Source organism: Bacillus sp. z33, assembly GCF_058313615.1.
This window is the reverse complement of sequence record NZ_JBZFQN010000003.1, coordinates 115344-173014: the sequence shown is the minus strand read 5'-3', so window position 1 is coordinate 173014 and position 57671 is coordinate 115344. Positions and strand designations below refer to the sequence as shown.

55 protein-coding genes (1 of these 55 only partly in view) are annotated in these 57671 nt (G+C 40.4%); 15 read left to right on the top strand and 40 right to left on the bottom strand.

Annotated elements, in window-relative coordinates:
* Positions 1-142: 142 nt before the first annotated feature.
* The 11 genes from AC4G3L_RS12660 to AC4G3L_RS12610 all read right to left on the bottom strand — a co-directional run bounded on the left by AC4G3L_RS12660 (position 143) and on the right by AC4G3L_RS12610 (position 10367).
* On the bottom strand, positions 143-322 hold the full coding sequence (locus tag AC4G3L_RS12660; RefSeq protein ID WP_491077344.1) for a hypothetical protein: 180 nt from the start codon (positions 320-322) through the stop codon (positions 143-145).
* Positions 323-404: 82 nt separating this feature from the next.
* Entirely contained in the window at positions 405-1301 is an 897-nt protein-coding gene (gene spoIIR / locus AC4G3L_RS12655) for a stage II sporulation protein R (RefSeq protein ID WP_491077343.1), read from the bottom strand.
* A gap of 250 nt (positions 1302-1551) precedes the next feature.
* Positions 1552-2409: a peptide chain release factor N(5)-glutamine methyltransferase gene (gene prmC / locus AC4G3L_RS12650; RefSeq protein ID WP_491077723.1), complete on the bottom strand. Its 858-nt coding sequence runs from the start codon at positions 2407-2409 to the stop codon at positions 1552-1554.
* Between the two features lie 5 nt (positions 2410-2414).
* On the bottom strand, positions 2415-3485 hold the full coding sequence (gene prfA, locus AC4G3L_RS12645) for a peptide chain release factor 1 (protein WP_491077342.1): 1071 nt from the start codon (positions 3483-3485) through the stop codon (positions 2415-2417).
* A 203-nt stretch (positions 3486-3688) separates the two neighbouring features.
* A complete protein-coding gene (locus AC4G3L_RS12640; RefSeq protein ID WP_491077341.1) occupies positions 3689-4327 on the bottom strand; it encodes a thymidine kinase in 639 nt (212 codons plus the stop codon).
* 283 nt (positions 4328-4610) lie between these two features.
* The gene (rpmE, locus tag AC4G3L_RS12635; RefSeq protein WP_491077340.1) at positions 4611-4829 is read right to left on the bottom strand and encodes a 50S ribosomal protein L31; all 219 of its coding nucleotides are present in this window, start codon (positions 4827-4829) and stop codon (positions 4611-4613) included.
* A 124-nt stretch (positions 4830-4953) separates the two neighbouring features.
* On the bottom strand, positions 4954-6237 hold the full coding sequence (rho, locus tag AC4G3L_RS12630) for a transcription termination factor Rho (protein WP_491077339.1): 1284 nt from the start codon (positions 6235-6237) through the stop codon (positions 4954-4956).
* A gap of 477 nt (positions 6238-6714) precedes the next feature.
* Positions 6715-8001: a UDP-N-acetylglucosamine 1-carboxyvinyltransferase gene (gene murA / locus AC4G3L_RS12625; RefSeq protein ID WP_491077338.1), complete on the bottom strand. Its 1287-nt coding sequence runs from the start codon at positions 7999-8001 to the stop codon at positions 6715-6717.
* Positions 8002-8144: 143 nt separating this feature from the next.
* On the bottom strand, positions 8145-8795 hold the full coding sequence (gene fsa, locus AC4G3L_RS12620) for a fructose-6-phosphate aldolase (protein ID WP_491077337.1): 651 nt from the start codon (positions 8793-8795) through the stop codon (positions 8145-8147).
* A 166-nt stretch (positions 8796-8961) separates the two neighbouring features.
* A complete protein-coding gene (locus AC4G3L_RS12615) occupies positions 8962-9819 on the bottom strand; it encodes a class II fructose-bisphosphate aldolase (RefSeq protein WP_491077336.1) in 858 nt (285 codons plus the stop codon).
* A gap of 170 nt (positions 9820-9989) precedes the next feature.
* Positions 9990-10367 (bottom strand): response regulator, encoded by a 378-nt coding sequence (locus AC4G3L_RS12610; RefSeq protein ID WP_491077335.1) that lies wholly within the window; start codon positions 10365-10367, stop codon positions 9990-9992.
* Positions 10368-10582: 215 nt separating this feature from the next.
* Between AC4G3L_RS12610 and AC4G3L_RS12605 the strand changes: the two genes are divergently transcribed.
* Complete coding sequence (locus AC4G3L_RS12605; protein WP_491077334.1) at positions 10583-11128, top strand: DUF2529 family protein; 546 nt, start codon at positions 10583-10585, stop codon at positions 11126-11128.
* Between the two features lie 363 nt (positions 11129-11491).
* On the opposite strand, the gene pyrG is transcribed toward AC4G3L_RS12605, so the two are convergent.
* The 9 genes from pyrG to AC4G3L_RS12560 all read right to left on the bottom strand — a co-directional run bounded on the left by pyrG (position 11492) and on the right by AC4G3L_RS12560 (position 25001).
* On the bottom strand, positions 11492-13090 hold the full coding sequence (gene pyrG / locus AC4G3L_RS12600; protein WP_491077333.1) for a CTP synthase: 1599 nt from the start codon (positions 13088-13090) through the stop codon (positions 11492-11494).
* A 221-nt stretch (positions 13091-13311) separates the two neighbouring features.
* On the bottom strand, positions 13312-13884 hold the full coding sequence (gene rpoE / locus AC4G3L_RS12595) for a DNA-directed RNA polymerase subunit delta (protein WP_491077332.1): 573 nt from the start codon (positions 13882-13884) through the stop codon (positions 13312-13314).
* A gap of 396 nt (positions 13885-14280) precedes the next feature.
* Entirely contained in the window at positions 14281-17538 is a 3258-nt protein-coding gene (gene icmF / locus AC4G3L_RS12590) for a fused isobutyryl-CoA mutase/GTPase IcmF (RefSeq protein WP_491077331.1), read from the bottom strand.
* Positions 17539-17559: 21 nt separating this feature from the next.
* Positions 17560-18192 carry a TetR/AcrR family transcriptional regulator gene (locus AC4G3L_RS12585; RefSeq protein ID WP_491077330.1) on the bottom strand — a complete coding sequence of 211 codons (633 nt, stop codon included), beginning with the start codon at positions 18190-18192 and terminating at the stop codon, positions 17560-17562.
* An 84-nt stretch (positions 18193-18276) separates the two neighbouring features.
* A complete protein-coding gene (locus tag AC4G3L_RS12580) occupies positions 18277-19419 on the bottom strand; it encodes an acyl-CoA dehydrogenase (RefSeq protein ID WP_491077329.1) in 1143 nt (380 codons plus the stop codon).
* 18 nt (positions 19420-19437) lie between these two features.
* Positions 19438-20577 carry an acyl-CoA dehydrogenase gene (locus tag AC4G3L_RS12575; protein ID WP_491077328.1) on the bottom strand — a complete coding sequence of 380 codons (1140 nt, stop codon included), beginning with the start codon at positions 20575-20577 and terminating at the stop codon, positions 19438-19440.
* A gap of 25 nt (positions 20578-20602) precedes the next feature.
* Positions 20603-21454 carry a 3-hydroxybutyryl-CoA dehydrogenase gene (locus AC4G3L_RS12570; protein ID WP_491077327.1) on the bottom strand — a complete coding sequence of 284 codons (852 nt, stop codon included), beginning with the start codon at positions 21452-21454 and terminating at the stop codon, positions 20603-20605.
* Positions 21455-21471: 17 nt separating this feature from the next.
* On the bottom strand, positions 21472-22665 hold the full coding sequence (locus AC4G3L_RS12565) for an acetyl-CoA C-acetyltransferase (protein WP_491077326.1): 1194 nt from the start codon (positions 22663-22665) through the stop codon (positions 21472-21474).
* A 224-nt stretch (positions 22666-22889) separates the two neighbouring features.
* Positions 22890-25001, bottom strand: coding sequence for a (Fe-S)-binding protein (locus AC4G3L_RS12560; protein WP_491077722.1), 2112 nt, complete (start codon positions 24999-25001; stop codon positions 22890-22892).
* Between the two features lie 390 nt (positions 25002-25391).
* Here AC4G3L_RS12560 and uvsE point away from each other — a divergent pair, with 390 nt between their 5' ends.
* Positions 25392-26351: a UV DNA damage repair endonuclease UvsE gene (gene uvsE, locus AC4G3L_RS12555; protein ID WP_491077325.1), complete on the top strand. Its 960-nt coding sequence runs from the start codon at positions 25392-25394 to the stop codon at positions 26349-26351.
* A 94-nt stretch (positions 26352-26445) separates the two neighbouring features.
* Here uvsE and argS read toward each other — a convergent pair whose 3' ends face one another.
* The 4 genes from argS to speE all read right to left on the bottom strand — a co-directional run bounded on the left by argS (position 26446) and on the right by speE (position 30468).
* Positions 26446-28116, bottom strand: coding sequence for an arginine--tRNA ligase (gene argS, locus AC4G3L_RS12550; RefSeq protein ID WP_491077324.1), 1671 nt, complete (start codon positions 28114-28116; stop codon positions 26446-26448).
* Entirely contained in the window at positions 28113-28565 is a 453-nt protein-coding gene (locus tag AC4G3L_RS12545; RefSeq protein WP_491077323.1) for a YwiB family protein, read from the bottom strand. Before AC4G3L_RS12545 ends, argS begins: the two co-directional genes overlap by 4 nt.
* Positions 28566-28718: 153 nt before the next feature.
* Positions 28719-29597 carry an agmatinase gene (gene speB, locus AC4G3L_RS12540; RefSeq protein ID WP_491077322.1) on the bottom strand — a complete coding sequence of 293 codons (879 nt, stop codon included), beginning with the start codon at positions 29595-29597 and terminating at the stop codon, positions 28719-28721.
* Positions 29598-29628: 31 nt separating this feature from the next.
* Positions 29629-30468 carry a polyamine aminopropyltransferase gene (speE, locus tag AC4G3L_RS12535; protein WP_491077321.1) on the bottom strand — a complete coding sequence of 280 codons (840 nt, stop codon included), beginning with the start codon at positions 30466-30468 and terminating at the stop codon, positions 29629-29631.
* Positions 30469-30680: 212 nt separating this feature from the next.
* On the opposite strand from speE, the gene AC4G3L_RS12530 reads away from it, so the two are divergent.
* Positions 30681-32768, top strand: coding sequence for a transglycosylase domain-containing protein (locus tag AC4G3L_RS12530; protein WP_491077320.1), 2088 nt, complete (start codon positions 30681-30683; stop codon positions 32766-32768).
* A gap of 180 nt (positions 32769-32948) precedes the next feature.
* On the opposite strand, the gene AC4G3L_RS12525 is transcribed toward AC4G3L_RS12530, so the two are convergent.
* The gene (locus AC4G3L_RS12525; RefSeq protein ID WP_491077319.1) at positions 32949-33458 is read right to left on the bottom strand and encodes a YwhD family protein; all 510 of its coding nucleotides are present in this window, start codon (positions 33456-33458) and stop codon (positions 32949-32951) included.
* 20 nt (positions 33459-33478) lie between these two features.
* The gene (locus tag AC4G3L_RS12520) at positions 33479-34120 is read right to left on the bottom strand and encodes a site-2 protease family protein (RefSeq protein WP_491077318.1); all 642 of its coding nucleotides are present in this window, start codon (positions 34118-34120) and stop codon (positions 33479-33481) included.
* A gap of 152 nt (positions 34121-34272) precedes the next feature.
* Between AC4G3L_RS12520 and thmT the strand changes: the two genes are divergently transcribed.
* On the top strand, positions 34273-34458 hold the full coding sequence (gene thmT, locus AC4G3L_RS12515) for a 2-hydroxymuconate tautomerase (RefSeq protein ID WP_491077317.1): 186 nt from the start codon (positions 34273-34275) through the stop codon (positions 34456-34458).
* A gap of 76 nt (positions 34459-34534) precedes the next feature.
* Here the strand turns inward: thmT and AC4G3L_RS12510 are convergent, their stop codons facing one another.
* The 5 genes from AC4G3L_RS12510 to AC4G3L_RS12490 form a co-directional block, all read right to left on the bottom strand.
* Entirely contained in the window at positions 34535-35059 is a 525-nt protein-coding gene (locus AC4G3L_RS12510; protein ID WP_491077721.1) for a YwgA family protein, read from the bottom strand.
* A gap of 24 nt (positions 35060-35083) precedes the next feature.
* On the bottom strand, positions 35084-36394 hold the full coding sequence (locus AC4G3L_RS12505) for an HD domain-containing protein (RefSeq protein WP_491077316.1): 1311 nt from the start codon (positions 36392-36394) through the stop codon (positions 35084-35086).
* A gap of 256 nt (positions 36395-36650) precedes the next feature.
* Positions 36651-36938, bottom strand: a complete 288-nt coding sequence (locus tag AC4G3L_RS12500) for a hypothetical protein (RefSeq protein ID WP_491077315.1) — start codon at positions 36936-36938, stop codon at positions 36651-36653.
* On the bottom strand, positions 36892-40359 hold the full coding sequence (locus AC4G3L_RS12495; protein WP_491077314.1) for a lamin tail domain-containing metallophosphoesterase family protein: 3468 nt from the start codon (positions 40357-40359) through the stop codon (positions 36892-36894). Before AC4G3L_RS12495 ends, AC4G3L_RS12500 begins: the two co-directional genes overlap by 47 nt.
* Before the next feature lie 117 nt (positions 40360-40476).
* On the bottom strand, positions 40477-40698 hold the full coding sequence (locus AC4G3L_RS12490; RefSeq protein ID WP_491077313.1) for a YuzB family protein: 222 nt from the start codon (positions 40696-40698) through the stop codon (positions 40477-40479).
* Between the two features lie 228 nt (positions 40699-40926).
* Here AC4G3L_RS12490 and AC4G3L_RS12485 point away from each other — a divergent pair, with 228 nt between their 5' ends.
* Entirely contained in the window at positions 40927-41664 is a 738-nt protein-coding gene (locus AC4G3L_RS12485) for an RsfA family transcriptional regulator (protein ID WP_491077312.1), read from the top strand.
* 191 nt (positions 41665-41855) lie between these two features.
* Here the strand turns inward: AC4G3L_RS12485 and lipL are convergent, their stop codons facing one another.
* Positions 41856-42686 carry an octanoyl-[GcvH]:protein N-octanoyltransferase gene (lipL, locus tag AC4G3L_RS12480; protein WP_491077311.1) on the bottom strand — a complete coding sequence of 277 codons (831 nt, stop codon included), beginning with the start codon at positions 42684-42686 and terminating at the stop codon, positions 41856-41858.
* A gap of 60 nt (positions 42687-42746) precedes the next feature.
* Positions 42747-43724, bottom strand: coding sequence for a phosphate acetyltransferase (gene pta, locus AC4G3L_RS12475; protein ID WP_491077310.1), 978 nt, complete (start codon positions 43722-43724; stop codon positions 42747-42749).
* A 203-nt stretch (positions 43725-43927) separates the two neighbouring features.
* Between pta and hemQ the strand changes: the two genes are divergently transcribed.
* From hemQ to gerQ, 3 genes are all read left to right on the top strand, one after another.
* Positions 43928-44677 carry a hydrogen peroxide-dependent heme synthase gene (gene hemQ / locus AC4G3L_RS12470; protein ID WP_491077309.1) on the top strand — a complete coding sequence of 250 codons (750 nt, stop codon included), beginning with the start codon at positions 43928-43930 and terminating at the stop codon, positions 44675-44677.
* A gap of 533 nt (positions 44678-45210) precedes the next feature.
* A complete protein-coding gene (locus tag AC4G3L_RS12465; protein ID WP_491077308.1) occupies positions 45211-45633 on the top strand; it encodes a cell wall hydrolase in 423 nt (140 codons plus the stop codon).
* 32 nt (positions 45634-45665) lie between these two features.
* A complete protein-coding gene (gerQ, locus tag AC4G3L_RS12460; protein WP_491077307.1) occupies positions 45666-46139 on the top strand; it encodes a spore coat protein GerQ in 474 nt (157 codons plus the stop codon).
* A gap of 112 nt (positions 46140-46251) precedes the next feature.
* Here gerQ and AC4G3L_RS12455 read toward each other — a convergent pair whose 3' ends face one another.
* The 3 genes from AC4G3L_RS12455 to AC4G3L_RS12445 form a co-directional block, all read right to left on the bottom strand.
* A complete protein-coding gene (locus AC4G3L_RS12455; RefSeq protein ID WP_491077306.1) occupies positions 46252-46623 on the bottom strand; it encodes a DUF423 domain-containing protein in 372 nt (123 codons plus the stop codon).
* Positions 46624-46644: 21 nt separating this feature from the next.
* Positions 46645-46920 (bottom strand): DUF5327 family protein, encoded by a 276-nt coding sequence (locus AC4G3L_RS12450; RefSeq protein WP_491077305.1) that lies wholly within the window; start codon positions 46918-46920, stop codon positions 46645-46647.
* A 79-nt stretch (positions 46921-46999) separates the two neighbouring features.
* Positions 47000-47680, bottom strand: a complete 681-nt coding sequence (locus tag AC4G3L_RS12445) for a uracil-DNA glycosylase (protein ID WP_491077304.1) — start codon at positions 47678-47680, stop codon at positions 47000-47002.
* Between the two features lie 181 nt (positions 47681-47861).
* On the opposite strand from AC4G3L_RS12445, the gene AC4G3L_RS12440 reads away from it, so the two are divergent.
* A complete protein-coding gene (locus AC4G3L_RS12440; RefSeq protein ID WP_491077303.1) occupies positions 47862-48215 on the top strand; it encodes a YflT domain-containing protein in 354 nt (117 codons plus the stop codon).
* A 56-nt stretch (positions 48216-48271) separates the two neighbouring features.
* On the opposite strand, the gene AC4G3L_RS12435 is transcribed toward AC4G3L_RS12440, so the two are convergent.
* Positions 48272-48478, bottom strand: a complete 207-nt coding sequence (locus tag AC4G3L_RS12435; protein WP_491077302.1) for a hypothetical protein — start codon at positions 48476-48478, stop codon at positions 48272-48274.
* Positions 48479-48787: 309 nt separating this feature from the next.
* Here AC4G3L_RS12435 and pdxK point away from each other — a divergent pair, with 309 nt between their 5' ends.
* The 3 genes from pdxK to bshB2 all read left to right on the top strand — a co-directional run bounded on the left by pdxK (position 48788) and on the right by bshB2 (position 50795).
* Positions 48788-49597: a pyridoxine/pyridoxal/pyridoxamine kinase gene (gene pdxK / locus AC4G3L_RS12430; RefSeq protein WP_491077301.1), complete on the top strand. Its 810-nt coding sequence runs from the start codon at positions 48788-48790 to the stop codon at positions 49595-49597.
* A 153-nt stretch (positions 49598-49750) separates the two neighbouring features.
* Positions 49751-50101, top strand: coding sequence for a YojF family protein (locus AC4G3L_RS12425; protein ID WP_491077300.1), 351 nt, complete (start codon positions 49751-49753; stop codon positions 50099-50101).
* Between the two features lie 16 nt (positions 50102-50117).
* The gene (gene bshB2 / locus AC4G3L_RS12420) at positions 50118-50795 is read left to right on the top strand and encodes a bacillithiol biosynthesis deacetylase BshB2 (protein WP_491077299.1); all 678 of its coding nucleotides are present in this window, start codon (positions 50118-50120) and stop codon (positions 50793-50795) included.
* Positions 50796-51020: 225 nt separating this feature from the next.
* Here bshB2 and AC4G3L_RS12415 read toward each other — a convergent pair whose 3' ends face one another.
* Complete coding sequence (locus tag AC4G3L_RS12415; protein WP_491077298.1) at positions 51021-51881, bottom strand: Cof-type HAD-IIB family hydrolase; 861 nt, start codon at positions 51879-51881, stop codon at positions 51021-51023.
* Positions 51882-52789: 908 nt separating this feature from the next.
* Here AC4G3L_RS12415 and AC4G3L_RS12410 point away from each other — a divergent pair.
* Together AC4G3L_RS12410 and AC4G3L_RS12405 are read left to right on the top strand one after the other, a co-directional pair.
* Complete coding sequence (locus tag AC4G3L_RS12410; RefSeq protein ID WP_491077297.1) at positions 52790-53782, top strand: YeiH family protein; 993 nt, start codon at positions 52790-52792, stop codon at positions 53780-53782.
* Positions 53783-53921: 139 nt separating this feature from the next.
* On the top strand, positions 53922-54542 hold the full coding sequence (locus AC4G3L_RS12405) for a LysE family transporter (protein WP_491077296.1): 621 nt from the start codon (positions 53922-53924) through the stop codon (positions 54540-54542).
* On the opposite strand, the gene AC4G3L_RS12400 is transcribed toward AC4G3L_RS12405, so the two are convergent.
* Both AC4G3L_RS12400 and AC4G3L_RS12395 read right to left on the bottom strand, forming a co-directional pair.
* The gene (locus AC4G3L_RS12400) at positions 54530-55885 is read right to left on the bottom strand and encodes an amino acid permease (protein WP_491077295.1); all 1356 of its coding nucleotides are present in this window, start codon (positions 55883-55885) and stop codon (positions 54530-54532) included. The genes AC4G3L_RS12405 and AC4G3L_RS12400 overlap by 13 nt on opposite strands.
* Positions 55886-56031: 146 nt before the next feature.
* Entirely contained in the window at positions 56032-56229 is a 198-nt protein-coding gene (locus tag AC4G3L_RS12395) for a cold shock domain-containing protein (RefSeq protein ID WP_491077294.1), read from the bottom strand.
* A gap of 577 nt (positions 56230-56806) precedes the next feature.
* Between AC4G3L_RS12395 and AC4G3L_RS12390 the strand changes: the two genes are divergently transcribed.
* Positions 56807-57671, top strand: partial view of a DNA topoisomerase III gene (locus tag AC4G3L_RS12390; protein ID WP_491077293.1) — the 5' end (the start) only. 1322 nt of this gene lie beyond the right edge of the window; only the first 865 of its 2187 coding nucleotides appear in the window; its start codon is at positions 56807-56809; its stop codon lies off the right edge, out of view.

Sequence of the window (57671 nt, the reverse complement as noted above, 5' to 3'; positions counted from 1 at the left end):
ATTTGCTAGGGAGAATAGAACTTAAATAGTTATTGAACTCTTAGTTGGCTGGATTATGGAACACTTTGGCTGGATTTCCCCTGAGTTTGGCCGGATTCCGGGTGACTTCGACTGGATTCGCCGAGTTTGGCTGGATTCTGGGTCACTTCGGCTGGATTCCCCGTGAGTTTGGTTGGATTCCGGACAACTTCGGCTGGATTTTTCTTGTTTTCCGCTCTATTCCGGGCAACTCTGCTGGTTTTTGCCTACTTCCTGCTCTATCCTGGGTCCACTTTGGCTGGTTTTTGCCTGCTTCCTGCTCTATCCTGGACCTTTTCTCCACTCTATTCCTTCTCCCACCGCCGTTCATTAAATTTGTCTTTTTTAAAATGGACTCATGTTTCCCTCTGCAGTGATACGGTTTCTCAAAATAAATCTTTCACCATTTCTACTAAAAAGAATTTCACCTTGACTGGCTCTTCATCCTGACTTTCATAAACAGGTGGATTGGCTTCCTTGTCAGCTTTATTTTCAGGCTGTTCCACACCTTTATTTTGCGATTCCCGCTCTTCTGTCTGTTCATTCGATTGTTGTGTCTCCTGCACATTTGTTTGTGTCGTCTCTACCTCTAGTACATTTGTTTCTGTTCGTTGGGTCTCTTGCCCATTGGTTTGTGTTGGCTCTACCTCTTGAACATATGAATGTGTTTGTTCTACTGTATCCTCGTTTTTACTGCCGTTGGTTTGTTTATCATTTACAACTGGCACTTCAGGCGACTCTTCAGGAATTGTTGCGTCAGACTCACTTGCTACGGCTGTTCCACTGTTAAAATCAAGGAAGCATAGCGGAGGAAAAAGGACGCACCACCAATTGTCCCCCTCTCCTTTACCTAAAGTAATCTTAATAGCTTCATACTTTCCGGCCGGATATAAATATTGACCATATAGTTTCGTAGGAAAAACAGTTTCCCCAAAATCAACCTGTATACTTTGTACATTATTTTCTTTCACCATTACTTCTTTTGCTATGGCCTCAATATCAGTTAAATGAGCGCTTATAACTTTTCTAGCTTCTTCAATCGATGTTAATTCAGCTACCCACTTGTTAATCTCCTTATTGACCTCATCTCGAATCGACCGCTTCAATTTCTGATCAGATTCCTTATTGCTATTAGCCAAAATCCGCAAGCGGATCGCTTCATTTGGTATAACCTGAACCTCTGTTGCAGATGTATTATTTTTTGGGGTCAGTAACCCAGTCATGGTCGCTGCACATAAGAATAAAATATATATTAAAGGCAAGTATTTTTTAGCCATCATCATAAGCACCGTCCCTTCACTTACCAACAGTGTGGACAGTTTTTTTCTATCTTAAACTATAATTATCTGAATTTTATTACTACTGTAAAATTTTAAATACAGGGAGTTGGTTGGCTATGGATATAAGCGTATTGAATACGGCATGTGGGCTTGAAAATATGGGTTCTGAGAATTTAACTCTGTGGGGCATACTAAAACGGATTTCAGCGCTTATAAAAAGGACACAGCTCAATCGAGGCATGTGTCCTTGTTTTTATTTTATCTCAGCAAAGACCATTCGATCTTTCCCATTAATATCGAAAATAACTTCCACATGTGCTTCAGGATATCTCCTCCGCAAAAGTTCTGCTACTTGCTCACCCTGACCGGCACCGACTTCAAAACCAACCAACGCAGTATCTGTAAGTACACTTGGCAGGGCTGATACCATTTGCCGGTAACAATCCAGTCCATCTTCACCAGCAAATAAGGCAAGATGCGGTTCATGATTTCTAACCACATCTGAAAGAATCGCATGATCAGATTCAGGAATATAAGGAGGATTGGAAAGAAGGATATCTACTTTTTTACCAGACTCAATCAATGGCTTGAGCAAATCTCCCTGCAAGAACGTCACCTCTGCATGAAGTCGTTCAGCATTTTTAGCTGCTTGTTTCAATGCTTTTTCTGAAAGATCCACAGCTGTCACATTCACATTGGGACATTCCAACGCCATCGTTATAGCAATAATACCGCTGCCTGTCCCGATATCAGCCATCTCCAGCTTTGTTTCAGGACTGAACAATTTTTTAAGTTTGGCTAAGGTATTGAATATCAGTTCTTCAGTTTCGGGACGAGGAATCAGTACATCCCCATTCACCAGAAATGTCCTGCCATAGAACTCCTCGCTGCCAATGATGTGCTGCACAGGTACTGCCTCGATTCCATGCTTTTTGACATCCTTAATAAAGAGAGCTTCTTCCTCTTCCGTTAACTCCTCATGCATATTCGCAAGCATTTGGGCACGGGATAGATTGAGCTGATTCATCAATAGCCATTCTCCGGCATTTTCATCGCGGTCATTTTCCCTTAAAAAAGAAGAAGCCCATCGAAGAGCTTCATATACTTTCATCATTCTTAATCCTCCGCATTTTGAAGACGGCTTGCCTGATCTTCCATAATTAATGCATTAATGACTTCATCAAGTTTGCCTTCCATGATTTGATCAAGCTTTTGGATGGTTAATCCAATGCGGTGATCCGTTACACGGTTTTGCGGGAAATTATACGTACGAATACGTTCGGAGCGGTCCCCTGTACCTACGGCAGATTTACGGGCACTATCATACTCAGCCTGTGCTTCCTGCTGGAATTTATCATAAATGCGCGCGCGTAGTACTTTCATGGCTTTCTCTTTGTTTTTAATCTGTGATTTTTCATCCTGGCAGGATACAACTATTCCTGTTGGAACATGAGTAAGACGTACAGCAGACATGGTTGTGTTAACACTTTGTCCGCCTGGTCCGCTTGATGCAAACGTATCTACCCGGATATCTTTATCATGAATGTCAACTTCTACTTCTTCTGCCTCTGGCAAGCAGGCAACAGTAGCCGTTGATGTATGAATACGACCGCCTGATTCTGTTTCAGGTACACGCTGTACGCGATGGGCGCCGTTTTCAAATTTCATTTTGGAGTATGCGCCATTGCCATTAATCATAAAGATAATTTCTTTATAACCGCCGAGCCCCGTTGGATTTGAATCCATTACATCAATCTTCCATCCTTGCGCTTCAGCAAAACGGCTGTACATTCTATAGAGGCTTCCGGCAAATAAGGCTGCTTCATCCCCGCCAGCTGCTCCGCGGATTTCCATAATTACGTTTTTGTCATCATTAGGGTCTTTAGGAATCAGTAATACTCTAAGCTTCTCTTCCAGCTCTTTCATCTGTCCGGAAAGCTCATCCACTTCTTCCTTCACCATTTCACGCATGTCAGCATCCAGCTTATCTTCAAGCATCGCTTTAGCATCCTGAAATTGGGAACGCACATCTTTATATTCTCTATAAGCAAAGACAGTCTCCTGAATATCTGATTGTTCCTTGGAATATTCACGAAGCTTCTTTGTGTCATTTACAATTTCCGGGTCACTTAAAAGCTCATTTAATCTTTCATATCGGTCTTCTACTGCTTGTAAACGATCGATCAACTTCTTCACCTCATTAACAGGTTTTTAAAAACACAGGTGTCATCACCCAGCGTTTGATTTGTTTATTGTACCACAATATAGAGGAAACGAAAAAAAGAGGGTGACAGAGATCCAAATTTATCATTCCTCTTTGGAATATCCATATCCCTGACATACAAAAACACCTCCAAATTCAACTGATCTTCCGGAGGTGTTCATTTTCTTTAAAATTTGTTGGTTTTAAGGTTGTTCATACCACCGTCAATTGGTGTATGCACCGTTTCTTGTTTACCCGGTACTTCATGATGATGACGGCATCTTGGTTCATAGGATTCTGATGCTCCCACTAAGATAACAGGTTCATCATAGCCTGCAGGCTTCTTGTCAATCAGACGCTGTGTCCTGCTTGACGGGGATCCGCATACGGAACAAACTGCCTGTAGTTTTGTTACTTGTTCTGCCAAACACATTAACTCTGGCATCGGCCCGAATGGTTCTCCTCTAAAATCCTGATCCAAACCAGCCAAAATTACGCGATATCCACTATCCGCCAAATGCTGGGCAACTTGTACAATTTCTTCATCAAAGAACTGCACTTCATCAATGGCAATTAAATCTGTATCCAAATCTATATGATCAAAGATTTTAGATGAATGTGGAATGGTTTTGGCAACAACAGAAGATCCATTGTGGGAAACCACCGCTTCCTCACTGTAGCGATTATCAATAGCCGGTTTGAAGACAGCAATAGATTGCTTAGCAAAGACAGCTCTCCTTACCCTGCGAATCAGTTCTTCAGATTTTCCGGAAAACATGCTGCCACAAATTAATTCCATCCAGCCGGATTGTTTCATTTCGTACATGTGTTGGGGTCTCCCTTCCTGTCTTTACTCCACTCATTTGGGTTTACTAATAAGATTCCTGCATGTCTTGTACCAATAGCTAATTATACATCATAAATAGCGTAAGAAATATTTTATTAAATATATAGTAAGGATTATTGCTGATATAAAATATATAGCTGACCTCTAAAAAATGCAATACAGGCTGGCCTATTTTTACATTCCTGCCTGCGTCTGTTCTTAAAGTCACGCTAATAAAAAACAGGCAAGCGGCTTACCCGCTGCCTGTTTCTGAAAATCCGAATTATTGTTCTTGTTGTTGGGATTTGAAGCCGTACTTCTTGTTGAAACGCTCAACACGTCCATCAGCAGAAGCAAACTTTTGACGTCCAGTATAGAATGGGTGGCATTCATTGCAAACCTCTACGCGCACCTCTTCTTTAACGGAGCCAGTTTCAAATTCATTACCACAAGCACATTTAACAGTTGCTGTTTTGTAATTAGGGTGAATTCCTGTTTTCATCTTTTCCACTCCTTCCGCCCTGAGTCTTTCGAAACAGAGTTATCAAGCATGCTTTTTCGAATTGAAGCACACTTAAGATATTATATCAGACGTTCTATTTTAAATCAACTACTACTGCCAACTATTACAAGAGTCTTTTCGATCCGCCTGTTGACTTTTTCATCTCGTCATCAAGGTATTGGAAGAACTCCTGATTTGTTTTAGTTTGTTTCATTTTACGCAATAAACGCTCTGCAAAATCTGGCATATCTGACATTGTCTTACGTATAGCCCATAATTTTTCCAAATGATCTTTTGGAACGATGAGTTCTTCTTTTCTTGTTCCGGAACGGCGAATATCAATAGCCGGGAATATTCTGCGCTCTGCAAGAGAACGATCCAAATGAAGCTCCATATTACCTGTCCCTTTAAATTCCTCATAAATAACGTCATCCATACGTGAGCCTGTATCGATAAGAGCTGTTGCCAGAATCGTTAAGCTGCCGCCCTCTTCGATATTACGGGCAGCCCCAAAGAAACGCTTTGGACGGTGAAATGCCGCTGGATCAATCCCGCCTGACAACGTTCTTCCGCTTGGCGGAATTACAAGGTTATACGCACGTGCCAATCTGGTGATACTATCCATTAAAATAATAACATCCCGTTTATGTTCAACAAGGCGCATCGCACGTTCTAAAACAAGCTCTGCTACTTTGATATGGTTTTCAGGAACCTCATCAAATGTCGAGCTGACCACATCTCCCTGTACAGACCGTTCGATATCTGTTACTTCCTCAGGACGTTCGTCAATTAACAGGACGATTAATTCAGCCTCCGGATGATTCGTAGTAATGGCATTGGCAATCTCTTTAAGAAGCATCGTTTTACCAGCTTTTGGAGGAGCAACAATCAAGCCACGTTGTCCAAACCCAACCGGTGCTACGATATCCATTACACGCGTAGAGACATTTTGAGGAGTTGTTTCGAGTACAACCTGGCGATCCGGGTACAACGCCGTCAATGCAGGAAAATGCACTCTATCTTTAGCTGATTCAGGATTATCTCCATTTACCGCTTCTACATGCAATAATCCATAATATCGTTCATTCTCTTTTGGAGGACGCACTTTACCGGATACTTTATCACCGTTTCTTAAGTCAAATCGGCGAATTTGAGATGCCGAAATATATATATCCTCTGAACTTGGTGAGTAATTAATCGGTCTGAGGAACCCAAATCCTTCAGACGGAATGATTTCTAATACACCTTCCATGAACAGATACCCATCTCGTTCTGCTTGTGCCTTTAAAATGGCAAAAATAAGTTCTTTCTTTGTTAGCTTGCTATAATAAGATACTTTATATTTTTTAGCTTGCTCGTACAGTTCTTTCAGCTTTAAATTCTCTAAATCGGAAATTGTTAATTCCATTATGACACCACTCTTTAAGTTATTAATTTAATTGATTTTTAGTGATTTGTTAGTACTACATAGATAGGGTTATCAAGAAGAAAATATTTAGGAAGGTAAAAGGATGAGTTGCGGTTTATTTTTAAGTAAACCTTTAATCGCTAGATCAGCATTTCTATATTCTATTCTATTTTTTTCTCAAAAACAAATCCATTTTACTCGCTTTTGATTAAGAGTTCAACTTTAAACATTACATACATTTTTTCTAAACCATCATAACATTCTAAATATAGCACAATTTTATAACTTTTATAATAAAATCCTCCAGATTTTAATCTGGAGGAAATGCTATATTTATCCAGGTTGTGATTTTATAACCAAATTTGGTCTCTTTTAAAGAGGACCTTACCAGATTTCGCTCTCATAACAACTGAACGAATCTGTTCAAAAGTGCTTATGAAATGAAGATCCCTGCTCAGTTCCTCTTGATTTTTTACATTAAGAGTTCTTAAGCTGCTCTATCTCTATCGGTGATAATTTTTCTCTCCATATGGTAGCTCCCAGTCCTGAAAGCTTGTCCACTATATGACTGTATCCCCGATCGATATGTTCGAGTCCGGTTATCTCGGTTATTCCTTCTGCTATTAGACCGGCAGCAATTAAAGCAGCGCCTGCTCGTAAATCACTAGCCTTCACTTTTGCTCCATTCAGCTGAACGGGTCCATTGATAATCGCAGAACGGCCTTCTACCTTAATATCGGCATTCATCCTGCTTAATTCATCTATATGTTTAAATCGTGCTCCATAAATAGTATCCGTAACAACTGAAGATCCCCGAGCCTTGGTCAGGAGTGTTGTGATAGGCTGCTGCAAATCCGTTGGGAAACCAGGATACACCAGAGTTTTAATATCTACAGCTTTTAATTGTTCAGCTTTCGGTATATAAATTTGATCGTCCCGCTCTTCAATGGTCACTCCCATTTCTCTCAGCTTAGCGATCAAGGGTTCAAGATGCTGCGGAATAACATTATCAATTAATATGCCATCACCAATTGCTGCTGCAATAATCATATAGGTCCCTGCCTCTATACGGTCTGGTATGATGGTATGCCTGCAGCCATGAAGTTTTTCAACACCTTCGATGCGGATGACATCTGTCCCTGCACCTTTGATACTGGCCCCCATATTCGTTAATAAAGTTGCAACATCGATAATCTCCGGCTCTTTTGCGGCGTTTTCAATAATCGTTTTGCCCTTAGCTAAAACAGCTGCCAGCATAATATTAATGGTTGCCCCTACACTGACAACGTCCAGATAGATTCTGGCTCCGCGCAATTCGTCAGCACGCAAATAGATTGCTCCCTGCTCATTCGTTACTTGAGCTCCCAAAGCTTCAAATCCTTTGATATGCTGATCGATTGGCCTCGGACCCAAATAACATCCACCAGGCAAGCCGATAACCGCTTTCTTGAATTTACCGAGCATTGCTCCCATTAAATAATAGGAAGCGCGTAATTGCTTGACTCTTCCGTTTGGAAGAGGCATTGAAATCATATTTGATGGATCAACAGTCATTTCATTTGAATCAAGTGTTACCTGACCACCAATTTCTTCAAGTAATCCTTTGAGCATTTCTACGTCAGAGATATTAGGAAGCCCCTCAATTGTTACAGATGAGTCAGCAAGAATAGTTGCTGGAATTAAGGCAACTGCACTATTCTTTGCACCACTTATGCGAACTTCCCCTTTTAGCGGATACCCACCCGCTATTTTAAGTTTTTCCATAATAGCTCCCTTCTGCGCCCTTGATGCAGTTTTCTACGCCCGGCGAGAATAAGGTAAATATTACCACAAAGATCCCCTGATTTAAAGCGAGTCAATCAAATTATTTCACAAGGTTCGATTATTCATACACATTTTACCAAATTTTATAGCCCTGTTCTTGTTTCCCAATCTTTAAGGAATGCTTCAATACCTTTGTCTGTTAAAGGATGTTTACAAAGCTGAAGAATGACATTATATGGTACAGTGGCAATGTGCGCGCCGCGAAGTGCTGCCTGAGTCACGTGCTGCGGATGGCGGATACTTGCCGCTATAATTTCTGAATCGATATTATGAATCGCAAAGATTTCTGCAATCTCAGCAATTAAATCCAGACCATTTTGCCCAATATCATCCAATCTACCGATGAAAGGTGAAACATATGCAGCACCGGCTCTTGCAGCAAGCAATGCCTGATTAGCATTAAAGATTAGTGTTACATTTGTTTTGATTCCTTCTTGTTTCAAAGCATGAACTGCTTTTAGTCCTTCTGGAGTCATTGGTACTTTTACTGTAATGTTCGGAGCAATCTCAGCTAATTCTTTCCCCTCGCGAATCATACCTTCCGCATCGAGCGCAATAACCTCTGCACTTACAGAACCAGGTACCAACGCTGTAATTTCACGAAGGCGATCATGGAAAGAAACATCTTTTTCTTTTGCTACCAATGATGGATTTGTTGTTACACCTGCTAAAATACCAAGTGCATGCGCTTCCTTAATTTCGTTAATATTAGCAGTATCTATAAAAAATTTCATTTTAAATTCCTCCCAAACAAATTCTCATATCTTTCTATATTGTGTCACTGTTTTTCATTTTCGGCAAATAATATAAATGATAAAAAATTGTTTTTATTATAAAAAATGTAAAATAGTAAAAAAGGAGGATCCCATAATAAATGGGCTCCTCCCGTAAAGATAAGTTTTATGCTCTGTTAGTAGAACCAAATTCACGCATTTTACCAATAACTGTTTCTTTAATGGCTTCACGAGCTGGTCCAAGGTATTTACGTGGGTCGTAAACTTCTTTATCTGCAGCCAATACTTCGCGTACTGCTTTAGTAGAAGTAATTTGATTTTCAGTATTTACATTGATTTTAGCAGTTCCAAGAGAAATAGCTTTTTGGATATCGTGTGTAGGAATACCGGATCCACCATGAAGTACTAAAGGCATACCCGTTTCTTTTCCGATTTCTTCCATTTCCTTGAATCCTAGATTTGGCTCGCCTTTGTAAGGTCCATGAACAGAACCCAACGCAGGAGCAAGGCAATCAATATTTGTACGTTTCACAAGGTCTTTACACTCTTCAACGTCAGCATAGATAACGCCATCAGCGATTACGTCATCTTCCTGTCCGCCAACTGTTCCAAGTTCTGCTTCAACAGAAACTCCATTTGCATGAGCATAATCAACCACTTTAGATGTGATTTCAATATTCTCTTCATATGGATGATGAGAAGCATCAATCATAACGGAAGTGAATCCTGCATCAACAGCTTCTTTACATTTTTCAAAGCTAGAACCGTGGTCTAAGTGAATAGCAACCGGAACTGTTGTTTTGTATTCTTCCATTAAGGCTTTTGTCATAGCTACACACACTTTAAAACCGCCCATGTAACGAGCTGCCCCTTCAGAAACCCCTAAGATTACCGGAGATTTTTCTTCCTCAGCAGCTTGAAGAATCGCTTGCGTGTACTCTAAGTTGTTGATGTTAAATTGTCCAACTGCATATCCTTCTTCTTTTGCTTTGTTTAGCATTTCAGTCATTGATACTAAAGGCATTTTTCTTCCTCCTTGTTAATAATAAGATACGAGCCAAACGGCTTCCCTTATCATTTTCCCTAATGGATCGATATGTATTCCCCCTTTTAGCATATTGCTTTTTTAGAGGGAAGTCATCTCTAGCATATCAACTTGTCCTAAAACTATCAACAAGTGTGCAAAATGTACATTTAACTGTCAATATTAGTAACCGGCAAATGATTCTTTACCGCTTTCCTTATATCATCAATATCAAATGGTTTTGCAAAATGCGTTAAAGCTCCCAGGCTCATCGCTTCCTGAATCATATCTAATTCTCCATACGCAGTCATAATTAATACACGAATGTTCTGATCTTCTTCTTTCATTCTTCTTAAAATCTCAATTCCGTCCATACCGGGAATTTTCATATCCAGTAATACTAAATCAGGTGATTCATTTTTTTGGAGCGCCAATGCCTGCTCTCCATTTGCAGCCAGGTATGTTTGATACCCTTCCTGCTGCAAAACTTCATTCAGTAATATCCGGATGCCAAATTGATCATCAACAATTAAAATTTTTTCATTCATTTTACACAGCTCCTTCTTTCCGTTAGCCTGTATAAACATAGATACGTATAAATCTATAAGTTCTACTAATAGGTAAATAATCCTCTATTCATCTGAAAATGTCTTTCGACAATTTCTGTTTAAGCATTTATACTTTGACAAGAACTAATCATTTTACTACGGTACAACTAAGGATTAGGAGCATCTATTACTATTAAAATTAGGAGTGGACCTAAATGTTGAAAATATTTTTAACTCAATTAAGCGGCATTTATAAAAAAATCGAACAAGATGAACAAGAAAATATGGAAGACGCAGCGAGATTATTAGCTCAGGCTTTAGTCGGTTATGGCACAATTTATCTGCATGGTTTTAAAGAAATGAATGGAATCATCAATCAGGCAATTGATGGCCCTGAACCATTAAAAGGCATGAAACGATTATACAATGGTCAGTATATGGCTCAGGTCGAACAACGGGACCGCGCTATTATTTTTGCACGCTCTGCAAACGAACCGGAGGCAGTGGCCCTGGCTGAATCTTTGAATGGGCAGCGCATTCCTTTCGTTGCTGTATCCCAGGCACCAACTGCTGACGATATGGATAGCCCAAATCTTGCTAACCTGGCAGATATTCATATTGATATAAAGGCAAACAGAGGCCTTATTCCCAATGAAGATGGGACAAGAAGCGGGATTCCGACCCTTGCTGCTGCTCTCTTTGTTTATCAAGGAATCACTCTGTCAATCGATGAGATCATTAAGGAATATGAAGAAGAATAATTATCCTGTTTGGCCAGAAAATAACTTTACATTACGTAAGCGTATACCAGCAAGTATCTTGTCTGATTTTGTAGAACGAAAGTTTTTCTCTAAAAAGGATTTATCTTTACGGGTGTTTTAGGGTGAACATTCTTTTCTATTTGAAGCAAAATGTGATAAATGACCTTTTCAGTTTTCTACTGAAGAGGCTTTTTGTTTTTTTACACAGTCGCTCTGGAAAACGTAATTTTTGTTCTTATTTGGTGGATTTCGTTCGATTTCTTCATCTGCGGATGCTCATCTTCCCCCTCAATCCTACAAAAAAAATAAGGTGTACGGAAAGTCACTTTCAAGTGACTTTCTGTACACCTTTTACTTTATTCCTTATTTTTCGCCAAGTGACGCATGAATGAATTCACGGAACAACGGCTGCGGACGTTGTGGTCTTGATTTGAATTCAGGATGGAATTGAGAAGCAATAAACCATGGGTGATCCTTTAATTCAATAATTTCTACCAGACGTCCATCCGGGCTTGTTCCAGAGAAGATAAAGCCTTGTTTCTCCATATCATCACGGTAATGATTGTTGAACTCATAACGATGGCGGTGGCGCTCATATACCACTTCATCTTGGTAAGCTTCAAATGTTTTCGTTCCAGGAACAATTTTACATGGATATAGTCCAAGTCGAAGAGTCCCTCCAAGGTCCTCGATATCAATTTGTTCAGGAAGTAAGTCAATGATTGGGTTTGTCGTTTCTGGATTAAGTTCAGAAGAATGAGCGTCTTTTAATCCAAGGACGTTACGTGCAAATTCAACAGATGCAAGCTGCATACCCAAGCAGATTCCAAAGAATGGCTTTTTGTTTGTACGGGCATATTCCGTTGCCAGGATTTTTCCTTCAACACCGCGGTCTCCAAATCCTCCCGGCACTAAAATACCATCCACATCATCCAGCATTTCATTTACATTTTCTCTATTTACATGTTCTGCATTGATCCATTTAATTTTCACATCTGCATCAAATGCATAACCGGCATGTTTTAATGCTTCTACTACAGAAATATAGGCATCTTGAAGCTCTACATATTTTCCAACAAGACCGATTCTCACTTCTTTGGTCAGGTTCGTTACTTTATGTAGCAACTCTTTCCATTCTGTCATATCTGCATCATTTGTTTGTAATTTTAAATGGTTACAAACAATTTCATCCATTCCTTGTGCCTGAAGATCCAATGGAATGGAATATAATGTTTCCGCATCACGGCACTCAATGACAGAGTTTTTATCAATGTCACAGAACAGAGCAAGCTTGTCTTTCATGTCCTGAGAGATTGGTAATTCTGTACGCACGACGATAATATTTGGCTGAATACCTAAGCTGCGCAATTCTTTAACACTGTGCTGTGTAGGCTTCGTTTTCATTTCACCGGCAGCTTTCAGGTATGGAATCAGTGTACAGTGGATGTATAGGACATTATCGCTGCCAATATCACTCTTAATTTGACGAATCGCTTCAAGGAATGGCAATGATTCAATATCCCCTACAGTTCCGCCGATTTCGGTAATAACGACATCTGCATTTGTATCGTGTCCAGCTTTCATAATTCGCTCTTTGATTTCGTTCGTAATATGAGGAATAACTTGGACAGTTCCGCCTAAATAGTCTCCGCGGCGTTCTTTTTTCAATACATGGGAGTAGACTTTACCTGTTGTTACGTTGGAAAGCTTAGATAGATTGATATCAATAAAACGTTCATAGTGGCCTAAGTCTAAATCGGTTTCTGCACCATCATCCGTTACGAACACTTCACCATGCTGATAAGGACTCATGGTTCCTGGGTCCACGTTAATATATGGATCGAATTTTTGGATTGTCACTTTCAATCCTCTGTTTTTTAATAAACGTCCCAGTGAAGCAGCTGTGATCCCTTTACCCAGCGATGAGACAACGCCACCCGTAACAAAAATATATTTTGTCATGTATAAAAAACCTCCTAAAGATTGTATTGAATTTATTTAACAAGCACTAAATCTATTCATACAAATTATTTTTTGTTTTTTAAGCAGACCTATCCCTAATAAAATAAAAAAAGCTCCCTTGCAAGCAAGGGAGCTTAAATCGCTTAATCGTGTGTCCTTTATTTTAAAGGAGCCCAATGAATATTCTACAAAGATTGACACTTGAAGTCAAGGTTAAAAGATTAAAGTTTGTCGTCCTCATCATCTTCATCAATCTCTAATTCTTCTTCCTCTTCTTCATCATCATCAAGATCAAATTCATCCTCAACGAGAACTTCATCCTCGATTAGATCCTCATCATCGTCATCTTCGTCGTCATCTTCATCGATATCGTCGAAGCCAACAATCAACGGTTCATCCTCGTCCTCTTCTTCATCGAAGTCATCAAGATCGTCGAATTCAAGATCTTCATCCACATCATCAAAGTCATCGACAATCGCTTTTTTACCTTTTTTCTTCTTCTTCACTTTAGAAGCTGGAACTGTTTCTTCTTCTACTTGTTCAACAGGATACCATCCTTTTAATCCCCAGCGATTGTCTCCAATGCTGATAAAACGGCCATCAATATTCAAATCTGTATAGAATTGACCCATTTTTTCACTAACTTCTGCATCTGACAAACCAAGCAACTTTTGGATTTTATCCATCATCACCTTAAAATCTATTGCTTCTTTCTTTTCTATAAGTAACACGTTCGCAATTTCAATGTAAGCCATTTCACTTACTTCTTCCTTAGACAGGTTGGCTAGTTTCATTGTTCGCACTTCCTTTCTATCAAATCAACATGAATGCCCAATTATGCATATCCCATTATAACCAAACGATTCATCTATTTGCCACTTTATTTTATCCGTTCTATTCTTTTTCCTGTGGCGGCTTCAATAAAAAGCCATCACAAGGACCAGGAGGAGCACTGATAGGAATTTCATTCAACCCTTTTCCAGTATCCTTTTGTTTCTCCATTATAACCTGCTTTTATGTATCTTATAATAAAAAGCACCACTTTTTTTATCCTACCATACAACCACGCGGTTTTGTTCAATACCTATACACAAATATTGAACAAACTAAAAATCCCTGCTCCTTCTGTCTTTCCGGCAAGAAATGAAGTATAGACCGACAACCGACCTATACTCCCAAGCACTGTGTTTTTACATATTTCTGCGATATTGTCCTCCAACTTCATATAATGCATTTGTGATTTGGCCCAGGCTGGCTGTTCTAACCGTTTCCATTAGCTGCTCAAATATGTTCTCTCCATTAATAGCAGCCTCTTTTAATTGAGTTAAAGCCTTTTCTGCATCGATCTTATGCTGTTCCTTAAATTTCTCCAAATTCGTAATTTGCCAATCTTTTTCTTCTTTTGTTGCACGGGCCAGTTCCATATTATTTACGTCTTCCTCACTTGGAGGATTTGGATTCAAATATGTGTTTACCCCTATAATCGGAAGCTCACCCGAATGCTTTTTCATTTCATAAACAAGAGATTCATCCTGAATCTTTCCACGTTGATACTGCATTTCCATTGCACCAAGGACGCCGCCTCTATCATTAATTCGCTCAAACTCCTGTAAAACAGCTTCTTCGACTAAATCCGTTAATTCTTCTATAAGAAAGGATCCCTGCAGAGAATTTTCATTTTTCATCCAGCCGAATTCTTTCGTCACAATCATTTGTATGGCCATGGCCCGGCGGACGGATTCTTCCGTCGGTGTGGTAATAGCTTCATCATAGGCATTGGTATGCAAGGAGTTACAATTATCCTGTAAAGCGAGCAATGCTTGCAGGGTCGTACGGATATCATTAAAATCAATTTCTTGAGCATGCAGGGAACGTCCCGATGTCTGGATGTGATATTTCAGCTTTTGGCTTCGTTCATTTGCGCCATATTTATCTCTCATTACGATCGCCCATATTCGTCTTGCCACACGTCCAAGAACGGTATATTCAGGGTCGAGCCCATTTGAGAAAAAGAAAGAGAGATTAGGAGCAAACGAATCAATATCCATACCTCGGCTTAAATAATATTCTACATACGTAAAACCATTAGATAGGGTAAAAGCCAGCTGTGAAATAGGATTTGCGCCCGCTTCAGCAATATGATACCCCGATATGGAGACGGAATAATAATTTTTCACCTGTTTTTTTACAAAATACTCCTGGATGTCGCCCATCATTTTCAAAGCGAACTCCGTAGAAAAGATACATGTGTTTTGTCCCTGATCTTCCTTTAAGATATCGGCCTGAACCGTCCCTCTGACAACCTGCAGAGTCTCTTCCTTTATGGTTTCCATTTCATCAGGACTCAGACTTCTCCCAAGCTCCACTTGTCTTTTTTCGATTTGCTGATCAATGGCGGTATTCATAAACATGGCAAGAATGATGGGTGCAGGGCCATTGATTGTCATGGAAACGGAAGTACTTGGTGAACATAAATCAAACCCGTCATAGAGTTTTTTCATATCTTCAAGGGTACAAATACTGACACCGCTTTCTCCAACTTTCCCATAAATATCAGGGCGTATATGCGGGTCCTCTCCATACAGAGTGACTGAATCAAAAGCTGTGCTCAGTCGTTTAGCCGTATCATCCTTTGATAAATAATGAAAACGGCGATTTGTTCTCTCTGGTGAACCTTCTCCGGCAAATTGGCGCTTCGGATCTTCCTCTTGCCTTTTAAACGGAAAGACGCCAGCTGTAAATGGAAATTTACCCGGAACATTTTCCTTCTGTACCCAGTGAAGAATTTCTCCATAATCCTGAAATTTAGGTAAAGCTACTTTCGGTATGGTCAGACCACTTAATGTAGTAATCTTCAATTCTGTCTTTATTTCTTTATTTCGTACTTTCGTAATCAGTTCTTTTTGTGAGTACAAGTCCTTCTGATTGTTCCAGCCATCTATAATGGCTTGTGATTCGTTGGTCAGATTCTGCCTATATTCCTTTTGGAGCTCAAGCAGTGTCTCACTTCCATCTGCTGGATATCCCTTTTCATTCCATGCCTGTATGACGCCTTCTATTTGAAATAACCGCCTGGCAATCTGCTGTTGCTCACGTGAATCAGCATGATATTGCTTTACTGTTTCAGCAATTTCACGTAGGTAATATTGACGGTCAGGGGGGATAATGACATTTTGTTTTTCTGTGCGCATGGATGTATGAAATCGGCTTTTGTATTCCTTACCGGTTTTCTTCTCAATGACCTCAAGCAATGCGGCAAAAAGCGCATTTGTCCCCTTATCATTAAACTGACTCGCAATCGTTCCATACACCGGCATCTCAGCCAGATCTTTATCAAAAAGATTGCGGCTGCGCTGGTATTGTTTTTGGACCTGACGCAATGCATCCTCTGATCCTTTTCTTTCAAATTTATTGATAACGATTAAATCGGCAAAATCAATCATGTCTATCTTTTCAAGCTGTGAAGGTGCTCCAAATTCACTGGTCATGATATACATGGAAATATCGCATACTTCCGTTATTGCCGCATCTCCCTGGCCAATTCCGCTTGTCTCAATGATAACGGCATCGAACCCGGCTGCTTTTACGACAGCCACAGCATCTTTAATCGAATCAGACAGCTCTGATCGAGAGTTCCGTGTTGCCAAACTCCTCATATACACACGCGGATGAAAAATGGCATTCATTCTGATTCTGTCTCCAAGCAGCGCTCCGCCCGTTTTTTGCTTCGTTGGATCTATGGAAAGGATGGCGATGTTTTGCTCAGGGATTTCATTAATAAATCGACGTATTAATTCATCCGTCAGCGAACTTTTACCTGCTCCTCCAGTACCAGTTATCCCAATTACCGGAACCTTGTTACCATGGTTATCCTTTACCTTTAAGAGTTCATCTGATAATGCAGCGGCTTCCTGCCCAGCCAGTAATCCATTTTCCGCCATGGTAATCGCACGCGCTACCGATAATGGCGCCGATACAGAAAGCTTGGCTTCATTTAACTCTTCAAGTGGAGGCAATGAATAATCACACTCACGCATTAACAATTCCATCATGCCCTCGAGGCCCATTTCTCTTCCATCATCCGGTGAAAAAATCCTGGCAATTCCATAATCATGCAGTTCTTTAATCTCTCTCGGAATAATTACGCCGCCACCGCCGCCATAAATACGAATATGACCGGCTCCTCTTTCCTTCAGCAAGTCATACATATACTTAAAAAATTCCACATGGCCTCCCTGATAGGAAGAAACGGCAATCCCCTGAACATCCTCCTGAATGGCAGCATTGACGATCTCTTCAACTGAACGATTATGGCCAAGGTGGATAACTTCCGCCCCTTTTGCCTGAAGAATTCTTCTCATAATATTGATACTGACATCATGTCCGTCAAATAAACTGGAAGCCGTCACAAAACGTACCGGGTGTTTTGGTTTGTATCCTTTATTCATCTATTCATCATTCTCCTTTGCTTATCCATTTTCCCCAGTGGCTAATCCGCTTAAAAGAAGCTGTGTTTGCAACTTAATATATTGATCGATTGTATAGCTTTTTCTTAGTGTCCATCGTCTAAATGCCCACATTTGGCCATGGACGATAATATTATGGGCAAGCAAGTGGATTTGTTTCGGGCTTAAATCAATTTCCTTCTGCTGTACACATGTCTGAATAAGTTCCTCGAACATGTCAGCCATTTCATTTTCTTTATTTAAGACATAGGGCAAGGCTGCCCGACTCAACGATTTGGCTTCTTGATACATCACCAATACTTCATTCTGCATTTCGTCACAGATTCTAAAATAATAGGCGATTCCCAGCTGCAGCCCGGCAAATGTTCCCTCGCTTTCTTCAAGCGCTTTTTGAAGCCGATCCTTCACCTCGTCGTAAATATTGTCACAAACCAAATACAAAATATCATCCTTCGATCTGATGTATTCATAGAGCGTTCCAATACTGAATCCGGCTGCTTTTGCAATCTCCCTGGTCGTTGTCCGGTGGTAGCCTTTTTCTATGAATAAGGAGACCGCCCCCTTAATCATCTCATCCCGGCGTTTTTTCACAAGCCTCTCATCCTTTACCGAGGCATGAACCTCTATCCGCTTCACCCTTTCACCCACCTAGTCGCTTCGTATTTCTCCAAACAATCTGTTCTTCCCGGCAGGAAATGCCGGGAAGAACCCTATGAAAAATTAATTTTTGGTCAGCATTCTTGAGATAACCAGTCTTTGAATTTCCTGTGTTCCTTCATAAATTTGAGTGATTTTTGCATCACGCATAAATCGTTCCACCGGATAATCCTTGGTATATCCATATCCACCGAATACCTGTACAGCTTCAGTAGTAACCTTCATCGCTGTATCGCCGGCAAATAATTTAGACATAGCTGACTCTTTTCCATATGGAAGCCCCTCGGATTCAAGCCAGGCAGCCTGATAGGTTAATAATCTGGAAGCCTCAATACTTGTTGCCATATCTGCAAGCTTAAAGCCCACTCCCTGCTGGGCGGAAATCGGTTTGCCAAATTGGACCCGCTCCTTCGCATAATCGACTGCAGCATCCAGCGCTCCCTGAGCAATCCCGACAGCCTGGGCGGCAATTCCGTTACGGCCGCCATCCAGGGTCATCATAGCAATCTTAAAGCCTTCTCCTTCTTGCCCTAATAAATTTTCCTTCGGTACCTTACACTCTTCAAAAATTATTTCAGTTGTTGGAGACGAACGGATTCCAAGCTTCTTTTCTTTCTTTCCTACACTAAAACCCGGGAAGTCTTTCTCCACAATGAACGCACTTGTACCTTTATGTTTAGAAGACGGATCTGTCAAAGCAAAGACAACATATGTATCTGCCACGCCTCCATTGGTGATGAATATTTTAGAGCCGTTTAAAATATAATGGTCTCCTTCCAAACGCGCAGTTGTTTTCATTGCACCGGAATCTGATCCGGAGCCCGGCTCAGTTAACCCGTACGCTCCAATCTTTTCTCCCTGAGCCATAGGTCTCAAATATTTTTGTTTTTGTTCTTCATTGCCAAATTTATAAATTGGCCAGCCCGCCAACGACGTATGGGCAGACAGGGTAACGCCTGTTGAAGCACATACGCGTGAAAGCTCTTCAATGGCAATACAGTAGGCTACATAATCGCTGCCAATCCCGCCGTACTCCTCTGGCCAAGGAATCCCCGTAAGTCCGAGTTCCGCCATTTTATCAAAAATTTCTCTGTCAAAACGCTCTTCCTCATCTCGTTCTGCTGCAGTTGGCGCCACTTCATTCCGTGCAAAATCTCGGACCATTTTGCGAATCATTTCATGTTCTTCTGATAATTTAAAGTTCATTCTTAGCTCTCCCCTATTCTATTTACCTATTAATTGTTTACTGATTACGATTCGTTGGATTTCACTTGTACCTTCATATATTTCCGTAACTTTCGCGTCCCTGAAATAACGTTCCACTGGGTAATCCTCGGTATAGCCGTACCCTCCAAACACTTGTATGGCTTCCGTAGCTACCTCAACTGCTGTCCGTGAGGCAAACAGTTTTGCCATGGAGACTTCTTTCGTACATGGTTGACCTGCATTTTTTAAAGTGGCTGCCTGGTAGACAAGTAATTTGGATGCCTCAATCTTGGTCCCCATATCGGCAAGCTTAAAACCAATGCCTTGTTGATCAGAAATCGGCCTCCCAAATTGGGTACGCCCCTTCGCATATTGGACTGCATGCTGAAAGGCCCCTTCCGCGATTCCGAGTGCCTGGGCAGCAATTCCAATTCTCCCCGTATTTAGATTATTCAGGGCGATGGTTAAACCCTGCCCTTCAGAACCAAGCAGATTTTCTGCCGGCACTCTCATATCCTCAAAGGTGATTTGTACCGTTCTTGAACCGTGCAGACCCATTTTCTTTTCATCCTTGCCGATGATCAGACCAGGTGTTTCTTTGTCTACAATAAAAGCGCTGATTCCCTTACTTTCTTTGGAAGGATCCGTGGAGGCAAAAACAATATAGACATCTGCCTCTCCCCCATTAGTAATGAAAACTTTTGTACCATTGATGATATAGTCTCCATTCTTTTTAACTGCTCTTGATTTCAATGAACCTGCATCTGATCCTGCGCTCGGTTCTGTTAAACAGAAGGCTCCCAGATATTCCCCACTTGCAAGCTTAGGTATGTAGGCCTTTTTTTGTTCTTCATTGCCAAAATTCAAAATCGGGTAGGTTCCTACAGATGTATGAACGGATAAAATCACACCGACTGTTGGACTTATTTTCGAAATTTCATGAATCGCTGTAATATAGGAGATAAAATCCATCCCAGCCCCACCGTATTCCTCGGGAATAGGGATGCCCATCAATCCGAGCTCCGCCATTTTGGATACAATCTCCCTCGGAAATATCCCTGCTTCCATCTTTGGCACAAATGGTTCGATTTCCTTGTTGGCGAATTCACGAACCATTTTTCTCATCATTTGCTGTTCATCCGTAAATCTATATTCCATGCAGACAGCCCCCTTTTGGACTAACTTAGTTGTATTGATAAAAGCCTCTTCCGGATTTCTTACCGAGCCATCCAGCACCCACATACTTACGCAACAGCGGACATGGCCGGTATTTGTCATCTCCAAGACCTTCATGCAAGGTCTCCATAATGTACAAACAAGTATCAAGGCCGATAAAATCTGCGAGCTGCAGAGGACCCATTGGATGATTCATCCCGAGCTTCATGACTTCATCAATTGCTTCTTTGGTAGCAACTCCTTCATATAACGTGAAAATAGCTTCGTTAATCATCGGCATAAGTACACGGTTAGACACAAATCCAGGGAAGTCATTTACTTCCACCGGGATTTTCCCGAGCACACTAGCGGTCTTCTCAATCATTCCGTACACTTCATCTGAAGTTGCGAGCCCACGAATGATCTCGACAAGCTTCATAACTGGTACAGGATTCATAAAATGCATCCCGATTACCCGTTCCGGGCGCTCAGTAACCGCTGCAATTTCTGTAATCGGTAAGGAAGAGGTATTCGTAGCAAGTATGGCATGTGCCGGTGCCACTTCATCAAGCTGCTTGAAAAGTTGCTTCTTGAGATCCATTTTCTCAGTCGCCGCTTCAATCACCAGGTCCACATGACCTGCGTTATTTAAATCAGTAGAGGGGGTGAATTTCCTCAGGATCTCAAGCCTCTTCTCTTCATCCAATCGTCCTTTTTCCACTTGCCTTACTAGATTGTTTTCAATCGTATCCATACCTTTTTTTACGTACTCTTCATTTATGTCATGGAGAAACACATCAAATCCAGCTACCGCACATACCTGGGCAATTCCAGAGCCCATTTGCCCGGCACCGATGACCATTATTTTTTTAATTTCCATCCCTGAACCCCCCGTTCTTACTCTGTTACTTTTGGCACTTCAATCATGATTGCATCGCCCTGCCCACCGCCGCTGCAAATTGATGCAATTCCGATACCGCCGCCACGTCTTTTCAGTTCATACATGAGAGTAAGAATGATTCGTGCTCCACTTGCCCCAATCGGATGGCCAAGCGCGACTGCTCCGCCATTTACATTTACTTTTTCCGTATCCAGATTAGCAAGTTTTCCACTCGCCAATACCACCGCTGCAAATGCTTCATTCACTTCAAATAAATCAATCTCATTGAGCGATTTTCCTGTCTTCTCAAGAAGCTCATTAATGACTAATCCAGGGGTTTTAGGAAAATCCTTTGCCTCAACTGCAATCTCGGCATGACCGATAATCGTTGCACCTATGCGGTAGCCTTCCTGGTGCGCTTTATCCTCACTCATTAAAACGAGCGCCCCTGCCCCGTCATTAATTCCTGGTGCATTGCCAGCCGTTATCGTTCCATCCCGATCAAACGCCGGTTTCAATGAACTCAACTTTTCTAATGTCGTATCCTTTCGCGGAGCTTCATCGATCTTCACCTTAATAGGGGCACCTTTACGCTGTTTGACCGTTACTGGAACAATCTCTTCCTGCAGACGTCCGGATTCGATGGCCTGGATCGCCTTTTGATGGCTATGATAAGCCCATTTATCCTGGTCAATCCTCGATAATTCCAGATCAGCCGCTGTGCTGTTGCCGTAGGAGCCCATATGCGCTCCGGTAAAGCTGCATGTCAAACCATCATGGACCATCATATCGACCAATGCCGTATCTCCCATACGAGCTCCCCATCTTGCTTTCGGAAGAATATATGGAGCATTACTCATTGATTCCATTCCACCGGCCACAATAATCTCTTCTTCACCAAGCCGAATAATCTGGTCTGCGAGTGTCACACTTCGCATACCGGAAGCACAGACTTTATTAATTGTTTCCGTCTTGACCGACCATGGAAGCTCGGCTTTCCTTGATGCCTGGCGTGAAACAATTTGGCCCTGACCTCCCTGCAAGACGCAGCCCATAATCACTTCATCTACATCTTCCCCTTTAACTCCTGCACGTTCTAAAGCTTCTTTTATAGCGATACCGCCTAAATCTGAAGCTGTTAAACTACTTAATGCTCCCCCAAACTTTCCAAAAGGCGTTCTTGCACCATCAATAATTACGGTTTTCCCCATCGTTATCCCTCCGCTTATGAATTTTATCCTTTGGTTAATTGACTGAACGCTCGCTCGTCGATGACTGAAATTATGTAAGCGCTTTAATTTGGTATAAATGTATTTTACTGTAAATAAGAAAGAAACGGAAATGTTTACACAATATTTCGAAAACAAATAGTTGCGTACATTTCCGTTTCTGCCTCATCTATTACTATATGAACCCCTACATATATCGGTGAAAATTAAGATACAAACTCCCTTTGTTCCCCAAACACCGCTTTTTCAAGCAGTTCTGCCACATCATATGTTTTAACTTCTTCTTCCACTTCCTTCGCCTTTGTACCGTCACTTAGCATTGTTAAGCAATATGGACAACCGGAACTGATAACCGTTGGGTTTACTTCTAAGGCCTGCTCTGTACGGGCAACATTGATACGGTGACCTGTTTCCTCTTCCATCCACATTAATCCTCCGCCCGCTCCGCAGCACATTCCATTTTCACGATTTCGTTCAATTTCTACAAACGATGCTCCTGGAATTGCTTTTAAAATATCCCGCGGTGCATCATACACATCGTTGTATCTTCCCAAGTAACAGGAATCATGGAAAGTAATTTTCTCATTTACTTCATGAACCGGTTTTAATCTGCCATCCTTCACCAAATCGGCGAGCACTTGCGTATGGTGATAAATCTCTGCCTGTAAACCGAAGTCCGGATATTCATTCTTAAAGATATTGAAAGCATGCGGATCGATTGTCACAATCTTTTTGACCTCGTTTTTCTCGAATTCTTCAATATTCTTTGTGGCCAGCTCCTGGAACAGGAATTCGTTGCCAAGGCGGCGCGGTGTATCTCCGGAATTTTTCTCCTTATTGCCTAGAATGGCAAACTTTATGCCCGCTTCATTTAGTAGCTTGGCAAAGGATAAGGCGATTTTTTGTGAACGATTATCATAAGATCCCATGGAGCCCACCCAGAATAGGTATTCAAACTCCTCACCGGATTTCTTCATTTCTTTCACGGTCGGTACGACTACATCCTCACGTGCTTCCCGCCAATCCTCACGCTCTTTACGGTTTAATCCCCAAGGATTTCCCTGACGTTCAATATTTTGCATCGCACGCTGAGCATCAGCAGGTACTTTCCCTTCAGTCAATACAAGATATCTGCGCATATCGATAATTGCCCCGACATGTTCATTCATAACCGGACATTGATCCTCACAGTTACGGCATGTTGTACATGCCCAAAGCTCTTCCTCTGTAATAACTTCTCCCACCAAGGCTGGATTGTACATTTCTGTCGTTGCTGCTGTTTCCGCAACACCCGCACCCTGAGCGGCCAACGCAATTTGATTGCCTTTTGTATTGCCGAATACGAAGGATGGAACCCACGGTTCTTTCCTTGTGACTGCAGCGCCTGTAAAGGTTAAATGGTCACGCATTTTAATCAAAACATCCATTGGTGACAGCATTTTTCCTGTACCTGTTGCCGGACACATATTGGTACAGCGGCCGCATTCCACACACGCGTATAAATCAACGAGCTGCAGATCCGTAAAGTCCTGAATCTTTCCTACTCCGTAAGTCTCTTGTGTTTCATCCTCAAAATCTATTTTCTTTAATTTTGGAGGAGTCAGTCTGTGTAAGTAAACATTGGCCGGCCCGGCAATTAAATGCGCATGTTTGGATTGCGGGATATACACTAAGAACGTCAAAATGAAAAGTAAGTGTATCCACCAGGCTACATAAAATACAGTTATGGCAGCTGTTTTATTCATCCAGCCAAGCGCCATCGCAATCGTTGAAGCAATTGGCTCAGACCAATGAAGCTCCCCGCCGTGCCAAACGATTGCTGCTCCATTTGCCACGAGTGTAGCCAGCATCAATCCTCCGATAAAGATCAGAACAAGCCCGGATTTAAATCCCCTTTTAAGCCGGACAAGCTTCTCGATATAACGGCGGTAGAATGCCCAAACAACAGCCACCAGCACTAGGAGAACAACTATCTCCTGGAAAAAAGTAAAAATCGGATATATAGGTCCCAATGGTAAATGGGATCCCGGTTTAATTCCCTTCCAGATTAAATCGATGGCTCCAAATTGGACAAGGATAAAACCATAAAAGAAGAGCACATGCATCGTTCCGCTTTTCTTATCTTTAAGTAGTTTTTTCTGCCCAAATACAAACACCCAAATCTTTTCCAACCGCTTTTTTACGTCATTATCAAACTCTGTTTTCTTCCCGAGTTTAATATAGGCTATTCTTGTTCTGATCAGATACGCGAACAGCCAACCTGCGTAAGCGGTTACAAGTGCAGCCGCAATTAAGTTGATCCATAGAAGACCATTCATCTCCATCCTCTTTCGCCCCTTTTGCTACCAAAAGCATTATTTAAAAGATATATCCAACATGAACTCGTAATACTTAATCCAGTATAGTATAGCTACATTTTATATAATGAATGAGCATTCAGTCAATCGTTAATTTACATATTTTAGATTAATTATTAAAACATGGTAAATATAATCTATATTTAACGAGAAAACAATCTGAGATTTATTTTGACATTTAGAGTCATACTAAGTTGAGTATATTCTTATTTGAGTTATTGAACTTTGGGGATACTTCCATAGACGCGTACAGATTTCGAAAATGAATATAGCGTCTTATGCCTGTCCCCTCACCTTATAGCTCTAAACACGGCGGTTACGTAAATACCCGGAAAGGAATGGCAATTATTTATGGATATTCGTTTTGGATACGTCTCTACTGCTCTAAATCTTTGGAAATCTACTCCTTCAAAAACGATAACCTATACGCGTTGGAGCGGATTGTCCTCAGATGAGCAACTTGATCGATTAATCATGATTACCAAACAGAACATTGAAACAACCAAACGAATCCTCCATTATAATATTGCTCATGAAATACCGATCTATCGTTTCTCCAGCTCAATTGTCCCCCTCGCAACTCATCCGGAAGTGAGATGGGACTATATAACGCCGTTTAATAGCGATTGGGCAGAGATTGGTGAACTGGTGCGGAAATACAACTTGCGCGTCAGTTTCCATCCAAATGCCTTTACACTTTTCACCTCTCCCAATCATGATGTGACGGATAAGGCAGTTGAAGACATGGTATATCATTATAAAATGCTGGAGGCTATGGGAATGCTGGAGCAAGCGCTTATAAATATTCATGTTGGCGGATCTTACGGAGATAAACAATCAGCCATTCGGAGGTTTTATGTCAATAGCCGAAAAATTCCGGAAGCCATAAAACAGCGGATGACGCTTGAGAATGATGATAAGACCTATACAACAGAAGAGACTCTTCAAGTTTGTGAACATGAGAATATCCCGCTCTTATTTGACTATCACCATCATATTGCAAACCCTTCCATTATCTCGCTGGAGGAGTTGCTGCCACGTATTCTGCAGACTTGGGAAACAAGGGCCTGGAAGCCTAAGATCCACATCTCCTCTCCCAGATCGGAAAAGGAAATCCGAGCACATGCGACTAATGTGGATGTCGATTTTATCCTACCATTCATCCACCTGCTGAAATCCACGGGAATTTCTGAAATTGATTTCATTATCGAGGCAAAAAATAAAGATATCGCCATGATGAAACTGATAGAAGATTTGGCTTCCTTACGCGGGATTAATCGGATAAATGGCGGCAGTATTAGGATTAAATGAATACTTGGACTTGTCCTATTCCCAATTTTGCTGACATCACATAAAAAGCCCACACCACTTTTAGGTGCGGGCTAATTTTATTTCTTTTCGTGAATTACATTTTTTCCGGAGCAGATACACCAATTAGTTTTAATGCATTTGCCAATGTAATTTTTGCTGCCTGTACAAGAGCAAGTCTTGCTTTACTTCTTTCTGGTTGATCTTGATCCAATACTTTATCAGCATTGTAGAAGCTGTGGAATGTGGATGCCAAATCAAAGATATAATTCGTAATTCGGTGCGGCATACGTTTCTGGGCTGCTTCTGCAACTGCTTGTGGGAATTCACCAAGCTTTTTAAGAAGGTCAATTTCTTTTTCAGAACCTAATTTGCTGTAATCAACTTCTCCTTCTAATGTAATTCCAACTTCAGCTCCCTGACGGAGGATGCTGCAAATACGGGCATGCGCATATTGAGCATAGTATACTGGGTTGTCATTAGATTCGGATACAGCCAGGTCAAGGTCAAAGTCCATATGCGTGTCCGCACTTCTCATTGCAAAGAAATAACGAACCGAATCCAGTCCAACTTCTTCCATCAAATCTCTCATTGTGACGGCTTTTCCAGTACGCTTGGACATTTTCATCTTTTCCCCGTTTTTAAACAGGTGAACAAGCTGAATGATTTCTACTTCCAATGTATCTTTGCCGTAACCCATTGCCTGGATTGCTGCCTGCATACGAGGAATGTAGCCGTGATGATCTGCTCCCCAAATATTGATTAATTTATCAAACCCGCGCTCCAGCTTATTTTTGTGGTACGCGATGTCTGGAAGAAGGTAGGTGTATGAACCATCATTCTTGATTAATACACGGTCTTTATCATCACCGAACTCAGTGGATTTAAACCAAGTGGCGCCATCTTTTTCATAAATATGGCCTTTCTCCCTTAACGACTCCAATGCTGGCATAATTTTGCCATCCTCATATAGAGAAGTTTCGGAGAACCATACATCAAATGGTACACGGAAGCTTTCAAGGTCTTTTTTCAATTTCTCCATTTCATACTTTAATCCGTATGCACGGAAGAAATTAAACCGTTCTTCTTCATCTGCCTGTACATATTTATCGCCAAATTCTTCAGCCAGGCGTTTACCGATATTGATAATGTCCTCGCCATGATAGCCATCTTCAGGCATTTCTTTGTCCATTCCAAGCGCCTGCATATAACGAGCTTCCACAGAATAAGCCAAATTGTTAATTTGGTTACCTGCATCATTGATATAGTACTCACGGGATACATCCCAACCTGCTTTATCAAGAATATTGGATAAAGAATCCCCCACTGCCGCACCACGTGCATGGCCCAAGTGAAGATCGCCTGTCGGATTCGCAGAAACAAACTCAACCTGGATTTTTTCTCCGCCGCCTACATTGGATTCTCCATAAGCTTCGCCTGATTCTAAGATGGTTGGAATCAGCTTTGTTAAGTATCCATTATTTAAATAGAAATTGATAAAACCTGGTCCGGCAATTTCTATTTTCTCAATAGATGCTTTTGTGGTATCAAAATGATTAATGATGTCTTCTGCTATTGTCCGAGGCGCCTTTTTAGCAATACGTGCAAGCTGCATAGCCATATTGGTAGAATAATCTCCATGTGTTTTATCCTTTGGCAATTCAAGAATGACACTTGGAATCGCTGCTTCATCTGCTAAACCAGCCTTGATCACAGCTTGCTTAATCTCTTCTTTAATCTGATCCTGAATCTCTGTTACGATGTTCATTTTGTCTTTTCCTCCTTGACCGTCAATGTAAGTGAGTAGTTGCCCACATTCTCTTGTTGTAAATATAGGTTGTAGGAAACATGAAATGTCTCCTCTTTTGTTTCTGGATGGACGGTATGCTCCAGCTTATTTGTACGTGTCGTTAAATCCAGTGTACCATGAATGCTATCATAAGAGCCTCTAGTTTCTGTGCCAATTTTGTAAAGTTGCCGCATTCTAACCGCACCACTTCTAATAATTAACATTTCATCTCCGCTATATTTAACGGTTGTATTTATTTCTCCGTTATTTTCAACATGCTCAACATAGCGGATATATGTCGCATTTGGCATATGATGCAAAGTACCAAATGTAATTAGTTCAATATTCTCTTCATCGTCCACATATTGAATATGTGTCTTCAATCGAACCATGACCTCTATGGGTGCGTTACTTTTTTCCTCGGTCATCTAATAAATTCCCCCTGGAATTGATTATTTTTACTCAATCATACAAGTATAAGGTAAAGAAAAACTCTATGGCAACTTGTCAGAAACTTTTTTTCTAAAAAAAATCCCCGGTTCTACTATCATAGACAGGGGATTGCTGGTCTTATTCAGTTATCATTTTTTATTTACCCAGCCTAATAGAATTTCGCGAATAAATTTGGCTGCAGCAATTTGTGTTTGTTCGGATGAATCATATGCAGGAGCTACTTCCACAATATCTGCTCCTACGACCTTCACGCCGGAATTTGAAACAGCGGTAATCGCCTCAAGCATTTCTTTGGATGTAATGCCGCCTGCTTCAGCCGTCCCGGTACCCGGTGCATGCGCTGGATCCAACACATCAATGTCGATTGTGACATATACATTTCGTCCTGCCAGGGTTGGCAGCACTTCTTTTAAAGGTGCAGCCACATCAAATTTATACATATGCATCCCGGAATTCTTTGCAAATTCGAACTCTTCCCTCATGCCTGAACGAATTCCGAATGAGTAGACATTCTCTGCACCAATTAGATTGCAAATCTTACGAATAGGCGTGGAATGGGACATCGACTCCCCTTCATACTCTTCTCTCAAATCTGCATGAGCATCAAAGTGAATGATAGCTAAATCTTCATATTTCTTATGAAATGCTTTAATAATCGGCCATGTAACAAGATGCTCGCCACCCATGCCAAGCGGGAATTTTTCCTCCGCCAAAAGGGTATTAATATATTCTTCAATCATATCAATACTTCTTCGTGGATTTCCGAATGGTAGCGGTATATCTCCAGCATCAAAAAATTGTACATCCTCCAAATGCCGATCAATATAGGGGCTATATTCTTCCAATCCAAGTGACACTTCGCGAATACGGGCCGGTCCAAAACGAGACCCGGGGCGAAAACTAACCGTCCAATCCATTGGCATACCGTATAAAACAGCCTCTGATTCTTTAAAATCAGGGTGACTTCCTATAAAAACCTTACCAGAATAAGCTTCTTCAAATCTCATCCTCTGCACTCCTCTACTGTACTCATTTCTATCATTTATTATTTATTTTTAAAAGGTCACCAACAAATTTGGGCAGCACAAAAGCCGCCTTATGAAGCTCTTTTGTATAATATTTTGTATCCAATTCAGCAAACCGCTCATCGCTGATTTGGAGAGGATGATATTTTTTCGATCCCATCGTAAAGGTCCATAAACCGCTTGGATAGGTTGGGATATTAGCTGTATACAGACCGGCAATCGGGAAAATGTCCTTTACATCTTTAAAGACCGTCCGTATCAAATCAGCTTTAAACCAGGGATTATCGGTTTGCGCAACAAAGATGCCCTCATCCTTGAGTGCGTTATGGATGCCAGCATAGAAACCTTTTGTAAATAAATTTACGGCTGGTCCAACCGGTTCAGTTGAATCTACGATAATCACATCATATTGATTTCTACTTTTGGCTATATGCATAAAGCCATCATCAACCAGCACATCAACTCTGACATCATCCAGCTGACCTGCTATTTCTGCCAGATACTGTTTTGAGTATTCAATGACTTTGCTATCAATTTCTACTAAAGTAGCTTTTTTTACACTCTCATGCTTTAACACTTCACGGATTACACCACCGTCACCGCCGCCTACGACAAGGACATGCACCGGATTTGGATGTGTATGCAAGGGAACATGAGCCACCATTTCATGGTAGACAAACTCATCCTTAACAGATGTCATCACCATATCATCCAGCATGAGCATCGTGCCCCATTCTTCTGTTTCTACTATATCTACCTTTTGAAAATCAGTTTGTTCCGTATGTAAGGTGCGGTTTATTTTTATAGTGATCCCAAAATGATCTGTTTGCTTTTCTGTAAACCAAATACCCATGTGGAACCCCTCTCAAATTTCAATATCAGCGGCTCAATCATCCATTTCTATCTATTAAACTTAGAAGAGTATAGTGCAATCTATTGAAAAAGTAAAGATTTTCCCGCATTTCCATTTTTGTCAATCTTATGTCCGTTTTACGTTTAAAAATGATGGTTTATTTTCATACTATTGGTAAGGAATAATTTCAAAACAGATCAGGGGGAAGACAGGTGTCTCCAAGCAGACTTAGAAGAAGGAAATTACTCGCTTACAAGCGCGCCTTTATATTTACAGTGTCGGTGATTGCCACACTTATACTAGTTGGAATTGGTACAGCCTTGCTTATTGTAAAACTTGCCGGACCGCCATCCATATCTGTACCGCAAACAACCCAATATATAGCTGATGATTTAAGTACATTTACGGAAAGCCACGGAGCCGAGAGAAGGTATTGGGTTCCTCTCAGCGAGATATCTCCCTATTTAATACAATCCACTCTGGCAGTTGAGGATCGGAATTTTTACGAACATAACGGTTTTGATACAAAGAGAATTTTGGGAGCAATTGTCTCAGATACAATTGCGATGGCTAAGGTACAGGGGGCCAGTACGATTACTCAGCAATATGCCAAAAATCTTTTCCTTGGCTCCGAGAAAACCTGGACACGCAAAGCTAAAGAAGCACTTTATACTCTTCGAATTGAAGATCATTTCAGTAAAGATGAAATTCTCGAAGGGTATTTAAATACGATTTATTACGGACATGGAATGTATGGGATACAGGCTGCGAGTCATTTTTATTTCCATAAGGATGCCAAGGATTTAACCTTAGCTGAAGGAAGCTTACTTGCCGGAATTCCAAAAGGCCCAGGTATATATTCACCGCTTATCTCGAAAAAACAGGCAAGGGAACGACAGTCTATTGTCCTCGCCTCTCTAAAGAATACCGGCAAGCTCAGTGCCAAACAGGTGAAGGAAACACTGGAAACCGCGGATCATTTAACTATTTACGGTTCATTGGATACAGAGGAAAAACAAGAAGCCCCTTATTTTCTTGATGCTGTAAATCAAGAATTGCGCCATGTCTTAAAGGGAAAAGAGGAGCTAATCAGACAGGGGGGCTTGAAGGTTTACACCACCTTCAATACTAAACAGCAGACAATCGCTGAGGAGACGGTCGCGAAGAATATACAGCCCGGGGCCGACCTGCAAGCAGCATTAGTTGCAATGAATCCTCATAACGGGATGGTAAAAGCATTGGTGGGTGGAACTAATTATAAAAAAAGCGCATTTAATCGTGCGACCCAGGCACTCAGACAGCCAGGTTCGACGATTAAGCCACTGCTTTATTACACAGCTCTTGAAAAAGGATTCACTCCATCAACCACTTTGAGGAGTGAAGTAACCACCTTTTCATTTGATGGAGGTAAAGACGAATATACTCCACATAATTTTAATAACCGATATGCTAATGATTCGATTACATTGGCACAGGCACTGGCTGTCTCAGACAATATTTTTGCTGTCAAAACGCATTTGTTTCTTGGTGAAGAGGAACTGGTGAAAGCCGGTAAGCGCTTTGGATTAACCACTTCCATGACCAAGGTTCCCTCATTGGCACTTGGAACATCCGGAGTTAAACCACTGGAAATGACTAACGCTTATAATTTATTTGCCAACGGCGGAAAAAAAGTTCAACCTTACTTTATCACTAAGGTGACAGGGAGGGACGGTGAAGTTCTTTATCAAAAAAAATTAAAGCGAGCATCAGTATTAAAGCAAGAGGATGCCTATGTGATGACGCAAATGCTAACAGGTATTTTTGATAAAAAACTAAATGGTTACGCCTCTGTGACAGGAGCCTCGATTGCCCCTAAGCTTTCGAGACCCTATGCCGGGAAATCCGGCTCAACTGAGTACGACAGCTGGATGATTGGCTATACCCCGCAGCTCACTGCGGGTGTATGGACCGGGTATGATCATTCGCAGAAAATTGAAACCAAACAAGAAAAAATAGCTGCCAAGGAAATATGGGCAAGCTTTATGGAACGATCTTTAACGGATGAGCCTGTTAAAGATTTTAAAAAGCCAAAAAATATTGTTGCCGTCGAAATTGATCCAGAAAGCGGCTTACTTGCACACAAAAGCTGCCCGGTTAAACGGCTTACTTATTATAAAAAAGGGACAGAACCCACACACTATTGTCCGGATCATACAAATAGTACTAACGAAAATGACATAACGCCTTCCGATGAGCATGGCCAGGATAAGCCACATGATCCCTGGTACAAGAGAATATGGCCTTTTGGGAAATTGTAATCCATTTGGCTAAAAGCATAATGAATATAAAAATCCCCAAACCAATGGTTTGGGGATTTTCGTGTCCTAGTTCTACGTGCTTGCACGCTGGTTTTAGTGTACTTTTTTTACGGAAAGCCGACAAGGAATATGCTGATTTATCTTTCAAAAATTACACATAAATCAACATTCTGTCCAGCATCAGTTTGTACCTAATTGTTCCTTTAATTCATCTCTCGAGTTATTCCATAGCTCTTCATTATGACTCTTAAGGAAATTAGCGAGGATGATTTTAGAAGGTTCATCCATATGATCAACAATGATATGCCTTTTCAACGATTTATCCATGCGATTCACATGCTCCGGCAACGATTTATAGCCACGGCGAATCTCAGCATCAACCGTCATTTCGCATGCTGTTACGCCTGCATAATAGGCTCCTTCTTTCGTCTGTTCAATCGTAACCCATACTAGCCAGTATGGCTTTCCGTTTGGCACATCATCTTTATTGGGTAGGAACTTGATTCGTTTCTCGATTGCGCTTCTGGCATGCATGGCACCTACATCAACAAAGGCTTCGCCTGCTTGCACATCAATAATGACAGGGGAAACATTCTCAAGGCTCAAGGCACCCATTCCAAAGCCCTTGTGACCATCAGTAGGATCATTTTTAATGATATTAAAAGCTGGTTTTTTCTTATCTTGACTCATAGGCTGATACAAGCCTCCCTTTAAATAAATATAGAAACTAAGAACTGCTCAATTGCCGGTACCAATTTATAAATAATTGGATCAATGGTGTAATGACCCAGCGGTGTAATGACCAGGATGAGGAATATTAACGCTCCGTACTGTTCATACTGCGTCATTTTCGGACGAACAGCGGGCGGAACAAGATCCTCAATAATACGATACCCATCCAATGGAGGAAATGGCAATAAATTAAACACAAACAACACGACATTTAAGCGGATAAAAATATTGAAAAAGGTGTAGATGAAGTCCGGTAAATTAGTCGCGGCTCCCGTCATACTCATGATATATATCAATAGAATCCCAATGAAGGCCAGTACAAGATTGCTCAAAGGGCCAACAACCGAAACAATAATACTGTTCATTCGGGGATTCTTAAAGAAAAAGCGATTGACCGGAACCGGTTTTGCCCAGCCAAACCCTACTAATACGATGAAAATCGCACCAATTGGGTCAATATGGCGTATCGGATTTAATGAAAGCCGTCCCTGATTTTTCGCCGTGTTGTCTCCGAATTTATAAGCCGCATAAGCATGGGCAAATTCATGAGCAGTAAAGGCAATCGCAAGCGTTACAAGTGTATATGGTAAATTGGCAATGATACTCTGGAAATCAAACATCCTAACCGTCCCCCGCTTCCAAACATTAATAAAGAACTTATCAGTTCAGAACCACTCGTTCATTCTGCACTTCACCACTTGCTTTCCACTCACGATTATGGAAAACTATCATCATAATCACTTGTTTTTACAAATAATGAGGAGGGCATCCAATGCCGTATGTAACCGTTAAAATGTTAGAGGGCCGTACTGAAGAACAAAAAAAGGCTTTATGTGAAAAAGTAACCGAAGCCGTCTCAGAAACAACCGGAGCACCAAAAGAAAAAATCACCGTGTTCATTGAAGAGATGACTAAATCTCATTATGCGGTTGGCGGTGTACGTGCCAGCGATCAATAAAATTCGAATGGAGCATATGATATGCTCCATTCTTTTTATTTCTCATGCCCCTCTTACATAGGGATAAATCATCGTACTAGTTCGCATACATCGGTTTGTTTTCCCTGATAAGCTGTTCTGCATAATCAAAAGCTTCATCTATTTCCTCTGCCGTATAATGCTGCTTCGCCTTTAACTCCTGGATTTTCTTCATAACTTCATCTTTGGATAAATGATCGAAATAGAAAATGGTGGAGACTAATTCAAGAAAACGCGCATTATGATTGTTCAAAAGCTTTACACACGCATATAGTTCATCATTCCCCTGTTGATTTCCATATAAGGAAAGGAATTCTTTACCTGCATCTGTTAAAGAGTAATCATAATGAACATACCCATTCTCTTTATCCTTCATTTCTAATAAAAGTCCCAGATTACAGAGTTCTTCTATCTTTAGCGTTAACTCCTCTGAATATGGTCCGTAAAAATGAAATTCAAATTTCTCCTGAAAAGGATATGCGAGTTTTTTTGAGATAAAAACCATCTTTTGAAGCTTTTTTCTTCCGCCTATATGCCCGGCTGCCTCAATGGCTGAAAGAATTCTGGCATGCTCCCTCAACACCATTCTTCACTCCTCCTGTATCAATTAATCCCACTCAAGCCATTCTTTTATTTTTTTCTTTATTTCTAGATGATTCGATTCATCTTCAAGCACATCAGCAGGAAAATACAATTTATGATCTGTACGCCTTTTCCCAGATATTGCATCCACGATATCTGATTGTCTGGACAGCTCTTTTAACTCTTTCTTTTTAGAAAGTAAATAAATCGGAATTCTTTCACCCTCTTCTCCGGGACGATAAAAATCGTATGGAAGATCTGAAGAAGAGTCAAGCACCAAATAATAATCTGGATCGAGACCTGCTTCTTCAAACAATTGGGTAAGTTCCATGACTTTTTTCATTTCAGTACTGGATGACGGCAGGAATTCAACATACTGAAATAAATTCCGGTTCATATATCTGGAGCATAAATCACTTAGAATCCTATCCTCTTCTTCTTCCCATAACTGAAAGTAGTATAGCATAACGCTATCGTCCAATTTCAGATAGTCGTAAAGAGTCACGGACTGTGTAAATAAAGAATAAAAATGATGCGGTACCTGCTTGAATTGATAATTCTTCTTATATAAATCCTTGGCTCGATGCAGGATTTTTGTCAAAATGACTTCTGCACTTCGAGATACCGGATGGAAATACACCTGCCAATACATTTGATATCGGCTCATAATGTAATCTTCTACAGCATGCATCCCGCTTTGTTTAAAGACAACCTGATCTTCCGTTGGCCTCATCACGCGCAGAATCCGCTCCATATCAAACTGGCCGTAGCTTACTCCCGTAAAATAAGCATCTCGTAACAAGTAGTCCATCCGGTCTGCATCAAGCTGGCTCGAAATCAAGCTGACAACCAGCTTATTGGCATGCGTTTTGCCAATGACTTCAGCCACCTCTTTCGGAAAGCTGTCATCTACCTTTTTCAAAACAGCATTAACCTCAGTATCTCCTAAAATAATCTTCCTTGTAAATTTTTCATGATCCAAATCAAATACTTTTTCGAACGCATGCGAAAAAGGACCATGCCCAAGGTCATGAAGCAAAGCTGCACATAAAGACAGGAGACGATCTTTTGGATTCCACTCAGGTCGATCGGTAAATACCCCATCCACAATCCTTCTCACAATCTCATATACTCCGAGAGAGTGACTAAATCGGCTGTGTTCGGCCCCATGAAATGTTAAATAAGTTGTACCAAGCTGTTTAATCCGTCTTAAACGCTGAAATTCCTTTGTATCAATTAAATCCCATATGACCCGATCATTCACATGTACATAGCGATGCACCGGATCCTTAAATACTTTTTCTTCATTCATTTTTTCCAGAGAATATTCTATCATTCTATTCCCTCTTCCTAATCGGTCATGGTTCTATTATAGCTTGTTTAATCTAAAATAACATAATCATCTCTTTCCATACTAAAGAAAGCGATGGAACCACCCTACATGAACGGAAATATGGAAGTACCCGACCCGTCATTTAGTTGGTTATCGTACTTTTTTATATGGATTTTTTGGCTATTAGATTAGTAAGTTCGTTCCATTGCGCGCTTACTCCACTCGCTTTCCGCGGGGAGGAAGGCTTTAGCCTCCTTGGCTACGCCTGTGGGGTCTCAGCCTTTCCTCTAATTCCCGCAGGAGTCGGTGGCTTCCACTCCATTCCACTAAGGTTAATATTGGTATACAGTAGTAAAAAATCTATTGAAAACAAATAAAAATCCGAACTATTAGGCGAAATATTTATTAAAATATCACCTAATAATTCGGATTTATCATTGACTGAAATAATTATGTCCCAGCCGCCTGCTTTTAGATTGAGCTTTTTAGACACTGTCTCTTTATCTGGTTGTAAATTTCCAAACTGGTGAGCGTGTTTTTCCGCCATAATTGTCACTTACTTCCACATACCAGAAATAATTGTGACGATGCTTTAAATCCTTTAATCGAATTTGTACTTTCTCCTGATTTCTTCCGTCCTTATCTTCACCCAATAAGGTATTTGAATATACATTTACACCTATATAATCAGTCGCCACCTGTTTTTGAATCGGATTGAGTTCCATTTGTTCAAATGTAAATTCATCGACCTCAGGCTCAAAGAAATTATAGTCATCCAAGTAAGGAGAATAGGTTTTAACCGTTAGCTCCTTTGCTTCCGGATTAAAGCGAAGCATCCGCATATATCCTTCTCCGCCTTCCGGACCGCTCTGGTAGTCAGCCAGCATTTCATACACTTTGCGTGATTTCGATGGGTTATCCTTTAGCGGAATGGTCGCTACATGACGACTTGCTCCTGAATTATGTCCGGCAAGGACCAGTTTGATATTCTCATACTTCCGTACAATTTCTTTAAAGACCTGCCTGCCGTTGTGCGTTCGTTTCCCTTTATGATCGAGATAATTATGCAAAGCAAGCACCACATTTCTCTCCGAGTATTGGTTCAATACTCGATCAACCCATTTTAATGTCGCCGGCACTGTTTCTTTCCCCCAGCCCAGATACAGGAAGAGGAAATCATGCCCTCCAAATGAAACCAAATCATAATGGTTTGTATTATTCTCCATACCGCCGCCGTAATGAGACGTATCTTTAAATCTTTTTTCACCGAAATATTTAGCATAATTGCGGTAATCCAATACCAAGTTTCCAACATCATGGTTCCCTGAGACCACTCCATAAGGAACATGATTCTCATCCAAAATTCTCATACTTTTATCCGCAATATCCCATTGATCCAAGTCCCATCTGACATTCACAATATCTCCCGTATGAATCACGTATTCTGCATTGCCGAGCTGATTTTGGATTCTAATCCAATTTGTCATCACAGGGAAAATATGTGGAAATGACTCCGAATAATATTGGGTATCTGACATCCATATCAAATTAAATGGCCGATTCACTTCTCCAATAATCTGATCTTGCAGGAGTACTTGCATCTTTTGATGATTTAAATAGCTTTGCACATCGATCCTTGCTTTTAACGTGAAATCTTTTTTGCCATAGCCATATGCCAATGCATCCCATTTTGAGGTATCTATATTCCAGGCATAGAGAGTGACTTTCCTCCCTTGCAAAGAATGCCCGACCCACTTTACCTCCACCTCTTTCATATCTGGTGTTGCTTCATCCATAAGAATTTCAAAACGCTGGTATGGAAATCCCTTATTCGAATCGATGACCCAATACTTTTTGTCTACCTTAGAAATTTGTTTCATTTGTTTAGATGAAACAGCAGCTTCACGCGGAAACGTTTGATTGGGAGGCGGTTCTTCATCGGCAATATTAGAGTACGCTTTTATCTGTGCATCACTTTTTGAATTGAAGTCATAGCAATTACCGGAGAAAAACTTGGCCACTATTTTATCATTGGTTGGGTCATCCACTTTCACACTTAGTTTTGGATGAAGGGATACTCTTTCATCATGATCACTTGGAGTTGCCTTACCGGTGATAATTGGCGCTTCATCTACGATATTAAAATGAATCGTTTTCTTTTTACGATTTCCTGCCGCATCCACCGACTTAAAGGTAACCGAATGCTTCCCCTTTTTCAGCACTCCGGAGGAAGTTGTATAAGGCAGATTAATTTCCCGTCCATCAAGATAGCCTTTAATGGACGCAATGGACGTCACTTCATCTTCCGGGGTTGCATCAATAGTAAATGTGCCTTTATAGGTTCTCCCGTTAAGTGGTGCTTTCACATGGAGATTAGGGGCTGTATTATCAAAAACCACTTCTGCTTGATGAATAGCCGTGCCGGTTGATTGAATGCGGTGAATCCCATCCTGATAAGCGGTCGTATCAATCTCCGCCTCTTCCGCCGTGAATAGAGCTGCCGGAATTATAAACTCATAGGATTGAATAACTACCCCCTTATTCCCCACCTTCCATAGCTGATTCTCACGTGTACTTTCCCGATTTTCATCTCCATCGCTCGTTATAGAATTAACACTTATCGGCCGGATAATCGTCCCATCACCCATTAATAACTTCACGTTTTTAATAGAGAAGCGATCGATGTCTTTTATTTTTACTGTACTCCCAGGCATAAATGGCTCCTTCTTCGTACCCGTATGAATAGAAATGGCATTTTTACCTGGTTTGATTTCATCAATTGGAATGGATATCTCATATGGAAGATATAATCCTTCTGTAGGTTTTAATTTTGAAATAAGACGGTCTCCTATGTAGACGGCACTTTTCTTTCTTTCATCAATCCCCAACCCTTCAAACACAATGGCAGCCGAACGGCTCACTGTCCGTTTCGTTTTCAGTTTTTGTCCATCAACCGTCAGCTTAATCTGTTCATTTGCCGTTTCCTTTTGAACCTGGATCTTTTTTGTTCCTTTCAGGATTGTATTATTTTGGACTGAAAGCCCTGGTTTCACTGGTTTATACATATCAGGATTGCCAATTTTAATAGACTTTGTCCCTTGCTCCGGGTACCTGACCACATGCTGTCCATCTGATACTTCCAAATAATAATCAAAGGTGGGCATAGAGCCATAAACATCGTACCTCGATATGGTCGATTGATAGGTAGTCGTCGTTTTCATGAGCAAATTAGCTTGTGAAAACGTTGGATCCTGCCCTCTTTTATAGAAAATTTCCGCCCGTTTGATCAGATGTTCATCCTCAATTTGAACTTCAATGGTTACATCAGAACGCTCAGGGATTTCATTGGGCATTACAATGGGCCGGACAATCGGTTTTACGGTATCCGTCTGTTGATTGGAATTTAAAGGGATCTGTCCATTACTGGTCTGACAGGGTGTATATTTTTTAATCTGCTTGTCCTGCTTTAATTTCTTAGACCCCTTTGCCTCCTTATAATGGTGGAGTCCTTTGTCATACGATACATAGGAAATGACTGCTCCTGTATCTGTTGCTAAAACAACCGTATTTTTACCTTTATTATATAAATTGCCTTCCAACCGGATTAACTGTTGATTTTCCACCTTCGTATGAAAGTGACCATTAAAATCCTGTACACCTAAATTGGCTTTATCTTCCGCATTCTTTAACCAAATGATTTTCGTAGATTTCGGCTTTATAAAAGTTGATTCTTTTATATCCCATACTTGCATGGACTTGTTCATAGAGAGGTAACGCAGATTATAATCGTACAAATCGATTGCCACGTCTGTATTATTATAAATCTCGACATATTCATATGTTTTCCCCTGTGGAGAAATCTCAGTGATTAATAAATCCGGGGTATCAATTGACATGGCGATCCCTGCATCCGGATTAAACGATATACACCATACTGCTGTTAAAATCAGCAAAGCTATCTTGTTCATACTTATCCTCATTCCCCATTCAAAGATGATACCTTAGTATGGAATAAACAGAGGATATTTATGAAAAAAAGTCGTTTCTCTAAAAAATTGTTTTTAGAGAAACGACTTTTTTTAAATTTATTTAATTTTACCTTTTATTTTTTCAATTAGTTCATCTTCTGTTGGCGCCGCGACTGGACGGTTATTTACGAATGCAAATGATTTTTTCCGTCCAGGTCCACAGTAGGACTGACATCCAATCTCAATCTTTGCATCGGGATCTACCTTTTTTAATTTTGGTAGCAATGTCTTTAAGTTTGTAGCCTGACAGTCGTCACATACTCTAAATTCGTTCGACATGACCGCCTATCCTTTCTTGCCATAATATTGACTCTTCTTTATGTTGTGAGCCTGTTGGGACTAAAGCGTATTGTATCACTCCATATCCCCTATTTGCAACAATCCGCTGATTATCTATTAGTTAATGAAAAAATCTAGTAACCTGTATAAACTTTTCTTTTTATGTCCATGCTAGAACCATAATTTGCAAATTTATTTTAAATCTTATAGAAAAGGGAGTTGCAGATCATGAAAATTAGACAAGATGCATGGACAGAAGAAAATGATTTATTATTGGCAGAAACTGTTTTAAGACATGTCCGGGAAGGCAGTACCCAATTGAACGCATTCGATGAAGTTGGGGATAAATTGAACCGCACTGCAGCAGCCTGTGGGTTTAGATGGAATGCGGTCGTACGTCATACCTATGAAAAAGCATTACAGCTTGCCCGTAAACAACGTAAGCAACGTCAGAGATTACTTGGAAAAGACCAGGGCGGCAAAAAGAAGATTCTATATCAGCCACCAGTTCCGTCTTTACGAGATTTTGAAACAGTTACAACCGCAATGGAAGATGAACTAATGGAAATGGAGATTTCACCGGAGATCAACGATACTGAAGAATTTGAACAGACCAGCCTTTTCCCTGTGCTGGAAGAATACAAGACTCCGGCTCCGGCTCTTACGATGGATGATATCATTGCATTCTTGCAAACATATGATACAGACAGCCTGAAGCTGCAGGCTTTAAAATCCGAAAATGAAAGATTAAAACTTGAAATCCGAGATCTGAAAAACACAAATAAAGAATTGCAGAATAAGCTCGATAACGTTGAAGAAAATACAGTTACCATCCAGGAAGACTACGAGACACTCATGAATATTATGAATCGCGCTCGCAAATTAGCTTTACTGGATGAAGATGACCATCATGCTACTAAATTTAAAATGGATCGCAATGGGAATCTGGAAAAAATCGCAGAATAACCATACAAGAAAGCCGGCCTCTCCCATGAGCCGGCTTTCTTATTGGCGATACCCAGCACGACATAAAGCGTTCCTTCTTAAACTGGTTATCTCTGCTCCGAATGGCTATCATCTCTGTTAAAAAGTATAGAGGCTGCTTTCTGACAGCCCCTGCAAAAATATCTTTCCCTTTGGCATGTATGTAGTTTTAATCAGTCGATTCCCAATTTATCATTTCTGTCTTGCATTCTTTCTAAATAGGATTCGTATAATGGCATTTCCGCTTCAGTCAGAGAAATCATTTCAATTTGTCCGGAATGATCCTGTAAAGCCTTCATTAAACGCAGCATCACATCACTCACAGTCAGCCGAACCCCTAGTAAATCGGACAAGGAAGCCATGACTTCTGGATTTACAGTCGGATAAACGAATTTCGTTTGTGCACCATTTAGTGCAATTTCATAGAAATCCCTAACCAATCCTGCTCTTTTTCCTGCATCCCCGTTGACATCCAAATAGATTTGCACCGCTACACCATTTCGGATTCTTCTCTGAGAAATTCCTGCGAATTTTTTGCCATCAATGCTTAAATCATAGCTTCCCGGACAATAGGAGCCCACGATTTCACCTGCTTTAATGTCCTGATCAAAATCTCGAAACATATACTGAATCAATTCCCACATTGCGTCATATCCGCGATTAATCTCGATTTTCCGTTCCCTTTCCGGAAAAACAAGCGTAAGGTTCAAGATTCCCTCATCCAGTACAACTGCCAATCCCCCTGAATTCCGAACAATACAGTCATAGCCCTTGTTATGTAAAAAATCAGCGGCTTGCTTCAGCATAGGCAGCCGCCCATCCTGAATGCCCAGTACAACTGTTTTTTGATGAACCCATGCCCGTGCTGTAACTGGCGAGGTCCCTGCCCCTACCGAAGCGCATAATGTATCATCAATTGCAAATGATTGGATAGCGCGTGTATGCAGGCCGGTTAGGCTATGGTCTATGATTCTCCAACGATCCTGCTTTAATAAATTCATCATTTTCTCTCTCCATCTATAAAAAATAGGCGCCATAAATGGCGCCATAGGTCACTTATATTCTTATTTTACCAAAGCTTGTGAAGCTGTGATAAGCGCGAGGTTGTATACATCTTCTGCATTACATCCTCTGGATAGATCGTTCACAGGAGCGTTCAACCCTTGCAGGATTGGTCCAACTGCCTCAAATCCTCCAAGACGCTGTGCAATTTTATAGCCGATATTACCAGCTTCGAGGCTAGGGAATACAAATACATTTGCAGAGCCTTGAAGTGGAGAGTTTGGAGCTTTAGCTTCCGCAACAGATGGTACAATTGCCGCATCAAATTGGATTTCTCCATCTACGATTAATTGTGAATCCATCTCTGTCACAATTTTAACAGCATCTGCCACTTTAGTAGTTTCTTCAGATACAGCAGAACCAACTGTGGAGAAGCTGAGCATTGCCACACGTGGATCAAGGTCAAACATACGTGCAGTTTTTGCACTTTCTAATGCAATTTCAGCAAGATCCTGGCTGTCTGGAGCAATGTTGATTGCACAGTCAGCAAATACATATTTTTCATCACCTTTTACCATGATGAATACACCTGAAGTCTTTTTAACGCCTGCTTTTGTTTTAATGATTTGCAATGCCGGACGAACTGTATCTGCTGTAGAGTGAGCCGCACCGCTGACAAGACCATCAGCTTTATTTAAATAAACAAGCATGGTTCCAAAATAGTTTTCATCGAGCAAGATTTTACGCGCTTGTTCTTCTGTCGCTTTACCTTTACGGCGTTCAACGAAAGAAGCCACAAGCTCGTCCATCATAATATATGTAGCAGGATCGTAAATTTCCATATTATCTACAGAAATATTCATACCCTTCGCTTTTGCAGTAATTGCATCAATGTCTCCAACTAAGATTGGAACAATTGTTTTTTCAGCTGCCAATCTTCCGGCTGCTTCAAGAATTCTTTCATCCATACCTTCTGGGAATACAATTCGCAATTGATTGCCAGAAACTTTTTCTTTTAATGTGGTAAATAAATTACTCATTTTTTATGTCCTCCTCAAAATGTCCTCTTCATAGAATACACCTTTATGATGAATTATTTAATAGGTTTGCCTTATTTTTTAAAATTATAGCGGGATGTCAAAATATCGACAAGTTTATTAGAGCCATGATTCGGGAAAATCTCTTAATGATTATGATATAGTATAAATTGGCATGAACGAAATGACAGTAGGAGATGATCAATATGAGTGAAGCAGCTAAAACATTGGACGGTTGGTATTGTTTACATGACTTCCGAACAGTCGACTGGGTTACATGGAAAATGTTGCCCGAAGACGAGCGCGCCGCTGCCATCAATGAATTCCTGGGATTAGTAGAAAAATGGAATAAAACTCAGGACGAAAATCAAGGCAGCCATGCTCTTTATACGATTGTAGGACAAAAAGCAGACTTCATGATGATGCTTTTACGCCCAACAATGGAAGAACTAAATGCAATTGAATTAGAGTTTAATAAAACTAAGTTAGCAGAGTTCACAATTCCGGCACATTCTTATGTATCTGTTGTTGAACTAAGTAATTATCTGCCTTCTGATTCAGATGAAGACCCATATCAGAATCCTCATGTCCGTTCCAGACTATACCCGATCTTGCCGACATCTAAGCATGTTTGCTTCTATCCAATGGATAAGCGCCGCCAAGGCAATGATAACTGGTATATGCTGCCGATGGATGATCGGAAAAAACTTATGTATTCTCACGGAATGATTGGCCGCCAATACGCTGGTAAAGTGAAACAAATTATATCTGGCTCTGTTGGTTTTGATGATTATGAGTGGGGAGTTACCCTTTTCGCAGATGATGTTATCCAATTTAAAAAATTGGTTTATGAAATGCGTTTTGATGAAGTGAGTGCCCGATACGGGGAGTTTGGCTCCTTCTTCGTAGGAAATATTCTGACTCCAGATCATATCAGCGAATTCTTACATGTTTAAATAGTATAAATGGAAGTGCCCGAAAACCGTTATACACGGTGGAATGGGCACTTTTTTTGTTATACAGAGGTATTATTTGCCATCATCCATATTTGAAAGGCGGTTCGTTTACATCCTTTAAGGAAAATCGATGCAATGAAAAGATTCTATAGTACCGTCGAATTTTAAACATGTATTTTCATTAGATGACAAAAGAATACGTACCTCCAGCGGCTACTTTTGAATCTGTTATAACGGATTATGTAAAATTAATCTATAAGAATTACATACTTTGATAAGGTAAAGGAGCACACCTCCTTATTAAATTACATACATAACCTCCACCACCCCATTTGATTCGATTCCCATTTTCCATTCAAAATGTCCCTTTCACTTTTCACATCAAACGTCTGCTTGCCTCCATAGACTATTAATTGAGAAACCCCTCTTTTTATCATAAGCCGGTCTCTCTCTGCATATTTTTCTATAGTGAGCATATCTTTTACGTATCTAAACACACCCAGAAATGACCTATCGAAAAGAGGTGCTTCAGTATGGCAGTTATAAAGGCTACAGAGGAAGATATAAAAGTCCTTGCCCGGTTAATGAGAGCAGAGGCGGAGGGTGAGGGAGAGCTCGGAATGTTAATGGTCGGCAATGTAGGCGTCAACAGAGTACGTGGAGAATGTCTGGATTTTGTAAATATCCGGTCTATCCCTCAAATGGTTTTTCAAAACCCAGGAGGATTTGAAGCGACACAAAAAGGATACTTTTACCAACGTGCCAGGGAGAGTGACATCAAACTGGCAAGACGAGTCGTTAACGGTGAACGCTTTTATCCGGCCTCGAACGCCCTTTGGTTCTTCAGACCAGAAGAAAGCTGCCCGGAACAATGGTATGGCCAATATAATACCGGGCGATACAAAGCACACTGCTTCTTTGCACCGACACAATCTGATTGTCCAACTGTTTTTTAGAATACTATTGTTAATAGAGGAGGAGTCATTTTATGAAACAACCGGGTTCACAATCATACGGCGGAGGGCAATCATATGGAGGTGGTTATCAAGTTCCTTATAATCCCTATATGGCAGGACAAACCAGCGCAGGACAGCAACAGTTTCCACAACAACAACAACCAATTCCCTATCAGGGACAGCCGTTTGCAACGGGTGGTGGTGGGTCACCTTTCCAAACGTCTCCTTCGCCATCTCCGGGTCAATTCGTAGAGCAATCCTATATAGAGAATATTTTACGATTGAATCGCGGTAAACTGGCTTCTGTTTATATGACATTTGAAGGAAGTAAAGATGGCAACACCAAATTATTCAAAGGAATTATTGAAGCAGCAGGCCGTGATCATGTCATCTTAAGTGATCCTCAAACTGGCACTCGCTACTTGTTGCCCCTGATCTATCTTGATTATGTTACCTTTGATGAGGAAATAGAGTATTCCTACCCCTTTGGCGGCTCGAATCGTTAATGGTAAAAAGAAAAGTTTCAGAGCGTATAGTTAAATGACAAAACTCTCTCATTTATTACATAGAAAAAACCGCTTATGTCTTGCATGAGCGGTTTTTCTATATCTATCGAATTTATGCATATTTATACACGGCCACAATCATTAAAACCCAGGAAGCAATAAAGGCAACTCCGCCAAATGGCGTTATGATGCCAAGCTTGCTAATACTGGTGACACTAAGTAGATATAAACTTCCGGAAAAAAGAATAATTCCAACTAACATGGCCCAGCCTGACCAATTTAATAATTGATGTGAAGATAATCGATCCCACAACAGCCCAATTGCCAGTAGCCCACCTGCATGAAACATTTGATACTGAACGGCTGTTTGCCAGACTGCCAAAGATTTTTCAGAAATCTTCCCCTCCAGCCCGTGAGCTCCGAATGCACCGCATGCCACGGACATTGCTGCATTAATGGCTGCTATAATAATAAATGTTTTCAACCCAGTCTCTCCCCTTTACGATTAAAAATCAAGCAGTGAATCTCCGTTTGCGTCCTCCATCTTAACTGCTTTCTCCTGCGGCAGGGAAACAGTCGGATTCGTTTGTTGAATTGGAGTATATGACACAGATTGGTTCACAGCAGCTTGTCTTCCCACTTCTGTATGGTCTGTTATAACAAGGTCAATCAAGCTTTGAACGGCAATTAGATATCCATTTCTTTGTTCAGTAGGAGCTATTTTAGCTTTCTGAATCAGTTCGCCCATTTTATCCAGTATCTTTTCTGATGTTATTTCCATAGATTCACCCCACTTACCTTTATCCTGTTCATATCCAATTCTATCTTAACTTCGCCAAGGAATCTATTCATCCGTAACCTCAGAGATTGGGAATTGTCCAATCTATTTCTTTAAGCCCTGATTGCCGAAGAAATTCATTTGTTTTAGAAAACGGCTTGCTTCCGAAGAAACCTCGCCGGGCAGATAACGGGCTTGGATGAACAGATGTAATGATATGATGCTTCTTCTGATCAATTAGATGAATTTTAGATTGTGCTGGTTTCCCCCATAAAAGGAAAACAACCGGCTCTGCCTTTTCGTTCAATGTCTCTATTATTCTATCAGTTAGTTGCTCCCATCCTATCCCCTTATGGGAATGGGCTTCTCCTTGTCTGACCGTTAAAACGGTATTTAATAAGAGTACCCCCTGATCTGCCCAGTTTTTCAAATATCCATTATCAGGAATTGGTATTCCTAAATCATCGTTCAGTTCTTTGAAAATATTGCGCAGCGATGGAGGAAGCGCTACCCCAGGCTGTACAGAAAAACTTAATCCATGTGCCTGATTGGGTCCATGATAAGGGTCCTGCCCGAGCAATACTACTTTCACTGATTTGAAATCTGTATAGTGCAAAGCATTATAAATATCTTCAGCCTTGGGATAGACTGTCTCCGTTTTATACTCTTTTTTTATAAAATCATGCAAGGCCACATAATAAGGTTTTTTAAATTCATCCTGTAAATATTCGTTCCAGTCATTCTTTAAAATCTGACGACTCATGCAGATCACTCTCCATCTCTTTTTCACGGATTGCTAAATCCAACAAACAACCTTGACACACTTCTCTCCTCATTACCCAACTAAACTTATGTTTATAGATTATTTAATAGGTTATATAAACACTATAACTTCACAACTAAGAAAAAATATCGGAATTTATAAAAATCGAGGAGGATGTATGATGTATCAAGTTTATGTAGTAGAAAATTCAGTTCAAGCTAAAGAAAAAATTGAACAACTTACATCTGAAGGTTTTACAAAAGATCATATTTATTTGTTTTCCCACAACAAAGAGTTTTCAAAGGACTTGACTGATGCAACAGATACAAGCCCTATAGGCATCGGTGAACAAGGCTTTTTTGAAAGTGTAGGCAATCTCTTCAAAAAGCGCGGTGACGAGTTGCGCTCAAAGCTTCAATCACTTGGATTATCTGAAATAGAAGCACTTCAATATGAAAAAGATCTTGATGAGCACAAAATTGTAGTCGTAACATCCGACCAGGCAAGCGATATTGATAACACAAAAATCATGTAATATATCGTTGGAGGAAAAAGGGCTTAAGGATATGAACTCTTCCTTAAGCTTTTTTTTCATGCAGTAAGCTGAAACGGCCATTTAGCTATTGTCCAGTTTCCCCTGCCCGGGTGGCCGACCGCTACATCTGATCCTGACCACTTGCCCTCGATTTCACAGCCCATCTGCTCCAAGCTTTTTAAATTGCCAGTTACACTTAATAAAGAATCTTTCTCTCGGTTGCTTAAATGGGTACAGACCTCATTTAACGGTAGAACCTTCATGCCCCAACATCAATTAATCTGTGAGGATACGTTTCTTTATTAAAGCTATACTTTTATTATAAAGTTTCTTCATTATCCACTATCTTCTACATATAGTATCATTACTATATGCATTTGTACTTCCATAAACTATTGTTGTGTACCTCTGCATTCTTTTCATGATAAAATACCATAAAATGTTGATTCAAGCACTCTATTCGTAAGAAGATGTCTTCCATTAACAGCATCACATTTATACGATATATATTGTCTTGATATGTATTTTAAAGTATAACTTAATTAAACTTTATATTGAGGGAGGATACGCTAATGAGTCTAAAAAAAGCATTGACTATTGCAGGATCTGACAGCAGCGGCGGAGCAGGTCTTCAAGCAGATCTTAAAACATTCCAAGAGTTAGGTGTTTATGGGATGAACGCCGTTACTTCAATCGTTGCCATGGATCCTAAAAATGACTGGTCTCACAATGTATTTCCTATTGATGTCTCAGCTGTGGAAGCCCAATTGGATACGATTCTTTCCACAGGAATTGATGCTATGAAAACTGGTATGCTGGGAACCGTTGATATTATAGAACTGGTTGCACGAAAAATTAAAGATTATGGTCTTGATAAAGTAGTCATCGACCCTGTCATGGTTTGTAAAGGGACAGATGAGGTGTTAATGCCTGAGAATACAGTCGCAATGAGAGAATTACTTCTGCCGCTTGCAACGGTTGTGACACCAAATCTTTTCGAAGCATGGCAATTATCCGGGATTGGGCCTATTACTACTATTGATGAAATGAAACAAGCAGCAGCAATCATCCATGATCAAGGAGCAAAGTATGTTCTTATCAAGGGCGGCACTAAGCTTGAAGGGCAAGATAAAGCGATTGACCTAATTTTTGACGGAAAAGACTATACGCTCTTGGAATCCGAGAAGTTTACGACAACCTATACTCACGGTGCCGGCTGTACAACTGCTGCAGCAATTACTGCTGAACTGGCTAAAGGAAAAACGGTTGAAGAAGCATTAGCTACTGCTAAAGAATTCATCTCTGCAGCTATTGAACATGGCTGGAAACTAAATGAATTTGTTGGGCCTGTTATGCATGGCGCTTACCGTACATATAAATAATGAATGTTTATTTACTGGGCTGTCCGGAATATGGGCAGCCTTTTTAGAGCTCCATTTTTAGCATTTTTTCAGATACTTTAGTATCATAATTAGTACATCACTATTTTAATAGGAATAAACTGTATTCTTTTTTTATATTGGGAGGTAACCTTAATGAAGCCAATTGACCTGATTGATTCACAAAAAGCTCTGCAAACATACGCTGGTATACAGGTTTATTTGCATTTAGAGACAACGAACGGTGCCTATGCGACCCATAATGATGAAGCATTTTTCTCAGCAGGAGCATTTATCCGTAACGTTTCCATCTGTTTCGATGAAGGAAAAATTATGGGCGATGGCCCATATCGAGTTGGATTGAGGATGAAGGAAGGCTGGGTATATGCTGAAGGGATTACTCATTACGAGATTGATGAATTTGGCCGCCTTTTAATGGCCGGACTCGATCCGAATGGAAGACTGGCTGTCGCTTTTGAAATCAGTACCGTCCCTTTTGATAAATAACTAGGAGTTGTGATAAATGGATAAAGAGAAGCATGTTTTAGTCATATTCCCTCATCCGGATGATGAGGCATTTGGGGTTTCTGGAACAATTGCCTCTTATACGAGAGATGGCATCCCTGTCACCTATGCATGCTTAACGCTAGGTGAAATGGGCCGAAATCTTGGAAATCCCCCGTTTGCCACACGGGAGAGTCTTCCGAAAATCAGAAAAAAAGAATTAATGGACGCTGCACAGATAATGGGTATCAAGGATTTACGTATGATGGGGCTGCGTGATAAAACTGTCGAATTTGAAAATGAAAAATGGCTGGCAGATCAAATACTTGCGCTAATTGATGAGCTTCAACCTTCCCTGATCATTACTTTTTACCCAGGATTCAGTGTTCATCCGGATCACGAGGCTACCGGCAGAGCTGTGGTACAGGCCGTTTCCGAAATTGATCCTGACAAAAGGCCGAAACTTCATTGTGTAGCCTTTTCCAATAACCATCAAAATGTCCTTGGACAGCCTGATATCGTAAATAATATTCAGGACGTAATTGAAACCAAACTAAAGGCAATCTCTGCGCACCGTTCCCAAACAGAGGCAATGATGGCCGGTTGGTCTCAGCTACTTGCTGAAGGAAATAAAGAACTTGAAAGCCAGCTTTTCTTTGAGAGGTTTTATCAGTATAAATGGCCTGAAAAAATATAAGATTGAAAATGTCTTTTAAATAGCAATCAATAGCAGAACTGCCCCATTAAAGTTAGACATCAATCTAACTTTAATGGGGTTTTTTATGAGCATTTCTAATTTTATTTCAATAAAAAAACCGCCTTCATTACAAAAGGCGGTTCAAAAAAGGGGGGGATACTTTGGAAAACTTCATTGTAATTCTATGGTAACCATATTTTGATACGTTTATACCGTTTTAAAAAATTATTTTTGAACCATATATTTGTAGATGATATGCGCTACCCCATGCTCTTCATTTGATAAGGAGACATCCTTGCAAAGGCCCTTAATCTCATCGGAGGCATTCCCCATGGCAACGGATAAGCCGGCCTTATCAAACATAGATACATCATTAAAGTTATCTCCAATAGCAATCGTTTCTTCAAGTGGGATTTGTAATTTTTCCATTAAGCTCTCTAAAGCTATTCCCTTAGAGACACCGCTCTGGTTAATCTCAATATTTCCTTTACCTGATGAAGTGACCATTAGTCCTTCCATCTGTCCAAGGATTGTAACTGTATTTTTTAATTTATTCATATCAGTAGAAAAAACTAGTATTTTAAATATTTCGATATACTCTTCGTTAATCAGCTTGAAATAATCATCTGTTGCAAATACGAACCCTAATTTAATTCTGCCTTCAGCAAATTCGCGAACTTGTTCCTCTCCCTGATCAGGATTGGCACTCAGAAAGATATCGACGAGTGAATCAATCGCTTTTTCAGGATTCTTAGAGAATGTCCCTCTGTTTGTATACAGTTCAAAATAAAGATCCATTTCCTCCAAAAGCTTGACAGTTTCTAGCAAACTGTCTTGTTGCAACGGATTCGATGCTATCAATTCACCCTGTTGATCATAGACAGCCGCTCCATTCAAACTAATAATTGGGCAGTGAAAGTTAATCTTATCAAGAGCATATCTTGCTTCTTTATAAGAACGACCCGTAGATACTATAACCTGCCCTCCACTGTCTCTGACAGCTTCCATGGCTTTCCGGTTCTCTTCACTTACCATCTGATATTCATTCAATAATGTTCCATCCATATCAGTTGCTATACATTTCATTCTACTATTCCCCTTCTATATATATTCTCAAAAAAAGCTGAGACAGCTTGCCCAGAAGTGAGGAGCATAAGAAAAGGGCTCGGAGGGAGGTGTTCTTCCCTCCTGCAGAGACCGTGCTTATGTCCTGAGCTTCTAGCCGTCGAAGCTGGATTGCATAAAAAAGCTGAAGGGCCTCGTTCAGGCGCGACAAGCATAAGAGGAGGTGCGTAGGGAGAGCACTCTTTCTCTCCTGCAGCAGCTACACTTATGTCTCGAGCTCCTAGGCCCTGAAGCTAGATTACAAAAAAAGCTGAGACGGCTTGCCCAGAAGTGAGGAGCATAAGAAAAGGGCTCGGAGGGAGGTGTTCTTCCCTCCTGCAGAGACCGTGCTTATGTTCTGAGCTTCTAGCCGTCGAAGCTGGATTGCATAAAAAAGCTGAAGGGCCTCGTTCAGGCGCGACAAGCATAAGAGGAGGTGCGTAGGGAGAGCGCTCTTTCTCTCCTGCAGCAGCTACACTTATGTCTCGATCGACTAGGCCCTGAAGCTAGATTAAAAAAAAGCTGAGACGGCTTAATTAAGGAACGAAGACTAAATACGCCACGTCCTGTGGCAACGTCTTCATGACCTACATCCTTTATGCCTGCACAGAAGTCTTCGGTTTTCATATCACTCCGAATAATCTACATCACACAGAATTGCACATTCTCCTCTATCAGCATAAAATTATCAAAAGTGGATAAAAATACTATTGATTAATTGAAGATTGCCCCTTTTTTTATTATGCTAAAGGATATTAAACTAGGGAGGAAGTTCATGGAATCTCTTACCAACGCTAAACTTCTTAGAGCTATGTATATACCTATATTCTACCCATACATAAAGACGGTTTTCAAATTTAGATGATGAAAGTATTAGAGGGTGAACGATTATGAATAAACAAACTGATTCTCCATTATCTTTTTGGGGAGGATTGGGCTTCACTGCCATTTTGGCATTACTCGGTTTTATACTTGCCGAATTGCCTTTTTTTAGTTACATAGGACCTTTAGCATGCAGTATTATGCTAGCTATCCTCTATCGTAATATTCGGAGCTATCCTACAAATTTGCGAGCTGGTGTCCAATTTTCAGCAAAAATACTGCTGCGGGCCGCTATTATTTTATATGGCCTGAAATTGGATATGCAGATTATCTTCAATGAAGGGCTTGGCTTGTTAGCCAAAGCTTTCATCTGTATCGTGCTTTCCGTAGCACTCATGGTATTGCTCGGTAAATGGCTGAAAATCGATCCCATGATTTCTTTCTTGCTTGGGGCAGGTACTGGGATATGCGGTGCAGCTGCTATAGCGGCAGTATCGCCTGTTGTGGATTCAAAAGAAGAGGATACAGCGATGAGCGTCGGGATGATTGCATTGATGGGTACGATTTTTTCTGTCTGCTATACCATGCTTATTCCGATTCTCCCCCTAACACCAACTGAATATGGAATTTGGTCAGGGCTTAGCTTACATGAATTAGCTCATGTAGCATTGGCGGCTGAACCCGCTGGGGAAGCTGCTGTTACAATGGCATTATTGGCTAAATTATGCCGTGTTTTCTTGCTGATTCCTTTCTGTTTTGTATTAGTATTCTGGATGAAACGTAAACAGGAATCCGGCAATCAAACAGCCATTCCATTCCCGTGGTTCCTGCTGGGATTCCTAGCCCTAAGTATCTTCCGTACATATCTTGCCGGGTCATGGTTTCCTGAATACTTATATGATTACATTGCCACACTAACTACATTTCTACTTTCGATGGCTATGGCCGGGCTGGGATTGACAATAGATTTAAAAGAGCTCAAAAGTCGCGCAACTCTTCCATTGCTAACGCTATTCATTACATCTTTCCTTCTATCCATTCTGACTTATTTCTGGGTATAAGCCTTAGAGAGGCTTATGCCTCTTTTTTTATTTTTGTGTTTCCTTCATTTATAGGTGAGTTTTATTAAATTTTTTTGTCGTACAAGCCTATGTACATGCATATGATGTTTTTAGCAATCAAAATGGAGGTTAATATTTTATGTATGGATTAATGGGATATGTCTATTTAGGAATTTCCTTATCAGCCCCTATTGGACCAATTAATGCAGCACAAATGGAACGTGGTCTAAGACATGGATTCATGAATGCATGGGTATTCGGGCTTGGCGCCATTCTGGCTGACATCTGTTTTATGTTTGCTGTTTATACTGGCTTGTCTCAATATATACAAGTTCCACTCATTCAAACCTTTCTCTGGTTATTTGGTGCATTTGTCCTCACCTATTCTGGAATTGAAAGCTTGGTTGCGGTTTATCGCAATAAAAACCAAAGCAATACTCGGAACAGTGGAATTACACGTTCCTTTCGCTCTGGCTTTATCATGTCGCTAATGAATCCTTTATCTATTCTTTTCTGGCTCGGCATCTATGGATCAGTCCTCGCTCAAACTGTCACTCACCTATCCGCACAGCAAGTCATTATAAACAGTATGGCTATTCTTGCCGGAATCTTTGTTTGGGATATTTTAATGGCCATAATGGCTTCTATATTTAAACGGTATTTAACCAATAAGCTCTTGTCCGGAATCTCAATTATATCTGGCATTTCGTTAGTTGGTTTCGGAATCTATTTCGGGTATATGGGCTTTCAATCGTTATGAAACCTTCGCTTAGTGAGTGGCCTTTTACGTATGCGAATGATAGCCATAATGAAGGTAATCAAGCCAACAAAGGAAACAAAGACTAAACTTACGAAAAAACCCATTCTTGTATCCTTTTCAATAATTGTTCCCACAATAGCAAGCGTAATGAGACCAAGCCCAATCGTTCGCTTAACCTTTTCTTTTGTTTTTAATTCATTAAGTTTAGAATACGTTAACAGGATTAATAACCAATTATACAATATCAATAATCCAGCACCGGTTGTAAAATATTCATAAACCTTATCAGGCATTACTCTCGATAAAACAATCGAGATCAATAAGCCGGTAACTGTTACGGCAAAAGCCGGCAAAGGAATCGCGAACCTACCCTTTTTACTCAATAACTTGGGTGCATCTCTATCCTCTGATAAAGTGATCAGCATATTCGTAACGGAGTAAAGGGAAGCTGACATAGTTGAAAAACCAGCTATGATTAAAGCTCCATTAAATAGATGGGGGATGAATTTGATCGGATAATAGTTCAACACCGTAAGAAACGGGCTTTCGTTTAAATTAATCTTATTCCACGGGAGCATCATCACCACAAAACCCAAGGATATAATATAGATAAAAGTTAAAGCGAAAATCATCACTTTTCCTGCCTTGGGAGCATCTTCTTTTTTCTCTAATCTCATGGACATGATACCAAGAACCTCAATACCACCAAAGGCAAAGAAAGCAAACACAAGGGACGACCATGTTTTCTTCCAATCTGTCGGGAAAAATTCCTTACCTGTAGCAGGAAAGTCAAGCGTTTCTTTTCCATCAATTATTCCGCTTAGACCGAGGATTACAATAATAACGAACATTAGGATGGCCGACACCTTCACGATTGCACTGACATTTTCCATCGGCTCAAAAAGCTTTGTTCCAATCATAATAACAATCAGCCCCAGCCCGCCATATATGGCAGCAAAAATCCATAGAGGAAATTCTGGAAACCAAAACCTCGAGAATAAAGAAAGGGCCGTTAATTGACTCCCCATGATAAGCATTTCTGAGAACCAATAGACCCACCCATTTAAAAATCCAAAGGACCGTCCAAAAGCTTTTCTTGAATATGTGCGAAAGGACCCTTTTTGGGGATCTTTTTCTGTCATCTTCGCTAAAGCCTCATATACGATATAAGTGGTACATGCCGCAAGTAAAAAAGAAATTAATATAGCTGGACCGGCAAGTTTGATTCCCAATCCTGATCCAAGGAAAAAGCCTGTTCCAATTGTACACCCCACCCCTATTAGGGAGAGCTGCCACCACTGTAATTTTTTCTTTTCGGGAGTTACGCATGCTACTTTTTTCATATCTTATTCCGCCTTTGTCAGGTAGTATCCTCAATTAATCTGCTCCATCCAGACGAAACTTATGCTTTTTTGTATTCCCATATAAAAAGGGTACAATCCGCTTAGATTGTACCCTTTGGTTTTGTTGAATTATGGTTTTTATTGAATTAAATGCGTTCTACATTTGCAGCTTGCGGACCGCGATCTCCGTCTACGATTTCGAATTCAACTTCTTGACCTTCTTCAAGAGTTTTGAAACCTTCTCCTTGAATTGCAGAGAAGTGTACGAATACATCGTCACCATCTTCGCGTTCGATGAAACCAAAACCTTTTTCTGCATTAAACCATTTTACTTTTCCGACCATTTTTTGGCCTCCTAACTTTTAGTGAAAATTTTAAAAGTAGAAAACCAGAAAAACCTTTTCTGTCTAAGCATGTACTTAAAGACTATAAAAATTTTTTTGATCTTCAAACCTTTTAGCTGTTTTAATCGTATCATATACACCGCAAATTTACAAACAATTTAAACAACTCTAACTAATCCAATTTGTGCTTGTTATAACAAAATGAGGTAATAAATGTATAAAATGCACTATAAAATAACACAAAACGAAACAATTAGTGTGTGTTTTTAGAATAGAATAGACTGAAGCATGAGGATTCAACATGTATTTTATGTTAATCTTTTTGCTTTAACGTAGCAAGATTATGCGCAAATCAGCTCGTTCAATCGCTCCCCTTTCTGCTCAGCTATTTCACCATATACTTCATATGGAAATGCATACCGATGAAAAAGCAATCACCGATTTGTATAAAAATATAAAGATCTTCACCTGCACTCTACTTCCTTAGATAAAACGATAAGTGATAAACCCTCACTTTATTTCATACATGCTAACTATGTTATATTAACAGTACAAGATATTGGAGGAGTATGAAATTATGGCAAAAAGTTTAGTTTTAGCAGAAAAACCATCAGTAGCTCGTGATATTGCGAACGTACTGAAATGTACTAAAAAAGGAAACGGCTTTCTAGAAGGGGATAAATATATCGTAACATGGGCGCTTGGACATCTAGTCACGTTAGCAGATCCAGAAACCTATGATAAAAAATATCAAAAGTGGAACTTAGAAGATTTACCAATGCTTCCTGAGCGTTTAAAACTATCCGTAATCAAACAGTCAGGTAAGCAGTTTAATTCCATTAAATCGCAAATAAATCGTGCGGACGTTAATGAAATCATTATCGCAACAGATGCCGGACGAGAAGGTGAATTAGTAGCTCGATGGATTATTGCAAAATCTAAAGTAAATAAACCGATTAAACGGCTATGGATTTCATCCGTAACAGATAAGGCAATCAAGGATGGGTTCAACAATTTAAAACCTGGCAAAGCATATGAAAACTTATATTACGCTGCTGTAGCCCGTTCTGAAGCAGATTGGTATATCGGATTAAATGCTACTCGAGCCTTAACAACAAAATATAATGCACAGCTAAATTGCGGACGTGTACAAACACCTACTGTAGCTATGATAGCGGCACGAGAAGAGGAAATTAAAAACTTCACCCCACAAACATACTATGGTATTGATGCACAAACTGATTCTGTCAAACTAACTTGGCAAGATACGAACGGGAATAGTCGTAGCTTTAGCAAAGAAAAGATTGACTCCATTGTAAAGTCACTTGGCCGTCAAGATGCAACCGTGATCGCTATTGAACGAAAAGCTAAAAAATCATTTTCTCCAGCCCTTTATGATTTAACAGAATTACAGCGCGATGCCAATAAATTATTTGGCTACT

Bases quoted from the DNA above. Each gene is read 5' to 3' on its own strand.
- spoIIR (WP_491077343.1), bottom strand. From the start codon at position 1,301: ATGATGATGGCTAAAAAATACTTGCCTTTAATATATATTTTATTCTTA.
- prmC (WP_491077723.1), bottom strand. From the start codon at position 2,409: ATGAAAGTATATGAAGCTCTTCGATGGGCTTCTTCTTTTTTAAGGGAA.
- AC4G3L_RS12640 (WP_491077341.1), bottom strand. From the start codon at position 4,327: ATGTACGAAATGAAACAATCCGGCTGGATGGAATTAATTTGTGGCAGC.
- rpmE (WP_491077340.1), bottom strand. From the start codon at position 4,829: ATGAAAACAGGAATTCACCCTAATTACAAAACAGCAACTGTTAAATGT.
- rho (WP_491077339.1), bottom strand. From the start codon at position 6,237: ATGGAATTAACAATTTCCGATTTAGAGAATTTAAAGCTGAAAGAACTG.
- murA (WP_491077338.1), bottom strand. From the start codon at position 8,001: ATGGAAAAACTTAAAATAGCGGGTGGGTATCCGCTAAAAGGGGAAGTT.
- fsa (WP_491077337.1), bottom strand. From the start codon at position 8,795: ATGAAATTTTTTATAGATACTGCTAATATTAACGAAATTAAGGAAGCG.
- AC4G3L_RS12615 (WP_491077336.1), bottom strand. From the start codon at position 9,819: ATGCCTTTAGTATCAATGACTGAAATGCTAAACAAAGCAAAAGAAGAA.
- AC4G3L_RS12610 (WP_491077335.1), bottom strand. From the start codon at position 10,367: ATGAATGAAAAAATTTTAATTGTTGATGATCAATTTGGCATCCGGATA.
- AC4G3L_RS12605 (WP_491077334.1), top strand. From the start codon at position 10,583: ATGTTGAAAATATTTTTAACTCAATTAAGCGGCATTTATAAAAAAATC.
- pyrG (WP_491077333.1), bottom strand. From the start codon at position 13,090: ATGACAAAATATATTTTTGTTACGGGTGGCGTTGTCTCATCGCTGGGT.
- rpoE (WP_491077332.1), bottom strand. From the start codon at position 13,884: ATGAAACTAGCCAACCTGTCTAAGGAAGAAGTAAGTGAAATGGCTTAC.
- icmF (WP_491077331.1), bottom strand. From the start codon at position 17,538: ATGAATAAAGGATACAAACCAAAACACCCGGTACGTTTTGTGACGGCT.
- AC4G3L_RS12580 (WP_491077329.1), bottom strand. From the start codon at position 19,419: ATGAACTTTAAATTATCAGAAGAACATGAAATGATTCGCAAAATGGTC.
- AC4G3L_RS12575 (WP_491077328.1), bottom strand. From the start codon at position 20,577: ATGGAATATAGATTTACGGATGAACAGCAAATGATGAGAAAAATGGTT.
- AC4G3L_RS12570 (WP_491077327.1), bottom strand. From the start codon at position 21,454: ATGGAAATTAAAAAAATAATGGTCATCGGTGCCGGGCAAATGGGCTCT.
- AC4G3L_RS12565 (WP_491077326.1), bottom strand. From the start codon at position 22,665: ATGGGGAAAACCGTAATTATTGATGGTGCAAGAACGCCTTTTGGAAAG.
- AC4G3L_RS12560 (WP_491077722.1), bottom strand. From the start codon at position 25,001: ATGAATGGTCTTCTATGGATCAACTTAATTGCGGCTGCACTTGTAACC.
- uvsE (WP_491077325.1), top strand. From the start codon at position 25,392: ATGGATATTCGTTTTGGATACGTCTCTACTGCTCTAAATCTTTGGAAA.
- argS (WP_491077324.1), bottom strand. From the start codon at position 28,116: ATGAACATCGTAACAGAGATTCAGGATCAGATTAAAGAAGAGATTAAG.
- AC4G3L_RS12545 (WP_491077323.1), bottom strand. From the start codon at position 28,565: ATGACCGAGGAAAAAAGTAACGCACCCATAGAGGTCATGGTTCGATTG.
- speB (WP_491077322.1), bottom strand. From the start codon at position 29,597: ATGAGATTTGAAGAAGCTTATTCTGGTAAGGTTTTTATAGGAAGTCAC.
- speE (WP_491077321.1), bottom strand. From the start codon at position 30,468: ATGGGTATTTGGTTTACAGAAAAGCAAACAGATCATTTTGGGATCACT.
- AC4G3L_RS12525 (WP_491077319.1), bottom strand. From the start codon at position 33,458: ATGAGTCAAGATAAGAAAAAACCAGCTTTTAATATCATTAAAAATGAT.
- AC4G3L_RS12520 (WP_491077318.1), bottom strand. From the start codon at position 34,120: ATGTTTGATTTCCAGAGTATCATTGCCAATTTACCATATACACTTGTA.
- thmT (WP_491077317.1), top strand. From the start codon at position 34,273: ATGCCGTATGTAACCGTTAAAATGTTAGAGGGCCGTACTGAAGAACAA.
- AC4G3L_RS12505 (WP_491077316.1), bottom strand. From the start codon at position 36,394: ATGATAGAATATTCTCTGGAAAAAATGAATGAAGAAAAAGTATTTAAG.
- AC4G3L_RS12500 (WP_491077315.1), bottom strand. From the start codon at position 36,938: ATGGCGGAAAAACACGCTCACCAGTTTGGAAATTTACAACCAGATAAA.
- AC4G3L_RS12495 (WP_491077314.1), bottom strand. From the start codon at position 40,359: ATGAACAAGATAGCTTTGCTGATTTTAACAGCAGTATGGTGTATATCG.
- AC4G3L_RS12490 (WP_491077313.1), bottom strand. From the start codon at position 40,698: ATGTCGAACGAATTTAGAGTATGTGACGACTGTCAGGCTACAAACTTA.
- AC4G3L_RS12485 (WP_491077312.1), top strand. From the start codon at position 40,927: ATGAAAATTAGACAAGATGCATGGACAGAAGAAAATGATTTATTATTG.
- lipL (WP_491077311.1), bottom strand. From the start codon at position 42,686: ATGATGAATTTATTAAAGCAGGATCGTTGGAGAATCATAGACCATAGC.
- pta (WP_491077310.1), bottom strand. From the start codon at position 43,724: ATGAGTAATTTATTTACCACATTAAAAGAAAAAGTTTCTGGCAATCAA.
- hemQ (WP_491077309.1), top strand. From the start codon at position 43,928: ATGAGTGAAGCAGCTAAAACATTGGACGGTTGGTATTGTTTACATGAC.
- AC4G3L_RS12465 (WP_491077308.1), top strand. From the start codon at position 45,211: ATGGCAGTTATAAAGGCTACAGAGGAAGATATAAAAGTCCTTGCCCGG.
- gerQ (WP_491077307.1), top strand. From the start codon at position 45,666: ATGAAACAACCGGGTTCACAATCATACGGCGGAGGGCAATCATATGGA.
- AC4G3L_RS12450 (WP_491077305.1), bottom strand. From the start codon at position 46,920: ATGGAAATAACATCAGAAAAGATACTGGATAAAATGGGCGAACTGATT.
- AC4G3L_RS12445 (WP_491077304.1), bottom strand. From the start codon at position 47,680: ATGAGTCGTCAGATTTTAAAGAATGACTGGAACGAATATTTACAGGAT.
- AC4G3L_RS12440 (WP_491077303.1), top strand. From the start codon at position 47,862: ATGTATCAAGTTTATGTAGTAGAAAATTCAGTTCAAGCTAAAGAAAAA.
- AC4G3L_RS12435 (WP_491077302.1), bottom strand. From the start codon at position 48,478: ATGAAGGTTCTACCGTTAAATGAGGTCTGTACCCATTTAAGCAACCGA.
- pdxK (WP_491077301.1), top strand. From the start codon at position 48,788: ATGAGTCTAAAAAAAGCATTGACTATTGCAGGATCTGACAGCAGCGGC.
- AC4G3L_RS12425 (WP_491077300.1), top strand. From the start codon at position 49,751: ATGAAGCCAATTGACCTGATTGATTCACAAAAAGCTCTGCAAACATAC.
- bshB2 (WP_491077299.1), top strand. From the start codon at position 50,118: ATGGATAAAGAGAAGCATGTTTTAGTCATATTCCCTCATCCGGATGAT.
- AC4G3L_RS12415 (WP_491077298.1), bottom strand. From the start codon at position 51,881: ATGAAATGTATAGCAACTGATATGGATGGAACATTATTGAATGAATAT.
- AC4G3L_RS12410 (WP_491077297.1), top strand. From the start codon at position 52,790: ATGAATAAACAAACTGATTCTCCATTATCTTTTTGGGGAGGATTGGGC.
- AC4G3L_RS12405 (WP_491077296.1), top strand. From the start codon at position 53,922: ATGTATGGATTAATGGGATATGTCTATTTAGGAATTTCCTTATCAGCC.
- AC4G3L_RS12400 (WP_491077295.1), bottom strand. From the start codon at position 55,885: ATGAAAAAAGTAGCATGCGTAACTCCCGAAAAGAAAAAATTACAGTGG.
- AC4G3L_RS12395 (WP_491077294.1), bottom strand. From the start codon at position 56,229: ATGGTCGGAAAAGTAAAATGGTTTAATGCAGAAAAAGGTTTTGGTTTC.